Below are 55,438 nucleotides of genomic sequence, written 5' to 3'. Positions count from 1 at the left end.
ACCGCAAAAACAACGGATGTTTTAACGCAAAACATCATTCTTTATTTTTTATTACTTTATTATAATTAAAAAGATATCTCACAATTAACAATTCGAAAATGGAAACTGTCATGTACAATTCAGGGATCCCGATGCTGGCGATTGTAACTGGCTTAGGCATGCTTTTTTTTGGTGCTATGGCAATTGTTGTTGCCTTCGCACACCCCATCGTTGGCACGCTTCTTTTAATACCTACAGATGTGTTTGGCGTTGTTTCATGGTTTTCCGTGACATTTCCGCGAATTCGCTATTAGGCTCCAGAAAGTCACTGTAGCCAGACGGTTAACGTAGCACCCAACAGAGTGAGCGCTACGAGATGCAGGCTGGTTTAGTATAGTCCTTAATCATGCCGCCTAAACGGCGACCTGATTGAGTGCAGACGCAACGCTTTTGCGGGCATCTGCCTCTGTCGCACCGGCCCGCATTTCAAAGCGGACCATGGTTTCGAACAGCGTGCGGTCGATATGCGGATTGATGAGCCCACCCGATGCCGTGGCTGGCCTGGTGACGGGTTCTGCCATATCCCGAAACAGGGCGCGGAACGGCACATAGTCGCTGGGTGGCAGCGGATCTCCGAAAAGCAGTTCCCTATCGTGCGTGTTGTCGGGATTTTGCAGAACGACCGCCATGCGGTTGTAAATCTCTCCCATAGGGCCGGGCAGTGCGGGCAGCTTTTCGGGATTGACGATATCGGTGCCTTTGATGAGGGCATCGACCACGGCCTGATCCTCGGGGTTGGACAGTGCTTTGGCGGCCGACAGGCTGGTGCTACGGCGGGAGACGGGCAGAGGGGCATAGAGCCGGTTCGTACCCTTCGGTTCGACCCCGGCGTAGAACAGGCGGGTATAGAGCCGCTTGCCCCGGAACATGATGATGGCCTGTCCCTGCCTGAGGGCCTGAATGTCGTTCCATGAGATGCGTTTCACTTCCCGGATGTCGGCACGCGCCTGTGTCGTGTAATCCCCGATGATCTCGGTGTTCTCGTAGCCAGACAGGACACCCACCTGCATGGTGCCGCCAGCCTGTTCCACCCATTCGCGGGTGGGGCCGGGGTCTTCGAGCTGCATGAATATCTTGAGTTTAGGGTTGCCCAGCAGGGGGACCGTTCGGTCCCGCCCGAGTGTATCGTAGAGCGACCCCACTTCCTGAAATGACAACCAGATCGAGATGTTGAGTTCACGCCCCTGTGCCATCATGGTATCGAGGCCGCGTGTCACAAAATGGTTTCCCTCATCATAAAGCATCAGATAGGGCGTGCGTGCGGCAGACGGACGGTATTTCACGAGGTCGATATAATTGCCCTCGATCGACGCCCCGAGGGCCGCGGCCAGAGCGTATCGCTGGGCCGTGATGAAGGTTCTGCCAATGGCGGCGTTGGTGTCTGGATCGTTTTCCAGAGAGGGCAGCAACACGATCAGATTGCGCCGGTTGAAGATCACATCGGTCAGTTCGACGTCAGGAACGTCGCAGTTGAAGATGTGCCCGTAGGTTGACATCATCATGGTGAAGGTCTTGCCGAAACCGCCTACAACATAGCTGTGCTGTTCACGGACCTTGTCCTGTGAGCTGACGGCCCCTGCGTCACGGCTGTATCCACCCGTGTCCTCGATATAGTCACGAACGGGCTTGAGCAACTCTTCGGGAAAGTCATCCGGTAGAGGCATGCTTTCGATCTTGCGTGCCCTCATGTTGTAATACTGGAACCGCCTGCTTGCGTTGGTGTCGTCCTGTTCGCCAGCCAGATCGATCAGTACCTGAATGTTCGAGAAATTGACACGCATGGTGGCAGTGGTTGCGGGAATTCCCAGATGATCGCGCATCCAGACAAAGATCGGCGATATGCCGCGCATCAGATCGTTGGCACGGTTGCGGAAGTACTCCGGGTTTCCGCCGGCAGTTTTGTCGTTAGGCAGAAACAGAGTCTGGAGCAGTTCGGCCATGCCTTCGGCGTTGACGGTGGAGAAGGGGTTCCATGTGTGTGACTTCTTGTCGCCACTCGCCACCTGAAAGTTGAGAACCCGCATATTTGCGGAAGCCCCCCAGCTTTCCTGTAGGGCGTGGAGCGAGAAGACGAGATTGTTGGAGCCTTTGCCGTCGACGATGGTGAAGCCGGTTCCCTGTGCCAGCGCACTGGCGAGAAGGCTGTAGATGAACTGGGTCTTGCCTGAGCCTGTCGCGCCGGGCAGTAGGCCGTGCATGGTCATATCGCTGCCTGATACCCAGATCTGCTGCCCGCTAACCTCATCCCAGCCGAGCAGCCAGTCGCCCCGGGCCTTGTCGGGCTTGTCCACTCCGACCCGTTTGGGGTCTGGCACCGGATTGCCGTAGTCCTTGCGCTTCGAATTGGCCGGCAGGCGCAGGGGCATGATGACCGGTCGGGTTAGCACGAAGGCCGTATAGGCGAGGGCGGGCGGCACAAGCAGGGTTGTCAGGGCGGGGCAGGCAATTGCCAGCCCCGCGAGCCCGACGAATGGCGCGGCGGAAAGCGGTGTGCTGAGGGCTTCGAGAATGCGCGTGCCGAGGGTGCGGGTATCACGATAGGCGATGCCATCTCTTTGCTCGTGATGATCCTGCGGGCCGTCAATGCGGCGTCTGAGCTTTGCCATGTCAGTGCAATCCGAACGCCTGATTGAGGGGAGAGGGGCCGGGGCCGGGTTGTGCCGGGGCGGCTTCGGGTTGGGGGCGTGACAGTGCGGGCGGCCGCATAACCGGCCGGGATGGGAACTCTGGCGGGGCGAGCAGGGCCAGATGCGGAGGCGGGGGCGTGGACGACGATGCGGGAGAGCTGCTCATACGTGAGTAAAGTCCAGCGCCGAGCAGGGCCAGAACACCCAGCCCCATCATGGCGGTCCGTCTCCAGCGCGGACGGGCAGGAATGACGCTTCCCCGCTCATCAGCGGCTGCCGCTATGACAGGCAGTGCCGGGGGCGGGTTCTGGTGGCCGGCATCCGTGCAGGGCGACACGCGGATATGCAGCGTCGTATCACCCGGTGTGATGGTCAGGGGGCTGTCGCCCGGTGAGAGAAAAATGTCCATGGTGTGCTCCTGTGAGGGGCTGTGATCATACGGGCATGGGTTGTGACGCCGGGACGGCGCACAGGGTGTTGGCGTGTCGCTCAAGGGCGTCGAGCAGGATGGTGCCCTGTGCATCCGCGACCTTCTGGAGGGTCTGATCGGTGCACAGGATAATCAGAGAGAGGGGGGCGTGATGCACGGCGTGCAGGCGCTGCCCGCACAGGGCGTTGCTGTCCGGCCTGATCGCGAGCCCGAAACTGACTTGCCCGGCGCGGGTTTTCCATGTTTCCTCGGCCATCCGCATGAGGACGGGGAGCAGGCAGTCGGGGGCCAGCAGGCGCCGTGGTGTGAACGCCTCCTCACCTGTCGCACTCAGGGCGATGCGATACGGTCCGTTGTCCAGCAGGCTGGCGAGGGCGTCGATGAGCCGTTCGAGGGGGATCATGCGTAGTCCCTTTGCTTCCAGCGGGGCAGGCGCGGCCGGTGCGGGCCGATCAGAAGTACCCGCGCCATACGGAATGCGACAGGCAGGGTGAGACCCATCCACGCCAGAAACCCGAACAGGAGGGTGACGACGATGGCCGTGATGAAGGTCCATAGGCGCATGTGGGCCAGCCACAGCACCATGCCCAGCAGGCAGCGGCAGTCGACGACGAAGAAGTAAACGGGGCTTGAGGAGTGACGCCACATCAGTGCAGTTCCTTCATGGCGCGGTCTGCGATTTCGTCGCTGATGCGGCCTTGGGCGTGGACGTCCTTGATGGATTGTTCGAAGGTCTGGCCGTGCTCTTCCACGAAACCGCGCACCATGTTGGGCCAGCGGGACTGTGGCGCGTCGAGCAGGGCTTCGCGGATCCTGCGGTTGAAGGGCAGGAAGGAGCGGATGGCGGTGCGTCTGCCATCGGTTGAGCGGAGCAGACGCTGGTTGACGATGAGTTTGAGGTTATCAACCAGAGCGATGGCGAGACTGTCGCGATCGGACGCCGGGCACAGCGAGACGACACGGCGGATTGTCGCGGCCGGGTCATTGGTGTGAACGGACGTCATGGTCCGGTGACCCGAGATAATCGCCTGAATGGTCGCTTCCATGGTTTCGGGATCGCGACACTCGCCCACATTGATATCGGTGGGTTCCTCACGCATGGCCGCCCGGATGAAGCCGGGGAAGGTCGCCATCTGGCGGGGAATTTCCGTTTGCTGAATACTGGCGTTGTTCTGTTCGATCAGGTCGTAAAACAGTTCCAGCGGGGCGGCCCCCTCGACGATGTCGCAATGGCAGTCAGGATCTTCGAGGCGCTGGCGGGTGACGCCCCCCATCAGGGTTGTCTTGCCACTGCCGGTAACGCCGCAGATCAGATAGCCGCCAGTGTCTCCGTCCAGTGCTTCGAGCAGGCGCTGTTCGACATGCTGTTCTTCAAGTGGGGTCGGTTTTTCGGGGAGTGGGCGCAGCACAATCCCGATCCCGTCATTTGAGCCGATGGTCGTGGCGACTGCGTTCACACGAAAGCCGTAGCGTCGTTTGCGGCGGTCGGGCCAGATAATGTAGCTGGTGTCGATGGCCTCACCCTTGCTCAGCCGTGACGGGCCTGTGTCGGATTTATACATCGTCCTCAGGGCTTCGGAGACTTCACGGCCGGTCCAGCGCAGGCCCGGCACGGTATAATTGCGGCCATGCACACGGATCTTGAGGGACGTGTCCGTCTGCATGTGAATACGGGATGCCCCCATTTCGACACAGCCGATCAGGATGGTGTTGAGACTGGCGTGTGGGGGCAGGGCGCGCAGGCGCTCCACGATGTCGTTCATGCGTCTTTTCCTTCAGGAGGTGTCTGGGGGGTGCGGATCGGTCCCAGCATGAGGGTCTCGATGCGGTGATGGACCTTGAACAGGTGGTGTGACGGCGCTTCACCCGGCAGGGCGCTGGAGCCCTGTCGCAGAGCCGCGACATAGGCGGTGATGGGCTGTCTCAGGGCGTCGGGGGCGTGGGCCACGTCGTAGCCGTAGTAGAGATCGAACCGGTAAACCTGGTCGAGCTGTGCGAGGGAGGTCGCCATGGCGCTGTCCAGCAGGCCGTCGCGCAGCATGTAGGTTCTGAGCACCCAGCTCCGCAGTTCTGGTGCGGTGCTGCGGGCGGCAAGATAGAGGATTCCGAGCTGTGTATCAGGCGTGGTCATGACGGCTTCCGGTCGGTGCTGAGCAGGGTATCGAGTGTCGCGCTGACATGCGGCTCGGGGAGTGGCTGGCCCGTGCGACACTCAGCCCGCCAGTGTTCCAGTGCTCCGGCGGCTTCGGTGCAGGCCGTGGTGATGACCGCGTGCATGGGGCGGCCGGGCATGGGGTAGGGCAGGGCACTGAGAATGAGCCAGAGGTCGCGATCGACGAGCTGGATCATGGCGAACAGGCTGGCGTTGAGGACGCCCGCCTTCTGGCGGGCCACCTGAAGGAGCGTCATCAGCGCGGTACGCGACCAGGCGTGATGGCCGACGATCTGGATGCCGACCTGCCAGTCGCCTGCGGACAGGGTTTTGCGAAACTCTTCCACCGTCCGGGGTGGGATGGTGAGCGGGGCGGTGATTTCGCCCTGTTTCCATTGCCCGGAGAGGGAGTGCGACAGGGCGTTGAGCAGGTTCCCGGCCTCGTCGCCGCGCCGTGCGCAGACAAGAGTGAAGGCCATGAACAGGCACTGTTCGACAGGGCTGAGGGCCTGCGGGCCTGTCCAGGGCGTGCCGAGCTGTGCGGCCAGCGCATTCCGGGCCGCCTGCGCGTAGGCCTCGGTGCCGGGTTTGTCGCCACCATAGCGGGCGAGCCATTCGTCTGGCTGGAGGAACGGATCCATGGGCCTGAGGGGTGCGGATGGCGGCGGGGGTTCGCGCAGCTGTGCGTTGTAGCCGAGCCACGCCTGTCCAACAGGATGGATCTGTGCGAGCGCATGCTTCATGCCATCATAGCCGAACTGGGCGCGGTACAGGCCGCGTGGGGCGCGTTTCACACAGAAAAAACCCATAACGCCGAACAGGATCAGTACCGGCAGGAGGGTCAGGAAACCTGTGAGGCCCAGAAGCTGCCATAGTGTCGCAGCACTCACCTTATGGGGGTCGGCCTGCGCCATCCTGTCGAGCAGGGAGGCGTAGCTGTCGGTGAACAGGGAGGCGGCCAGCAGGATCAGGCGCTGCTCGAACAGCACGGCCATGACGATCTGTGTGTGTGCTACCTCCCACAGGAGGAAGCCTGCGACACAGAGCAGGAACAGGGAGGCCCCGATGACGAAGAGGATCTGCCCGGGCCCGGTGTCGCGTTGCAGGCTGTTGGCGCTGGTCATGGTGCGTCCTCCCCGACATGCCAGTGGGCGCGGTTCGCATCGAGGCCGGGCTGTGCGCGGATACGGATTTCCGTGTCGTCTTCGCGCAGCACGTCCTTGCCGCCATCGGTGTCGCGCTGGAAGAAGGCGACTTCGGGCGCTTCGACCTTGCCGGCCTTGAGCAGCACGCGGTAGCGGGCCATGCCGATCAGGTCGCGTTCAAGGCGGGCGAGATCGTCGAGGAAGATTTCGACGGCCTGTCGCTCTCCGGCCGCCCAGCCGCGCGCCACACCTTCACGCCAGACTTCCACCTCGTGGCGGGTTCTTGGGCGCACCGCATCGGGAGGCGTTTCGGGGAGGGTGATGGTGCGGACCAGCCATGTGCGCCACTGGGGCGGAGCCGAGACCAGCTGGGCTTCGCGGGTGACGCGGAAAATCCGGCGTGTCTCCCGTGCTGTCTGCCCGGATGGATCGAGGGCCATGGCCATCTGGGCCTCCGAGACGACAGGCGGACGCAGAAGGGTCTGACCGCTGCCGGCGGGGAGGACGAGGGGGCGGAAGTCGAAGGTCTGATCGAGTGTCGCCTCGTACCGGCCGAGCATGTCGTTCAGCGCGTAGGAGCGCGCGGCAAGGCCGCCCTGTGCGCCATAGGCCCATGCGGCGTGTCGCACGGCATCGTCATGGTCTGCGCCGGTATCGGGTCGGGGCGAGTAGCCGGGGCGCACGGCCATGAGCGCTTCCATGGAGGGTGGGCGTGTCGCATCGCTGATCCGTGGGATCTCGGTGGCCCCGGTCAGGGGTGTGTCGATGGGGCTTGCAGCCCCAGGCGACAGGGTTGGATTGGAGGGAACGGGCAGGGCGACAGGCCCGTTGGAGGCGGCGAGGCAGGGTGTCGCCAGCACCAGTGCGAGCAGCCCGCATGACAGGATGGCGGGGGATTTAGCCATGATGCGACACCCTGATCTCGTGGGTGGGCACGTCGATGTCCACACGGTAGCGGGGGCCTGCGGCGAGGCTGAGTTCGTCGATGAGGCTGGCCTCTGTCGCCGTGGTCTCACGGATGGCGACAACAGGGCCGGGGCCGGTGTCGTCCATGATGAGGTGATAGCCGATCTGGCTGGCGATCTCGCCCAGACCGTCGCGCAGTGTGCCCGACCAGTGCCACCGGACGGGGCGTTCCAGTTCGGCAGGCAGTACGGAGCCCGGGCGGCGCACGGGATAGCGGGTTGCAGCCAGTGCGTTGGCCTGCGCGTCGAGGATGGCCATCTGCTGGCCGAAGGGGATCTGGGGGGGCGGGGGATGGTGACAGGCGGCAAGAGCAATGGGCGCGAGGAGCATGAGACCTCTGGGGAATGACGGGTTGTTCATTCCCTCATTGTGCGCTCATCCGTTGTGACGCCGTGTTGGCCACCAGATGGTGCCAGACTTTGGCCTGATAGGTGACGTTGGGGATGGGGGTTGCGGAGTTATAATTGCCCACGCGACGCCAGAACTCGCCCGGGTTGGACGGGCTTTGTCCATCGAGTGCGCGGGCGAGGATCCATGCCCCGATCTGCAGGTTGAGGCAGCCGTCATTGATGACCTGTTCGCGGCTGATCCCCAGTCTGGCCAGTTCGGGCAGATGGATGGAATTGATCTGGGCTGGCCCCATGTCGTAGCTGCCATTGCGGTTGCGGACGATCTGTCCAACCCGGCCGCCCTCTGTCGCCAGCACGGCGAGGAAGAGCTGTTCATGGACATGGTAGCGCCGGGCTGCGGCCAGTGCGCAGGTTTTGAGGTCGGCCGGAAGCGGGTGGGACGGTGGGGGTAGCGGGGTTTTACCGGCGGTTGGGGGCTCGCGATGCGCTGTCGTGCTGGTGCCACTCCATGCGAGGATCCACGCGCCGGCCGCGATGTTGATGCACGCGTCGGTTCTGACCTTCTCGGGGTCAAAGCCTGCGCGTGTGAGGATCGGAAGCCATTCGGGCTGGATACCCATGGGACCGATGCTGCTGTCACTCGCGTGCGCCATCACGGTTTCCATTTGCGCAGGTGCGACATGGTAATAGGTGGCGGCCATCTGCCCACAGGGAGGGAGTGCTGTCATCGCCTCAGTACCCCTCGACCCACCAGTTTATCCACCCGGATGAATTCGAGTAGGTGAATTCATTGAAAATGACGGTGATGCTGTTCAGGGAGGGCGTGCCAGCGACCCACGGCATGTTGTCGTGGCCACCGTTGTCAATCGGGTCCGTGACCTGCGACACGCCATACCCACCGGGGAAAATGGCGTTAAAGGGCTCTGGAAAGTCGACGGTGATGTGCGTGTCGTATGAGTTGCCGCTGGGGAGAACGTGTCGGGTCTGTCCCATCAGACGCTTCCGCACACCCGTCGGGACGGTTGGGTCTCTGGTTTTTATAAGTGTCCATGAGTTGTATTCATCCGCCGCACCGCTGACGGTGGTTGAGAGGGTGTCGCTTCCCAAGGAAGTCCATGTGCCTGAGATGCACTCGAGATGCGTACCTGTTCCATCGGTGCTGGAGGCAATGGCTCCGTTTGATGAGCAGGAAGCGTTGAGGATCGCCGTGCCGTTGTCAGTACCGGTGATCACAGCCTGTGTCGTGGCGTGGTTAGCATTGATGTCTGCAGCCGAGCCGTCCATGTGCTGAAAATAGACACTCCCTTTTGTCCGCACGCCCGTATTGGTGCCGTCGCCATACAGACACGTTCCTGGCGCATTGAACGCACAGCCACCGGACGTGACTGTCACAGTGTTTGCGAACACGCCCTGCACGGCGCTAACGGTGCTGGCGTTGGTGATGGTGTTGCCTCCCATGTTCAGGGTGACACCCATGGTGTTCAGATTGTCGTGGCCCGGAACGCCGACCCGGTACAGGAAATCATTGGTGTCGATGGTGGGAGAGGCGGCGTCCCCTACTGTGGTGGTGCCAAACAGATGCCCGGGGCCCGGAGATGGCAGCCCTGCAAGGGAGAGGTTCCATGTCGTGCCGTGGGCGGCGGAAGAGCTGAGGTTGCCCAACATACCATCATAGGGAACGTAGCCGCCGAGGTCCCCGGTGAGGCCTGCGATTTTAACCAGGTCGCTCTGGGATAAGGTTCGGCCACCCATGGCGGTGACCATGGTGCGAATGGCGCCTGATGCGGGCTGTTGGGCGTAGACATGCCATGTCGCTCCCACCGCGTTGATCTGGCTGAACCCGCCTGGCAGTGAATCCGTGTTGAGGAGCGCCACGAACGGGATTTCCTGATAGGCGCCTCCCACACGCAGCGTATCCGTCAGGGTGTCCTTGTTGGCAGCGACATATTTCTGACCACCGGTCAGAACGGTCTGGAACTGACTTGCTACGTCCGCGAGGACGATTGCGTTCAGGTTGGCGTTTATTGCCTGTTTCATGACCGGGATGGCCATCGCCCCGATCACGAGGCTCACGATCACGCCGAAGAGCGCGCCCATTACAGTGATCCTTTACTAATGGTGACCAGTGAGACGACATGACCTGTCGTCACGGCTGCGGGGAGGGAGCCCATGGGGCCGTTATGGGGTGTTGACCATGTCGTTCCCTGTGCCGAGCCGATGCTCAGGTCGCCCTGTGCGCGGGTCACGGTCTTGAGGATGTCGACCTGCGACATTGCGGCCCAGCTCTCGATGGTCAGCATTGAGCCGTTGACGCTGATGCTGTCGCCAGCGTCTTTCAGGCCGGCCGTGACTGATGCTTCAAGGCCGAGCGCACTCAGTGGGACACTCCCCGATGTATTCGGGTGGGTCTCGACATAGCGGAACAGCGCAGCCCTGAACGCGAGGAACGCATTGTCAGGCGGTAGCGCCATCTGCAGGGGCTGCTTCTGGATGGTGATGAGGCCATCCAGATCGCGGTAGGTGGAGACTGTCAGCTCCATGATCAGGAGCATGACAAAGGCGAGTAATGCTCCCATGGGGCTTTACAGTGGATACATGAAAACAATGGTTGCGGTATTGCCGCTGGCGGCGTTGCAGGCCGATGCAATGCCCAGGCTGTTATCGTTCGAGGCTGCAATGGTGATACGCACGCCATTGACGGTCAGGCCGCCAGAGGGGTGTTGTGATGCAGCGAATTTGGCGCAGCCAGCGGCTCCGACGCCTGCCCACGTAGACTGAAATCCGCCACTGGACAGGCTCGACAGGGTTACGGTTGAGCCGTTCCATGGGCCTTTGAGCGTTGTGCCGCTGACAGGAAGATTGTCGGGCACCAGGTTGGCGTTGATGGCGGCGGAGTTGCTCAGTCCTGATGCGTTCGTTGAGCCATTGAGCTTCAGGTAGGTCAGGATATTGCTGCTCATCTCGGCTTCGATGGAGCTGGCCTCATAGACGTTATAGGCGTTGATGCCGGCCCTGGCGCCCGTGACGACACCGGCGATTCCAAGGAGCGAGAGAACGGTTACAACGACGAAACCGATAAGATCTTTCATGGTGGTCTCCAGTTGAATTCAATGTGGGAGTGAGTCCTGCCCGATCTGGATTTCGAGCAGCATGATCAGTCCGACGAGGAGTATGGCGCTAATGGTTGTGACGCCGCGCATGACCTTGATCTGCGTGCGCGTCCGGTCTTCGATCCGGTCAACCCAGAGTCTGCTCTGGGTGAGCAGGGTGTCGTAGTCGCCCTCGTCGCCCCAGATGTCGTCGATTTCGCGGATGATCTCGGGACTTGGAAAATTCAGGCCCGACAGTTCCATCGCGCGCGGCAGGGTGACGCCTTCGTTGACCATGAGCGCCTGTACGGTGTTCAGGCGGCTACGGAGCCACGGAGAACGACTGTCCTGCGCCTGGTTTTCCAGAGCATCGACATCGGCGATGCCGATCTTGCACTGTGCGAGGAAGCTGCAGATCCACAGGTAACCGTGCATGTCGCGATAGATCGACCATGGCGGGATATATTCCAGCCAGACGCGCAGCCGTCCGGTCATGCGTGGAAGGCTCCAGCGGATGGCCAGAAAAATGCCAGCCAATCCCGCAAATGAGGCAATGGTCGCCGGAACCGTGCCGATCTGGCTCAGGCTGAGCATGAGCGACAGGGCAGCGCTTGACGTGCCGCTCTCTCTTAAGCCCTGCTCGATTTTTGGGAGTGCGAAACGCGCCGTAATGGCGAGGGCCGCAACGGCCATGATGACGTATAGAAGGGGTTCCACCCAGGCAGTCCGGAACTCTCTGGCGAGGCCTGCGACACGGGTGCGGGTGTCGCAGATCATGTCGAGGGCCGAGGGCAGGTCATCCGCCTGTTCCCCCGAGAGCAGCATGGTGAACTCATCATCTGGCACGAAGGGCTGCAGCGTGTAGGCGAACGACGCGCCTTCATCGGTGAGGAGGCGTTCAATCCGCCTGAGCATGCGGGCTTCCCAGCGGTTGCCGAATTTTCCGGCCTGTTCCGCCCGGCGCAGCAGGACGCGGTTGATCATTTCGTTCTGGCGCAGCTTTCTGGCGAGGTTCTGGTACAGGGCCAGCCTTCGGCCAAGAGAGAAGCCGATCCGCTGGTCGAGCCAGAGGCCCAGTCGACCTTCACTGTCTTCACCGGGGGCATCGTCAAAAAGGATTTCGATGGCCATGTCAGGGCTCCATTCCCATGAGTGGGGTGTCGCGCAGCCCCTTGAGCGCACGCTCGCGTTCACGCTGGAGGAAGTCCCATGGTCTGATCCGTTCGATTTTCAGGGGGACGTCGAAGGGATCCATGCGCCCCTGGAAGACCAGTTCCATGCCTTTTTCCAGCATGGTGGTGTCGGCGTTGGAACGCGCATGATAGCGGTGTCGCGCTAGGGTCGGGCCGTATTCGATGAAGTCCGCCATCAGTGTTTCATCGGGGTCCACGACCTCGGCGACAACCTGACGGCGGGCCGTACCTTTCCAGGCGCAGTGAGGGCAGCCGGGGCCGAGCCTGCGGATGGCTGACGGGTTCCAGTCCGGACGCGCCCAGGTGAGGATGGCGTCGCGCATCGTTTTCGTCAGACGGGGATCTTCCTGATCCCATGGCAGGGCGCAGTGATCGCACAGGATCGGGATGAAGCGTTGACCGACCAGACCGCAGATGATGGCGGGATCACAGATGATGGGGAGCGCCAGCCTCTCCGGGTCCATGTCACGCAGGCGCGGGATGGCCAGGAACGGATGGGCGGTGTGCATGGTGCTCATCATCAGCATGCCGGTCTCGGCGGCCGAGAGCCATGTGGTGGCGACAAGCGGATCACGGATCTCGCCCAGTCCCAGAATGTTGACGGCCATTCGCAGGACAAGACGGGTCCGGTGCGCATAGGCTTCGCCCGCTGCCTTGGCGGTGAGCGTGTCGAGAATGTTGAGCTGGGGAGCGTGAGGCAGGATGGTCTCGACCGGCTGTTCAATGAACGCCTGCCGCTGGCCGGGGCGTGTGCGGGCGATATGCTCGCTCAGCTGGTGCATGACATGGGTTTTGCCCGAGCCGGGTGGTCCGGTAAAAATGATGGTGCCTGTGGCATTGAGGACAAAGGTCTGCAGCAGTTCGGCCTGCATTTCGGTCCAGCCGGAACTGACGAGATTGAGGCTACCAGACGGGGATTTTACACGCTTGAGGCCCTTGAGGGCGTCGACTGCGGGGACTTTCTGGACACCGGCCTGCAGACGCATGTTGAGCCATTGCGCATCAGCGTCGATGGGGGCGATGGGCGTACGCGCGAGACGCACGTTATTCAGCCCGGTGCCCACCAGATCCCGCCCGGCGATGGAGCCGTCCTGTGACTGTTTGGGGCGGTATTGCTGTTTGGACAGCATGACGAGAGCGTTGATGAGTTTGTCGGCGTAATCGGTGGTGATTTCGTCGTATTCGAGGATGGTGCCGTCGATGTGGACTTCAATGACGGCGTGGCCTGCGAGGCGACGGATGTCGATGTCACTTGCTCCGAGGTCACAGCCCAGCTTGAGCAACGTCCTGGCGCGCGAGCGCATGTCCAGTCCCGCCCCAGCGCCCTGCAGCGTGCCTTCATGCTGGGCCTGAACCAGCTTGGCGGCGACCGTGCTGAGGGCTACCCAGTCGGTTTTGAGGTGACCGAAGCGGGCGCGGCGGAGATCGTCGATCCATTGAAGGACGTCGCGGCGCATTTTCAGCGCGTCGCTCACGTAGAGCACCTGATGGATTTCATCGAGGTGGAACTGCCCCTGCAGATCTGCGGGCGCGCTGATGCCGTCCACCGTACGGTCTTCGGCGCCCGTCATGCGCCACGGGATCAGGCGGGATATTTTGCTCATGAAACTCATGGAGTGGCTCCTGTCGCGGCGAAGACAGCGGTGATGTCGTAGCCGTCGTTTGAGGTCTGGAGGTCGCGGGTCAGCACGGTGCGGCGCAGGGTGACCTGTGCGAGACGGGGGAAACTGTTCCAGTCAATGGCCCGAGGGTCGGCGTGCCAGGGGAAGCGTACGGCGATCAGCCGGACGTCACTGATGCCCGCCTTGCCGTCACCGATAGAGGGTGTGATGCCTGCGCGCTGCAGCATGCCGGCAAACAGCCGTATCGGATCGCCTTCACGGAGTGCGCCGGCGCGGCCGGCCTGGGGATGGATCGCGATGGAGAGATCCATACTGTCGCCATTGTCGGCCAGCTGTCCCGCTGGTGCGTCCAGAAGGGAGCCGCCCACCCGTGTCCAGCGTGTGCTGAGCCCGTCCTGCTCGCATTGCAGACTGGCGAGTGCCCAGCCATGTGACAGGGGACCAAGCTGGTTGATGGCCTGCATGCAGGCCGCGACGATTTCCGACGGGCCGCTGGGTGGGACCGGCGGCGTCCTGTTGCGCAGGGCGGCCTCGCTGGCTTCGCGGGCCTCACGCGCGAGGCGTTCGGCTTCGTGCGCGCTGTACAATTCCCAGCCGAGTGCGCCGACGAGTGTGAGTGCGGCGGCGGCTGCGATCAGCGCATAGCGCGCGTGTAGTGACACCGGGTTCAGCGCGACGGGAGTAGGGCTGAGCTGCCTGAACCAGTCCTGAAGGTCTGCCTCCGCGATCGTCTGGCGCCTGGTGAAGGGCTGGCCGCCCAGCGTGTCGCGCAGATTGGCGAGCGTGTCGTTGTCGTAGAACTGGTCAGAGCCGGGCAGGAGTTCGCCGTCTTCGTCCGTTGCGATGACCCATAGGTCACCCCCGCCCATGTCGAATTCGGCATAGGCGAGTGGCCCCAGACAGGTCGCTGTCGCGATGGCGAGGCAGTTGATCCCGCTTTTTGCGTGAGCGCGGCTTATCGTGAGGAAGGCGGCACTTTGCGGGTGGCCCGGATAGCGGGCGTAATGAGTGGCGTGTTCACGGCGGCCGTCGGAACGCAGGCGGGCAGCGGACGGGCGTTTGCCATAATCGCGCCAGACCATGCCCGCGCACCATATGAGCCCGTTGAGTGAAAGAATTCTGGTCATGCTCAGGGCATCCCCGGCAGAGCGCCGAATGGCGATGGGGTCATCTGGGGCTGATGTGCGGGTGTGGGCGTGCGTGCGGGCTGTACGGGAAAACCGGCTGTCGCGTCATTGAGGCGTATGGTCTGACCATCGGCATTGCGGACGAACACACCTGTCCGGGTGATGGCCGTGACTTTCAGGCCGTCCGGCAGGGCGGTGCCGGTCGTCACCTCGGCGGTGCTGCCGTCCGCGAAAGCCAGTGTCGCACTGGCTCCATGCTGATCGACATAGAGGGAGTCCGTCTGCGGCAGCACCGGAGCGGGTGTTGGTTCCGCAGGTATTGATGGGGGCGGTCTGGGGGCGCTGGCCTGCCTGTCGCCCAGCTTCTCTCCTTTGGCCTTGCGTTCGGCATCGGCGATTTTTGCACTCAGATCGGCGGCGGTGGATCGTTGCTGCAGGTACGTGACGCAGGCGTTGTTCGCGTCCAGTGCGGTGACGGGCAACGTCTGTCCGGGGGCCGGGGCGATCATGGCGGCGGAGCAGTCAGCCGCGCGAGCCGGTATCGCCATGAGAACGGGTGTCGCCAGAGCGCAGACGAGGACGGGGAGGATCTGTCTCATAGGGTATGCGCCTCCACGGTGATGAGGATGCGGTTCTTGACGTTGTCGGCATCGCCGCCACCGCCAAAGAGCCAGTTGTAAGGTGAACCGACGCCGTTCATCTGCCGTTTGGTGCTGTCGCCCGAGTAGCCGGACAGCACGAGCATCTCGCCGTTTTTCAGGACGATATTGCTGGCCTGAATGGTGCTGGAGGTTGTGGGGAGCTGCATGCCGCTGGTGCCGCTTGCCAGAGCGAGCGACAGCAGGGTCTGGATCTGGAAATGCAGATTGAGGACGATCTGGTCGTCGCTGATGCGCGGTGTGACCAGACCTTCAAAGCCAGCCATGATGTAGCCCGGCGACTGGGACGAGGACGATCCGGCGTTGGTAGCCAGATACGACGAGGCGTACTGGACGTAAGCGGTTGTCGTGCCGTGCTGGAAGGGTGCTGGAACCCCGTTGGTGGTGACAATTCCGCGCTCGTCGAGTTCCGTTGCGTTGTTGAGAGACTGCAGGGCCTGCACGGACAGATCCGTGCCATTCATCTTGCCCTTGACGATCTGTGCGCCAAAGCTGAACGGGGTGCTTTGCGACTGGATCAGCGGAATGGCGGCCGGGGTGGCGCTGGCGACGAAATACTTGGAGAACTGTTTTGCGGCGACCTGCGGGCTGACGCCGTAATTGCTTTCGCGATCGAATTTCAATGCCCACACGCGCAGGGTAATGGCGACCTGCTTGGTCAGAATGGCTTTCATGCCATCGTACCACTCATCCAATCCGGCTATCTGCTCGGGCGTGCCGGTGGCGGTCAGCGTACCGAGACCGGCATCCATCAACACATCGGCGCCATTGCCCGCCTGAAGTGCTGCTTCCTGCAGGTGCGCGAGACGATCCGTCGTGCTCTGCACGGAGGCTCCTGTCATGCCCTGCCCCTGATTGCCACCGGAGCCGCCACTTGAGCCCATGCCGCCGGACATGCCCGCCGACATGCCGCCACCCATGTTCCCCATGCCAGAACCCGTGTTGCTGCCGCCTCCGCCCCCTGCGACCGTTGTGATCATCGCGCTGTCGGTAGTTTTTTCCTCAAACGCCGGGATCACGTAGGTCTTGGTGATGTTGCGGAAGAACTCTTCTGTCCCGTCCGTGAAGCGCTCACTGACGCCAAAGCGGGTCGCGAGTGTGGCGAACAGGCCGTGGCGGGTGCCGGTGTATTCCAGCCAGGGACCGCGACCGGCATAGGTCGGGGCGGTGGAGGTTCGGCGGACGGTCTTCGGAACCTGTGGCAGGACACCAGACTGGACGGCTGGTGGGGCTGGCAACGAGGTGCCGTTGAAGGCTGGTGCGGTCATGCCACTCAGGCCCGCCTGCTGGACGGTATCGGCCGCGATCGCCGTTTCGTCGGCATCGGCCCGCACCCGGATGGGAATGCCGGTTCTAATACTCAGCTGGGTTGCTGCCTCGCGGAGCGACAGTGGGCGCGACCATGAGATGGTGATGGCTTCGCGCAGCAGAGGTGGAATGACGGCTGTGGGCTTGACGGGCTCGCCAATCAGGTAGGGTTTGTCACTGGTGGAAATCAGTTCGCGCGCAGGGATGTGGGTGGTTTGAGCCCGCTCATCATAGGCTTTTTCCTGATGGCGGGCGTCGTTGAATTCCGTGCAACCGCTCAGGGCGAGCAGCACGGTCGTTGACAGGGAGAGGGCGCGCAGGCGCATTATCGGACGTCTCCGGGGGTGACCACGAGGGTCTGGTTGGGGGTGTGGAATTTGACCTTGATGGCGTGGCCCTGCTCGGCGAGGGCATCGACGATCTGTTCGATCGGTCCGTGTTCCCTATCCGCGAAATCGCCTGTGAAGACGGCCGTCGCGGGAATGGTCCAGTTGATGGTGGCGGGCCATTGCACGGCCCATCCGACCTGAGCGCCCCAGGCGATGACCTGCTCGCGGATGGGCTCACCTCTGCTGAGCACCCATTGGCGGTTTGCGTCGGGCAGAGGCGCTGTGGGCACGTCATCGCCTGCGGCCGCCTGCGGTGTGGACGATGAGACCCTACCGTCGCGGGCGACTGGCGGGTGGGTGGGCGCAGGCGGGCGCTCCGGCGACATACTGGCGAGTGTCTGGATCTGGGGAGCATGCAGGGTCACGGTCGTGCCTTCGAGCAGGGTGCAGCCCGCCTTGCGGACGAGTTGTCCGTCCGTGTCGTGGACATAGGAGCAGGTCATCTCCCCGTCGCCTGCGTGCAGGGTCATGAGCAGGCGCTGGTCTGTCGCCAGCAGATCCAGACGTACGGAAAGCGCACCCGGATAAGCCATGCCGTCCGGCGTGAGGGCGAAACCGCGTGCGCGCAGCGCCGTGTCGAGGGCCTGCTGTGCGCCAACCTCATCGGGATTGAAGCGCAGGACACGCAGTGTCGTCTGGCGCGGATCCATGCTGGCGGTGAGGATGTCACTGGCCTGGATACTCAGGGCCTGTGCATCGGCGGCGTTCAGACCTGTGATGTGGGAACTGTCTTCGGCAGGCAGTGTCGCACAGGCACTCAGGGCGGTGAGGCACAGCAGCGCCGCACCCGTCGTTCTGGGGATCATGGGTGGGCTCCGTAGGTTGCGCGCACAGTTGTCTGGCTGGCGTCAGGACCAATCAGCTGGAGGTCGTCGATGACGGCATCGACGACATAGGAATCACCGGCGACATGGTAGGCATTGGGCTGGGCGACATGCGGGGCGAGAACGACAAGCCGTGGGCGTGTGTTGATCTGGCCCTGCGGGAAGTCGATGAAGGTGTGGCCGGCATCCCGATAGACGCGCAGCGGTGTCCAGGGCGGTGTCGCGCCGCTGAGTGTGTAGCGGAAATCGGGGTTTGAGCGGTCATAGGCCGCAAGCGGGCTGGCGGCCGCAAAGGCCGGTTGCGACAGGGGATCGGTGGGGGCGTGGGTGAAGGCGACCGTCGTCATGCTCGGCAGGGCGGCACTGAGCGCGATGTTGTAGACGCGCCGGCTGGTGGGCAGGCTGAGCTGGGCCTGTCGCGCCTGCGGACCGGGTTCGATGGCCAGCGCCCAGCCGGCATGGATGCCGCTGGTGCCGCGCACGAGGTCGGTATGCCAGTTCACGGTGTCGCTCAGGCTGATCTGGCTGGCGAGGGCGGTTTCTCCGGCTTCGAGGCGGATCATGCAGATCGCGGGGTGATGGCAGGTGAGGGTGGGCGTTCCATCACCGAAGGCGAACCATGTCACACCGCCTTTGCCGGTGATGGGTGTCGCACTGTGTGCGACAGGCGTGGGCGTGGCCTGTGTCGCAGGAGCGGCGCCAGGTGCTGTCGCTCCTGCGACAGCCAGAGGTACCTGCGGAGCGACAGCCGCGACGGGGCGCGCGACACCCGGGCGGATGCGCAGGGCCGGGTCGTCGCCCAGCCTTTGCTGCATATTGGTGATGAAGCCGTGAACGCGGTCGATGCTCTGCTGCAGCGCAAGCTCGGCCGACGGCATCCCCGGCGTGTTGACGCGTACCGGAGCGGTGTCTGCGTCATGGTCGTGCGCGCATCCACTCAGGATACCCAGCGCGACAAGGAGGTGTGTCTTCTTCATGAGGCCATTATCGCGCAACCCGTTGTGACGCTGTTCAGGCCTCAGGCGGCCTCCCTCAGTGTCGCGCCGAGCCCGACCGCGTCGCAGATCTCACCGGCCAGCCCACTGACGACACCACCCAGTGCGGCCTGGGCGTCAACGGAGTTCGTTTCGTCCATCTGCGCTTTGGTGCGACGCTCGATCTCATCGGAGGCCGTGCCTTTGGGGAATACGCGCGACAGGCGGCGGCGCGCTTCGACGGAGCCGAGTGCCCTGTAGACACGACGGCGCAGAGCGACATCCTCAGGTTTGGTGGACAGCGCCCAGAGTTCGATGGGGCCGAGCGTGTTGAGCAGGAACATTTCGTACCAGTCTTCGCCCACCTTGATCTGCAGCAGCAGCGGTGCGCCGCTGCCATCCGGGCGCGGGCCCTGCAGGGCGGTGTGGACAATCTGTCGCCCGGCCGCACTCAGTCCGAGCAGCTCGGCGGCTTCATCGGCTTCTTCGGGATTGGCGGTCCCCAGAATGAAGCGGGCGGTCGAATGGGCGGTGAGGTAAGGACCAAAGTCGGTAATCCTCTGGCTGGTCAGGCCCAGACGCACCCCCAGCTTGGCAGCGCGTCGCGCGGCCTCTTCGAAGAGCTGCCGCACGAAGGGTGCTTGTGCCGCGCGCTGGAATTCGTCGCATTCGAGGCGCTTGTAGCTTTCGCGGAACTCGCGGAAGCGTGCGCGGTGGATGTCGCGCACATGGGCGGGTACCTTGTCGGCCTCTTCGGGGGAGAGGAAGAAGTTGCGTCCGATGATCTGAAAACCGAGCAGATACATCAGTTCGGACTGGCGGGCGTTCTCGCCGAGCCCTTCGGGGGCGACACGGCCGATATCGAGGGCGACAATACGCGCATCGCCCAGATCCAGACGGGTGGGCCGGTTCAGGGTCGGATATTTGCCGACGAATGCGCCAATATAGCGCCTGAAGACACCCAGACCCGTTTCCTCGCCTGATGTTGGTGTATTTGAGCCGTAATTGTCTTGCACGAATGGCAGGTACGTGGCGGATACCAGATCCCCAATCACCGGCACGGCATGCTGTGTCGCCATTCGCGCCATGCGCATGTCGCCACGGGCGGCGAACAGGTCTGCAATATCCCACCAGGTCGTCTCATCCCCCTCGGGCTCGAAACCCAGACGTAAGAGAGCTGCGTCGATCAGTTGGTTGTCGGTCTCGCGGTATTTTTTGATAGTCGTCGAATAGACCTCATCCGAACACATCTCATAGGCGGCGGTGACGGTGGCATCGATAATCTGGTTCATGCCCTCGAAGGGCTTGCCCGTCAGTTCCATGCACACGGTTGAGAGGAAATTCGTCAGAAACGCGCGGTGATGTTCCAGCGGCTGGCGACAGCAGGCTTCGGTGTCGAAGATATTGTAGGCATGGTCGTCTTTGAAATCGAACGGGATGAAGAGGGCCTGATGGGCGTCTTCGGCGCGCAATCCGTTACGCACCATGTCGATGAAACCGCTTGCCGCGTCCCCGATGTCGAGCTTGCCGATCAGGGGCAGGCGTGGTCCGGCATCGGTCAGGGAAGCGGTGCTGAGCACGGTGGCCAGTAGCAGGGAGTTGGCCAGCATGGACTTGCCGCGCCTAGATGGTGCGACAAACAGATCGAGGGTGGCGACACGGCCGCTGCCGGTCGGATCGAAGGGCACGATGGTGCCGTCATTGGCCCGCAGCAGGGCCGCGCCGTCTGTCCACGGGGCCGCCATCCGGAAACACGGCATGGTGAGCAGGGTTTCATCGAGCGGGGCGGCTGTCGCAGGTGCGGTTGAGGCCAAGGAGATTCCCGGGACCGAGGACAGGGTACCGGCCAGTGGGTCGCCACCCAGACGACTGGCCGAGGCGCCACCCCAGCCGCCTATGGCCTGTTCGAGGGTCGAGGCGCGCCGGGCCAGCTGGACGCGCTCGCCGGTTGTTGCACAGGTGGCAAAGGAGGTGCGGGCGGAAATGATGGTCTCGCCGGCCTTACGTCGCCGGTCGAGATCCATAAAGGCTTCATAAACCGCAAGATTGGGACCAAAGCGCAAGATGGTCGCCAGTTCTTTTTTCCAGCCCATAAAGAGCGGACCTGTTCCCTGAATGGTCGTGTTCATGCGCCAGGGCATGCGGTGGGCGGCGAGCCTGGACGACAGTTCGACAAAGGGCGTGGGGGTCTCGGACATCACTTCCAGATCAACCGGGCGCCAGTCCCGGGTTCCCAGTGTCACGGTGGAAAAATCCGGCTTATAGGCGTCATCCATGAAGATCTGTTCGCGCAGGGGCGGCCAGAGGGCGTCGGCGGCATTGGCGGGCCTCTCTTCGTCGGGAATAATGGAGGGCGGGCGTCTGTTGGGTGTCGAAGGTGTCCAGCGTGAGCCATGAACCTCGGGGTAGATTTCTTCACGGATGGCGCGTAGCGCATCATCGGGTGTGAGTTCGTCCATCAGGATACCCTGATGCTCGAAAACGTGGCGGATATGGCTGACGAAGGCCGTGTGGATGGTCGCGAGTTCCATTGAACCCATCAGCGGGTTCTGGCCATCGCCCAGATCGGGCAGGAATTTCGATGCCTCGGCGCGGGCGGCCTTGCTGGTGGCGAGTTCCTGTTTGGACAGACAGCCCTGACGGCTCCACAGGGCCAGCCATGTCCGTTCATGACGCATTTTGGGAATAAGAACGCGCTCACGTTCGGAAAGAATGTCCTCGAACTGCGCGTTCAGGGCGGCGGCAATTTTGCGTCGGTCACTCAGATTGCGGTTGACGAAGGCTGAGGCATCCGGTTCGGCCATATAGAAAAACTGCAGGGCGTGCCCCGCACCATCCATCTGCCCGCCCATGGCCTGTCGCAAGGCGCGGGCCTTGGCCTCGATCTCGGCGCGGCTGGCCATCTGCCTTAGCCCCTTGACCCGCAGCAGGGTGACGTAATCGCCACTGAAGGTAATGAGACCGTGTTCGTCGCAGGTTGCCAGATCGCAGAAGGACGACAGATCCCGTTTGGACATCTGTGACAGAACGCCCAGACCCCGGAGCAGCATATCCAACGGCCGGAATCCGCCCTTGAGCGGAACAGGGTTGTCCTGTTCGGGCGTGGGGTCCGGTGTCGCTGAAGGTGATGCGGGTGTCGGGCTCGGTTTTTTCTGCCACAGGCGTTTCATGGGGCGGGGTTCCGGTTGGTCAGGAGCGTGCTCAGCGCTTCGCTGTTCTGCTCACGCCATGCGGCGACGGGCAGGACACGCAGGCCGGAGGCGGCGTCCTTGCGTTTGAGCATGTGATGAGGGGCGAGGGTGGAGACTGCGAGGCGTAGGCGCGAGGGGTGATAGGTGCCGATTTTCTCGGCAGCGGCTTCGCGACGTGTGGACAGATCGTCGAGGATTGCTAACGCCTGCTCACGCGCAGGCTCGCCGGGGGCGCACACCAGCAGGGCGGACCAGGCGGCGCGAACCAGACGCGACAGGCTGCCCTGATCGAGCTGGGGGAGCCAGATGATGGCGGCATGCTGGTCGATCTGCGTGTCGTCTGCCGCATAAGCGGGCGCGCAGACGAGGCAGAGCGGGGTGTCGTTGACGGTGAGGGTTGCGCCAGCCAGACCGCAGCAGGCGCATGCGGTCTGGGCCTCTGCGGGGAGCGACCGGGTGGTCAGGCTCCCCTTGGGCGCGCGGAAATGGACGACCAGATCGTGCATTACTGATTGAATTTGATCGTCTGCTGTTCGCCCGTGATCGTTGCTTTGGCGCCCCAGAGCGTTGTGCTTGCTGTCCGTTCGTAGAATGGCAGGGCCAGCAGACAGGTGCCAACGACCGCGGCGGCGAGGATTTTACCGTAGCCGGTGTTGTTGCCTCCCATGCCGTTGTGTTTCCTGTAGGCGCTGAAAAGAGAGCCCACGAGCAGACCGCCGCCGCCGATAAAGCCGACCGCGTTGATCAGATAGCCCCATGCCGTGTTGGCGTGGCCGGTTGCGGTTTGCATGACTTCGTCAATGGCCTGTGCGTGGCCGACGCCCGTCAGAGCGGGTACGAGAAGTGCTGTTGCGCCGAGGGCGAGGGCTACGTTGCTGTTCATCCGTATGTTCATGACGTGTATGTTCCTTTGATGAAATTATGAGGAAAGAAGATGAAGTTTCTTTGCGAGCGCCGGTCCTATTGTGTCGGCGTTCATCAGCAGAAACCCGCCAAGGACCATGCACAGATTGGTGGTCGTTGACGTATTGCTCCGACCCTTCATGGAATTGAGCTGGCGGATGATGGACACGTAGACCCAGAAAGCGCCGTAGCTCATGAAGTAGTATCGGAAGACATGGAGGATTGCGGTCAGTGTCGCGGTTGGCCCCTGAGAGATCGCCGATTTGAGGCTGTCGGACGAAAACGTGACCTGTCCGGCCGAATTGACGCCGCCGACGCTGGCTGTTGCGGAAAGACCCAGCGTGGCATTACCCATGTTGAGGAATTCAGGGAAGGACACGAGCGAGGCGCCTGCTGCGATCAGGGCGATGCAGACGGGCAGGCTGCTGGCGGCACCCGTCGCGCCGTTACCCCGGCTGTAGAGGCCAAACAGGCTGCCCAGCAAAAAGGCGGAGCCGCTAATATAGCACAGCGTCGGGAGTGCTATGGCAAAGGCGCTGCCGATTGAGCCTGCGAAATCCAGAAGATCCTGCAACATGGTTTGCGCGCCTTAACGGATGGTGCCGTGTTCGGTGTGGACAACCCAGCTGCTGCCGGACTGTGTAACCGCAGTGACAGCACCCCACCCGTCGAGCATCGATCCGGGCTGCACGCGCACGGGCTGGCCCTGCGGGCCTTCCAGAATGGCGATGTCAGGAGCACCGGCCTGAACGGTGTAATGGGGGCGGGGAGCCGGGCGCTCGACAGGCTGTGCATCGGTATGGGTGTGATGCGTGGGCGCTGCGTCTGGCGTCTTGTGAGTGCTGCTGGCTGCGGACGCCGGTGCTGAGGATGCGGGAGCCGTTGCCGGTGCAGCGGCGGCGGGCGTTACATGGGCCGTCTGACTGGCTTCCAGCGTATCCTCGCGGTGGCGGAGTTCGTCGAGGCGACCGCCGACAGTACCCAGCCCGGAAACGATCTGGTCATGCAGGGCGTGCTGGCTGGCGTCGAGCTTTTGTTCGAGCGTGTCGATCCGGTTCGTCATTTCGGTGAGCTTGTGGCTCATCTCCATGAAAAGCTGATCTTCACCTGCCGTTGCGGAACGTCCCGCAGGCTGCTCCATCGGGGTTTCGGTCTCTTCGGGTATAGTCTGTACCGAGGCCGCGTCCACGCGCTGTGCTGCGGGCGCTGATGGTGCCGCCACAGGGATTGTCGTGGCGGATGTCGCGCCAGTATTGGCTGATACCCCCTTGGCGGCGTTCACTGCGGGTGCTGTCGCCTGTTTTGCGGCGGCAGGAGGCGCACCCAGATCAGGCGGGGTAATTCCCGAGCTGTTCGCATCGGCTCCGCTTACAACCGCCGTCCGCGCGGGTGGTGCGGCGTGCATGACTGGCTTTGGGGATGACGCGACATGCACTGCTGTAGCACCAATGCTCGCAAGGGCGACAAACCCGACGCCAGCCCATAGGATTTTCGATCTGGCTATTGTTTTGAAACCCCCGGGGGCAGGGACACTGGCTGACATAGCCTGCGCCGCAACAGTTGGGCCTGTCGCGGCAGGCGCTTCAGCGGGCTCTGGTGTTGCGCTCTTTGGGGCTTCGGCCCCTGCGGGCGATGGCCCGGGCTGGCGTAGCATCGTGACAGACCCGGTTTGGGGTTCAGTGGTCATGGCGAGGGCTCCCATGGTGGCTCCTTGAGGTTGTTTCTTCAGTATCGCTCATTCGGTTGTGACGGCTGTCAGGAGCGATAGACGGGCTCATCGAAGAGGATTCCGATGCCGTCGTTCTGATGGAGGATGACGGTGGCCTGCTGGGGTGTCTGCTTCTGGATGATCTGCCCGAGCTGCTGGCCCATGGTTCCGGCGGCCGCACCCATCTGCTGGGCGAGGTCCAGATGCGTGAATGACGACATGCCAGCACCGTTGCTGTAGTTTGTCGTATTTGAGTTCATCATGGCGCTGCCCAGTCCTTCCACGAACGCGGCGGCGGCGGGTAGGATGATGCGTGTCGCCAGATGTTCCCTGACCTCTGAGGCGACGCCTGTTTCTGCCGTTTTGGGCGAGACGGCATAGCCCGAGACGGGGATAGGATCAGCGTCACCGATCATCAGTTTGTCGAACTTGATGACCAGTCGCTCACTTTTCACCTCAAACGTGCCGCTGATGCGAGCCCCTCTGAATGGGCCGCTATCGATCTGCGCCAGCACGACATTACCGAGATCGCTGTTCACGGTCAGGACCGCGTGGCCATAGACGCCGCGCCCGGCAGGCAGCAGGAGGGTGCCTTTGGACGAACTGGCATTCTGCGCTGCAGGTTCTGACGCGCCTCCCTCTGCCGCTCCTGTTGCCGCTGGGGGCTGTGTGAACGTCGCAGGTGCGCTCGCCGCTGTCTGGAAGCCAGAACTACCCGCCCCGCCCCGATCGCGTTCTGCCCCCGGTATTTCCAGAGAGACCCGTGGCCCGCCGGACCATGCGGCAATCAGTTCCATCTGGGCCCGCTCGGACATCTGCCCCGGTTCTGCGGGCCTTTCAGCCGGCGCTGTATTGAAATGAGCAGAGGGTGGGCGGGCTGAGCGGGGTGCAAAGGATGCCGCCGGAGGCGTGGGCTGTGGTGCTGGTGGGGGCGCATGATGGACGGCTGGCGGCGTGGGAGGCGGTGGAGGTTTCTGGGCTTCGTCGGGGGTATCGCCTATTTCTGCAGCGGCGCCCTGCGGGTCAGGTAAATCCTGCCCGGATAGCGCGCTGGTGTATGACTTCCCCGCCTTACGGGCGGCCTGTGAGGCCTGCTCGTCGCTTTTGCGCGCCAGATCATCCATGGTTTTGGAGTGATTGGCTCCACCGGCCGGACTTTCCATGTCCGGATGCGTGATCTGGGCAGACTCAGGGGCGTGGCTTTTCGCGCTAAAGGCAAAATAGCCGCCGCCCACTAGCAACAGGAGGCCCCCTACAACCCATGGTCCCAGCCTGCGCACGCCATCAAACGAGGATTTCAAGCGTTCCATGCCACCGTTCTGTTTTTCGTTGCTCATGGGCTGTCCTCCTGCACGGAGACGGGTACAAGACGCTCGCCTGTTGAAACGAGAAGCCGCGAGGAAAACGGCGCGGCATAGGCAGTCACATCAAAAGCGCTGACATGGGCTATGGCTGCTGGTGACGACAACTCGAATGTCGTGCGGATATACAGCGTGTTTTTGAGTTTCCATGCGCGTAGTCGATCGGCGCTGATGCCTGAGACCAGCAGAGGCACAGCTTCCATGGGGGGGATGCCATCGAGTAGATTGTTCAGGACGGGATCCGAGGTGTCGGGAACGGCTCCGAGGGCAGAGGCCTGCTCTTTGGCATTTGGTCCCTTTCGGGTAATCCTGACGGTCAGATCGGCGTCATACGCCCCTGTGCCTGCGACAATCATGAAGCTGATGGGTTTGGGGGCGTCCTTTAGGGTGACCAGCAGGCCACCGCGCGGGTAGCGTGACACTGGCGTGATCTGAAGGATATTGGATCCAGCCTGCGGCACACAGGCATTAATGCCAACCGCGCGAACAGGCTGTTTATCGTTTCCCTGCCCCTGATTGTCACAGCTTGAGGCTTTATTTGTCGTCAGATCCCACGCAATCGGCCATGGTTGGCCGGTCGCGTCCAGAAAGGTGATGGCGGCTGGATAGCCCTGTGCAAGGCGCACGATGGGAATTTGCGCTCCCGGCTCGAACGACACGTTCAGCGACCGTGAGGCGGGACTGGCGAGCATATGCGGGTCATCTTCCGCATCGAGCGCCTTCTGTCCGGTGTCATAGCGATTGTAAAGATCCTGTCGCACAGAGGGCGGCGGGGGCAGGGTGCCCGCATAGAGCGGGTCGATATGCTCTTTATCCCGATCGTCCGGTCCACCGTTCTGACGCGACTGTGCGTGCCCTAGTGCAGGCACATAGAGGATCATGCCCAGCATGAGCACGAGAGAAAGCCTGTCTATGCGCATCAGGATGTCGCCTTGGGTGCGTTCAGCTGTGTGATGATCAGACCATCGGGATGGAGTGGGTCATTTGTCCTCTGAATGATGACTCTTACTGCCAGAACATCGGTTTTTTCACCGGCGGCATTGGTCCATTTCAGATACATCGGAAAGGCAACATGCCACTCGTAATCACCGTGCCGGTTCAGGCCGGAGCTTTCGATACTGGCAGCAGTCTTGATAGCGGCTGTCAGCAGAACCTGTTTCGTGCGGATGAACTCAATGTTGCCCGGCCCCTGAAAGGCGGCTGCCCAGCTGTTCCATGCCTCACCGGAGAAAAAACCCGCGCAACTGTCGAGATGTTTCCCATAATCCATATAATTGAACGTATAGAGGTTCGTGACCTTGTCTGTCGCCCAGTTCATGACCTGAGAGTCTGTGAAATAGGGCTGATCGGTGACGATCAGTTCACGGGGTTTGCCGAACGGGTCATGATAGATGTGCTGGGGTTTTGGTCTGTGTGTGACCTCATAAAACAGGGCGATTGATGCCACGGAACCCTCACAGAGGGCGGCGATCAGAACAAAACAGAGGTAGCGGATGACCTGACGGGCAAAAGCAGGGTCATTGAGCCGTCTTGTTACGGCGTCGTAAGTGTTACGCATGGTTCAGGCCATGCAATCATAGGTGAGGGCGTGGGGTACGAATTCCCCAATCCCGTCTAGTGTCGCGCGTCTGCGCGAGAGGAACAGTTTACCGAGGAAACTGTAATGAATTTTTCGGGCCTCACGGGGCCGCACGAAAAATGGACGGCCTGTAATCTTGCAGATTTTGCGGATGAGTTGTCCGGCGACTGTCTCGTTGACAGGGGCGTCCTGAGGGCTGCCCTGAGGGGTTGTGTTGTTGAGGGGGAGGCCCGCCCGATCAGGCAGCCCGGCACGTCGTGCGGCTTCTGAGACGGCGCTACGCTTGAGTCCAAGCATCTGGGCGATGCAGGTGACGGAAAACAGGCGTTTCCACAAATCGGCGAGAAGATCGATCGCCGTACTGTTCCAGATCAGACGGCCGGATGCGGTGCGCTGGACAGAAGAAAAATAATCAGAAAAGGCGTGAGAGACAGTTGAAGTTATCCCCAGATTGTGCGGGGGGGGGGGGGGGACTTCAATGCAAAGGCGGCGTTAGCCGCCCGACCGCGTAGCGGTCGCCGGAGCCCAAGACGTTGAGCCTTGCGGCGTACGGCACCAAGGGTACGCCCGATCAGTTTTGAAATAACAGGCGCTGCCGTTATCGAGGGATAGGCGCGCGCGAGATAGATTTCTTCGTCGCTAGACCAGCCTGCGGGAGTTGTTGTCGGAGGCTTGCGAAAGCCTGAACCCCTGCCCGGTTGCGTTTCAGTAGGAAAAGGCCACGCCAGTTGCGTGGGAGGGGTCATTCTCCGGAACAGGCTCTGCACTATGTGGGCTCCAGCAATGTCGGGATCGAATATCTGTTCTTCGTTATCATAACGGAATCGCGTTCGGCACCTTTTTTTATCTGTTTTGTACTGGCACCGACCGGAAGCACGGTTTCATATTTTTTTGATATATTCCCGTTTTCTGCCTCGATTAATATTTTGTCTGCTCTGCCATGTACCCCTCGCATAGCTCAAAAGGCACGACACGTCCTGAAAATGCCAGCATTATGCCTCTATTTTTATTGGTCGCCCGATCAATAATGCAGGTGTAGGCATCTATGAAATAGTGAGCGGAATATCTCTCTATTAGGCGACGTGCCTTTTGATCTTAGGATTTACCGGAACTAAGTTTTTTGAATTTTTACCAATAACGAATTCAGTTGTTGCTCCAGGCTCGGAAGAGCATGTCTCACCGTGTCCCAAACCATGCCATAATCGACGGCAAAGTAGCCGTGCGCGATACGATTGCGCATGCCACGCATGGCACCCCATGGAATGTCTGGATGGGTGTCCTTGATTTCAGGCCACGCATTGATAATTTTGGATGCCGCTTCACCGATGATGATCAGACTCATCACAACTGCCTGCTGGGTTCGCCGATCCTGAAGAAATTCATCACGCGACATAGTGCCTATGAAGCTGATCGCATCGGCTTGCGCATCGCGCATATGAACCAAATAATCCTGAAAACGAAAGGCACCTCTCATACTGGGCGGGCTTCAGCCAGAACTTTGTCACGAAATCTGAGGGGCAGTTCAGTAGGCGTCAATAAATCAACGCGCACTCCAAGGAGCTCTTCGAGATCGTTTTGCAGGCCGCCTAAAGCCAACAATGTTGCACCATTTGGTGCATCAACGAGAATATCCAGATCGCTTTGATCATTGTCATGGTAATTCAGAACTGAGCCGAACACCCGAGGGTTTGTAAGATTCCAGCGTGCCGTCAGTTGCACAACGGCGTCACGATGCAGTGCTAGCACTTCTGATGGGCGCATGATCCAGTCTCCTCTCCTTCGTTCATATCATAAAAGCGGCCTTACTTTGTAGTCCTTCTCGGTCACTCGTCCGCCGTCACAACGGATGAGCCCATACTGGCTTTGTGAAACCTCACAAGGACAGATCATGACCGCACCTCAATCCCAGGCCTCAAGGGCTTCGCCTACGCCGCAATGGCTCACTCCGGCCTATGCCAGACGTATTCTCGATCCCATTACCTTTCCGGGGGATGCCCCTCCCGCTGCTGTCGTGTCGCCTGCGGCGGTAGCCGGGGAGGCGACATCATGAAAAGGGGGCTTACGCCACGCCTGCCCCTTGTCGCATTCGCTGGTCTGATGCTTTCCACCAGTGTCGCCTCAGCGGCCTCAGAAGGTTGTCAGGCGCTGGTTCAGGCGGCAGCAACCGGGGCAGCCGCTCAGATGAAGGCGGATGACTCTCTGATCCAGATGCCGCAGTCAGTGACCAAGTTCACCTGTCTCGACAGCTTTTACAATGGGACGGGGATGGATCTGGTATCGGACGGACTTGATCCAGCTGCAATAGCCAGAAAAGTAGCGGGCAAAATCTGTTCTCAGGTGAGCGCTGCATGGAGCAGCATGCAAGGCGCTTCAGAATGTGGATTAACGCTCACCGGGCCGGATACGAACTTCGATCTGGGGTTGGGTTCTGGGACAGTTTGCCCAACGGTAAATTTCGGGGGCGGCGGTGACACGCTGATAAGTACCGGAACCAATGGAACCGGCACGAACCACTGGGATGTTGGTAGCGCGCTACAATTACCAAACGGATACACGCTGAGCGACGCCGCAAAAGCGTTCGGTCTGTTGGGAGGCGACTGATATGTCTCGTCGTCCTTCACGGCTGGTGGCCGCCCTTATGCTGACTATCGCCTTTATGGTCGGCCAGTTTACGGCTCCGGTACCGGCGCAGGCATTTGGCATTGATATTGGGCCAATTCTGGCAGCGATCACCACAGCCCAGACCGCCTTGAGCACGGCTACCAATACCGCCAAGAGCGTTATTAACGGCACTCTTGGTCTTATGAACGACAAGCTGGGCCTGGGAATCAACCAGATCACCAATTACCTCAAAGGGCAGGTTGGCGCACAGGAGCAGATTGCTGATGCCAACAACATGGTGCAGGCCCTACTCGCCAAAGAAGTCCGTCACGCGGAAATACAGGACCTGCATGCGGTCAATCGTCAGGACTGTCTGAACCTTGAAGGAGGACAGGCGCAGGTCATAGCCGCGCGGCAGTCCAATGATGTCGCTGTGGCGCTCGATGTCGCCAAGGGCGCACGCACCCGAGCTGAAAAAGGCACCCCGTCATGGGCTGGCGGCGGGCAGGGGGCTCAGGCGAACAATAACGCGCATTTTGGCAAATACTGCGACGATGCTGAGGCTGACGCTGGTCTCTGCACCATAGCCAGCGACACCATGAAAGGTGCTGATGAGGCTGCAACCAGCCTGTTCACGCCGCCTGTTTATTCCGGTCAGGAAGCGATTGACCGGGCCAATGCCTATGCCGTGACCCTGATTGAACCGGTTGCTCCTGCCGCCCAGCGCGGCAGCGCGATTACCTCGACACAGGGGCAGCAGCTCATGCCGTTCCGCCGCTCCTATAATGCGGCGATGCACCTGTCTCACATGATTGTCGATCATGTGCTCAGCCAACGCGCTGAGACCGTCACGCTGACAGCAGCCCAGAAAGCCGAAGCCCAGCGTGAGGGGATTACGGTGACCGACAAGGGGTCATCGTGGGAGGAGACCGAGCTGGAGGTGAACCGGAAGTATTCCGGTACGGACTGGCAGGCCGATCTGCAGGCCATGTCGTCTGACAAGTCCGTTCTGATCCAGATCGCCCTGCTCGACGCCCAGCGCAATTATCTGCTGTGGAACGCCTACAAGCTACAGGAAATGACCGCCGTGGCCGAGGCCAAACGCCTCGCTATCGAGGCTGATGAGGCCCTCAGTCGCCATTCTGCCGGCGCCCTGCCGGTTCCCAATCCATAAATACATAAGGAAACACCATGTCCGAAACACTCTCGGCCGTGCAGCCCACGGCGACCCCATCCTCAACCATGAGTGGCGTGCTGCAGGCGATGGCGCAGCAGCAGCAATCCGTGTCGGAAGACCAGCGCGGGCTGGCGGATCGTCTCAAGGACCTGCAGGAGCAACTCGAAGCCGATCCCTCCTTGGAGAACGATCCGAAATTCGCCACCCATGTTGCATGGCTCATGCAGGACTGGCCGAAATTTAGCGGTACGGGACAGGTGGTGCAGGTGTCGCCGCTTCTCCATGCGGGACTGAATGCGATGGCGGGCCAGTATCCCGGTATGAGTAACCCGCAGATGGCTTCCATGCTCCAGCAGACCGCTGCCATGGGCGATCGCCAGCTTGTCGCGGATATTCGTAATGCCAGCGTGGAGCTGGGCGGTTTGCCTGCGGAGCAGCAGACCTCTTTTCTGATTTCTGCGGGGGTGAACGCTCTTGAGGCCAGAGCAGCTCAGGCCGGTGTCGTCACCGCACCACAGCCTTCTCCTGTTCCTGCCCCTCAGGCTGCGCCAGCCGTGGCGCCATCGGCATCCGTTGGCGCACCTGAAATTGCCTCAGAGAGCGTTGCCCAGATCGAGCCCAGCGTTGCGGATCTGGGGCAGCGCGAAGAGGCCCCGTCCTTCGTTGTCGCGGGAGACAATGAACTGACTGCCGAAGAACTGGCCGCACGCGGGATGAGCGCTGATCATGCCGCGCAGCTAACACCGCCCGGTATGGAAAGCGTTGCGGAACCGGTGTCGCCGGTTGCCGGCAGCGTTGTTGCCGAAAGCACCACGCAGGCGACCGCTCATGAGGCGGCGGCTGAAACGCGACAGGAGGCTGTTGAGCCGGGACGTCCTGCCAGCGGGCAGGACATGGACTACGACAATCAGTCGGCCGGACATGCGGAGATGAATATTCCGTTTAATGATGGCGACGGTGCCCCTTCGTCCCGTGCCGACGAAACAGTCGATGCGACGAGAGGGGAGCCGGAGGCTCAGGCTACGCAGTCTGCACAGGAGGCCAGCCAGACTGCCGGGGAGGAGGCTGTGCAGGCAGGGATGTCGCAAGATCAGGAAGAAGATATCCGCAACAGAGACATGAACAACCAGCAAGAAGCCCAGAACAGGCCTCCTGAGCAGCAGCAAGGAACCCAGCAGCAGCCGAAACAGGCGGAGCAGGCCAACAGGCAGACGGGGCAAACGAAAACCCAGAAGCAGACACAGACTAAAGAGGTGGAACCTGAGGCGGGGCAAGAACAGCAAACACAAGCCTCCGCTCAGGCACAACCTGCCACCCAACCGGCGCAGGCTGCTACCGCCAGTCTGGCGGGGCATGCCGTCTCCAAGGTGGGTAATTTTGCCAAATCATGGCTTGCCAATCAGGGGGCCGCGTCTGACCAACGGCGGATCAACAGTCTGGTCGCCACGGTGGACGGCAATATCCGTATGGCTGATCAGCATTATCAGGACCTCAAACAGGCAGCGGCACCTTTCTTCCAGAAAATGAAAGACACCGCTCGGCAGGAAGGGCTCGAACCCGCAGAACTGATGGCCAGCATGGGGGAGGGCGGCAAGCATCATGGTCTGTGGCAGGAGTTCACCAAATTGCGGCTGTCCGACGAGCGTGTCGGCAAGCCTTACAACGATCTGGCAAACACCTTGCAAGATATGCGGCGCAATCTTGGCTCACTCCAGAGCGAGGCTGCTGAGCGGGGGGCAGCGCAGGCAGAGTCCGTCATACAGCTTGAAGAGCGGGTTGGTAATAAGGCCAAGGATATGGAAGATGTGCCCGGCCGTGATGCGGGGCAAAGCCTCATCAAAAGTATCGGCGGTGCGCTCGAACGGCTCATGGAGAAGGTAAAGGCGCGTTTTTTGGCTCACACCCAGGGACGTGAGCAGGGCCGCGACACCAGCCCGTCCATGGGGGCCTGAGCCATGCGCGGTGTGTCCAAAATGGCGCGGCGGCCGTCATGCGTTCTGGCGGCATTTCTGGGAGGGCTGGTCCTGCTTCATGCAGGGCCAGCCTATGCTGCGAGCGGCTTTGAGAGCGTCAGCTGGGCCGACCTGACAGGAGGAAACGACTGGTCTTCGCGCGTTCTCGACAGCCTGTTCCCTATGGACGGCACCGCGCAAACCGCAACCGGCACGCTCCTGCAATGGTTTACCTCGTTTGTCGCCATTATGGCGGCGTTCTGGATCCTGTATTCCATCCTGGCGCAGATCCACAAAACCGCTGAAACCGGAAAAGTCTTCTCCGCCAGTTTCAATGGCTGGGTGCCTATTCGCGGCGTCGCCAGCGTTATCATGCTACTCCCCGTGCTCAACGGCTTTTCTCTTGGCCAGAACCTGATCGTCAATTTCGCCAAGGCGTCGATCGGCATGGCGGTGATCGAAGAAAATGTCGTCATGGACGCGGTGGGGCCTCAGGCCCTGCCTCTGGCAACGCCCATAATCCCGGGATCACGTCAGGTTGTCCTGGGCGTCATGGAGAGCGAGATCTGCCGGGCGCTGATCAACAAGGCGTCCAATAACCCTGACCTCGTTCCCGAGCCGGCTATCATTGATGATGGCAACGGCACGGTCTCCATCTCCTACAACATGGCGAACGGCAATGGCTCAGCCATGCCGACCTGCGGGCTGGTGTCCATCAGCACGCCCGTGAGGACGGCAACCACCACCGAATATCAGAGCATTGATTTCAGCGAGGTCAGTAGCCAGCAGATTGAGTCCCTCAAAACGCTGACCACCAATATCCGCTCCGGTTTGCAGAACACCATAACCTCTCTCTGGGAAACCCGGGATATTGCCACGCTTGGCACGCTCAACTCGGTGTTCGTAGCGCAGACGAATTACCTCAATGGCCAGCTCACAACCATCGCCTCCAGTGTGGTCTCAGCCGTCCGTAACGCGGCCGGGTCATCGGCGAGCGATAATTCCGCGACCTCAGAGCTTCGCTCCCTCGGCTGGACCGGGCTTGGGGCTTACTATCTCGAAATTTCCCGCCTGAACGCGGAAGTTATTTCTGTATCCTCGATCACGCCTGCCGTCGTAGCACCCTCATGGGCGGGCACAGGTCCATATCTTGGGCAGGATTTGCAACCTTTCATCAAAAGTGTGTCCAGCTATCTCGGTAAAATGGATGCAGCACTCCAGACCGCCGATGCGCCCACACCAAACAGCACATCGCCGCGACTGTATGCCAATGCCCATGTCTCTTCAGACAGCACGGCGATCTGGACGAAGGTGCTGAATTACCTGAACTTCGGCCCTGGCACGCTGGAACTCATCATGAACCATCTGGTTATGGGGAGTTCTGGCTCGGACTGGGTGGATCCGCTTGGGGCCATGATCGGTATGGGACATCTTCTCATCCATCTGGCGCTGACCGCCATTGCGCTGTCAGTGGCAGCCGGAAGTGTTTCTGTCGATGTCGGCGCGGGTATTGTGTCCTTCGTCACCGGCCAGTGGGAAGGTGCGGCCGCGGCCGCGGCCGCGGTGGCGACCTTTCTGAGCGGAACGATTACCCGCCTGCTACCCGTGATTTTTACCGCCTGTCTGTTCCTGCTCACCTCTGGGATCACGCTGGCCTATGTCCTGCCGATGATGCCCTATCTGTATTGGATTGCGGGCGTTACGGGCTGGTTCCTGCTGGTTGTCGAGGCTGTCGCCTATGCGCCTCTGTGGTTCCTCGCCCATATGACGTTCTCAGGCGATGGCATCCACGGCAAAGGTGTGCGGGGTTATGAGGTGCTGTTCACCATCCTCTTCCGGCCGTCGATGATGGTGATCGGCATGGTGTTCAGCTACACGGTGTTTTCCGCCATATCCTGGCTGCTGATGAAAAGCTTTCTGGTCGCCACCACCTTTACGTTGGATCATGGCTATCTCACCGATAACTGGGTGGGCCTGATTGCCATGATCATCATGTATTCGGCCATGGAGATGACCACCGCGACATTATCCTTCCGGCTGATTACGACATTGCCACATCATATGGCCTCCATGGTCGGGTTTGGTGCGGCCAGCCGTGTGGATGCGGAAGACTTCGAGAAATCCGCGACCCGGCCGGTACAGCAGGGGGCCGATACAGGGCGACAGATTGGCACACAGTATCTCGAAGGATTGAAAGACGAGGCAAAAAAAAGTGGTGGAGGGGGGCGTTCTGGTGGTACACTTCCAGCAATGGACACGACAACGGCAGCACAGGTGCGGCCGATTACACAGACCGATGTTTGAGGGCCTGACCCATGTGCAGTGATTTTGTAAATGCCGGTGCATTAGGTGGTATTCGCGGGTCACTCCGGCGGGTGGCTAATGATCTGGAACAGCAGAACCACGCGGTGTCAGCACTTGCCCAGCAGGTGCAGATTGCCAACCAGTGGCAGGTCACGGCTTTCAATCTCCAGAAACAGCTTGCTGAGTGGCAAGCTTGGGGTCGCAAAATGAGAGTTGGCTGGGACCAAGAAGAGCAGGTTTCGGCCGATCTGCGACAGCAGCTTGAGCAATCGCAGGAAGCGCTGCGGACGGAGAAAAAACTGCGGGATGATGAGTTCAATGAGCGTGTTGAAAAATACAACAAGCTCGTGAGAAAATCTAATAAGCTCGTCGCGTGTCTAAACACCATTAAAGCTCAGCCGGGCAACGCTGTGGCGCTGATTACTGCCCTTGAGGCAGAACTGAACGCACAGCAGGCGTGAGAGTTCGTCTCCCCCTATTGGTCTGCGTGCTGGCGCTTTCCGGGTGTGCGCATGGGAATCTGCGTTCCGCGAACGACAGGCCGCTCAAGCCACCGCCGGTGCGTCAGGCGCAGTATGATCCCTATGCGTCTTATGGCTCATCCCCGGCGCACTGGTCGCCCTCTGTCGCCTCGCGTGAGGGTACTATCGTCCGACCCAACGATCCGGCCGATCAAGGCAGTCGCCCAGACTATGAACACGCCAAATGGGCGGTTTCACAGGTTGCAGGGCGCGCGGGTACTTTCTGAGGCAACCCCGTCACAACCGAAAGCTCCATACTGATCGGGAAGAAGGCAATCGCCTGCCCTGATTGTATGGAGTTTTTTTATGTGTGCTGCCCCCGAGGTTTCCGGTACGTCCAATACTGGTGAACGACTATCCCCAATACCCGAGACGCGACAGCCGCCATTGCAGTCCACGCTGGCGGCTTTGTTGTCAGAACACCTGAATCGTCGGGCGGCCAGAACTTTGCGTGAGCGATCCTCAGATGACTAGGACGACCTGCGCGCCGCATGATGAAAGCTGACACCCGACAGGCAGTGCTTGAAGCAATCAAGAAACAGACCGACGCCAATACAAAAAGCAAAGCGGCCCCCGTGCGGCGCTAAAGCGTATGGGAATTGTCGATCGCAAGGGTAATATTGCCGCGGAATATACGCGCGATCCCCGATCCGATGGTATGATGCGGGCGTGACGCATTGACCCGAACTGCTACTTGAATATGCCCTAGAGGGCATATATGCTGTAGTCCATGACGTGGCTGGTCGAACATACCAACGAGTTCGAACTCTGGTTTGACTCGCTTTCCAGCAGTGAGCAGGAGGACGTTTACTCGTCTGGCCTTCTTCTGGAGCAACGCGGTCCTAACCTTAGGCATCCGATGTCGTCTGGCATAAAGGGCGCGCGACACAGTCACATGCGTGAATTGAGGGTTCAGAGCGGAGGAAAACCACTTCGTATCTTCTATGCTTTTGATCCACGCCGTGCCGCGATACTACTTATCGGCGGTGATAAGACGGGCGACGACCGCTTTTACGTCAATCTGGTGCCGGTGGCGGACAGCTTGTACGACACGCACCTGCAGGAACTGGAACAGGAGACGCGACATGACAAACCGTAAGTCACTGGCCTCTCTGGCGGAAAAACTGTCCCCAGAGGCCCGCGAAAGAGCCGCTCTCAAGGCACGCGCTATATCGGATGCCATGGATCTGGCAGAACTGCGGCGTGCTCAAGTGATGTCGCAGAAGCAGATCGCGGCACTCCTTGGGGTGAACCAGGCGTCCGTCGCAAAAATGGAAAAGCGTACTGACATGTATATCAGCACGCTCCGCAGCTACATCGAGGCGATGGGCGGAGAACTGGAGATTGTCGCAAAATTCCCAGCACATGAGGTACCAATCAGAAGTTTCTCTGCAATTGCTAAGGAGGCGGAGACATATTCCGCCTAACCTAGGCGCTTGAGGTCTGATGCCTGCGCACAAGCCCGTCGCGTAGGCCAGCCCGTCATCGCCGTGTAGTTTGTTCTGGAAATTTTAGCCCAATACATATACAATATGGCATATACAAGGAGACGCCTCCATGACAATGCCATCACCGTCTACCTCACGCCCCAGAGAAGTCAGGTTATTTCGCAACAACCGCAGTCAGGCGGTGCGGATTCCTGTTGAGTTCGAGTTGCCGGGAGACCGTGCGCTGATCAGGCGTGAAGGCAACCGGCTCATTATCGAACCGACCGAACGGCCGACAACAGTGGCCGGGCTCCTGGCTCAATGGAAGTCCGAAGGGCCATTGGGGTCGGATGACCAGTTCCCCGCTATTGAAGACCAGACGGCCAGCCCGGAGGATATCTTTTGAACGGATATCTTCTGGATACGAACATCATCAGCGACCTGATCCGCAATCCTGACGGGCTTGCTGCCCGTCGCATCGAGAAAGAAAACCCGAAGACGCTCTTCACCAGCGTGATCGTGGCGGCGGAGCTACGTTATGGGTGTGCGAAGAAAGGGTCTGCCAGACTGCTTGAACGGGTGGAGAGCGTTCTGGGTATTATCCCTGTCCTACCGCTGGATGTTCCCGCTGACGGCGAATACGGCGGTATCCGGGCTGCACTAGAAGCGGCAGGGCAACCAATCGGCCTTAACGATCTGCTGATTGCTGCCCACGCCTATACCCTCAGTCTCACTCTGGTGACGGACAACACACGCGAGTTCTGTCGTATCCGGGGTCTGAAGGTCGAAAACTGGCTGGAAACAGCGTCCCGCGGTAGAACGCGTAAGCCCTGACGCCGAGGGCTTAACAAGCCTACCGGGGCCAGAGGTTCCCGCCCCGCGCGATGAACGCTCCAAAACGCCCCGCACCCCCAGTGCGGAGCATCCAGTTCGAGAAACTGAGCCGCATGAATTCTGCGAGCAGCACCAGCAGGATGACAGCGAACTGCACGCTGGCGACACTCAGCAGCCGTGTTCCCTGATAGGCGCAGGACCAGATCCATACGCCCAGAGCGCCGACAAACAGCAGCAGACAGAGGCGGCCGTTACGCCGTGTCGCCACCAGCGCCCTGATGATGGCGGGATCCATAACGGGTGCCAGAGCCGTATCGATCGCCGAGGCTTCGATGAAGGCTTTGCGGTCTCTCAGATACTGTCGCCACAGGGACACGGAGCGCACGCCCCGCACGAATGGCAGATAAAGGGGAAAGGCCATCCATTTCCCCACCTTCAGTAAGGAGCGTGTCGAGCGCTTCATCGGCCCAGCTCCCGCACCAGTTGCCCTATGTCGCGCGGCACCCCTTCAGTGACATGCGACACCCCGGCCTTGTCGCGCCAGATCAGCGTGGGCGTTCCCCGAACGCCAATGGCATGAGCGACAGCCATGTTGCCCTGCAGGTGGAGAGCCGCGTCGTCCGTGCGGGGCATGTCGTCTGCGACATGATGTAGATCGATAATTTTCCGCCATGCCGCCTCCATCTCGAATGGAACGACTGACAGTAGCGCCGTTGCGGCCGGGGTGCTGGCGCCGCCATTTTCATGGTCGTTGATGGCGATGGGCAGCAGGGCGAGCTGGAGGACGCCGCGTGCGACAAACGGCTCCAGCTCGGCCAGTGCGCGGATGGACCACGGGCAGAGCGGATCGATCACCATCGTCAGACGTGGCGGCCCGTCCTGTCCAATCAGCCCCAAACTCGCCTGACTTAGCCGTTTCGCCAGCGCTGGCGACAGTGTCGCATTGGCGGCTGGAGCGGCCTGTCCGGGCGGTGTCGCACCCGGCTTTGCTCCAGTGATGGTTACGGTGGGGATGGCGCCTTTGATCGGCGCAATGGTGTCGCGCGTGACGTTGTGCCCGTCTTGCTCCCACAGAACGCCCCCAATCAGGGCCTGCCCGTCCGGGGTCAGATAGAACACCCGGAAGATGTCGCCATTGACCGCATACACGCCCTGAAGACCGTGATTCATCGCCCGGTTCCCGATTTCATAGACTGTCGCCCCGGTGCTGGTGATGCGGGTCAGTGCGGGGCTCGCCGCAATTTCTGCGGGCAGGATGAGTCTCGGCGTGGGCACGACAGGCGTGGGACGCAGCACAGGACCAGCATTGGTGGCCGCTGTTTCTGCGGGCGCTGACGGGAGCAGAGGGTGTGTCGCCTCCAGAGGTGGCGGGGAGGGGCACTGCTGGGCCTGCGCCAGCATGGGGAGGGCTACGAGGGTGGTAGCTGCCAGAATGGCATAACGGGAATGTCGCATAGGGGTCTCCTTCTCTCCCCATCATGCGCCAAAGCGTTGTGACGCTATGCGGAACAAAAGACGAACGAAGGGCGTCACAACGGTCTGAGGCATACTGGGGAGAGAGCAACAAGGCAAAGGAGCCACCCCGTGTCGCCCAGATCCATACTGACCCTTACCCTGCTGGCTGGCAGCCTGTTTGCAGGCACGGCCCATGCGCAGGACGTGTCGCCCGCAGAACTCGACCGGCTGTCCGCTGAACGGCAGGAAGCCATCGGCCCGCGCGACTGGGGGCCGCCTGTCGCCGCCGCCCCTGAAGCCCCATTGGTGCCACTGGGAGGGCATGTCACCTGCATGTCGCCCCGCATGGAGTTTGAACCGGTCTATGCCGGTCCAAGTGCCGAGACGAAGCAGGTCGGTGTCGCCCCACCCCAGCTTGCCGTGACCACGACAACCTCAGGCGGGTGGACACGCATCCTGCGCGCCTACGGGAAGGCTGCGTGGATACCGACCGAAGATCTGCAGCCCTGGACGTCCACAACCGCCTCGCCGGGCACACGCTGCACGGTGGCGGGCATGCGGCCTTCTGATGGCATGATCCTCTTCTCGTATCCCGGCGCATGAGGCTGGGTGTCTGTCTGGCCCGCCGGAGCGGGCTTGGCGTTCTGGCTGTGTGTCTTGTCGCACGGCCGGGTGTCGCACAGGTGGCCACGCAGATCGTGCCAAGCGTCGAGGAGACTGGTGCGCCCACCTTCACCTTCCCGGGGGCAGAGACCTCATCCTCAACGGGCACAGGGACATCGAGCAGCACGTCGAGCTACTCAGGCGCCTGGGGTAGCAGTGACGCCATGTCGAAACTGCTGTCGCAGTCCTATGGCGCGGATGCTGTCGCCGCGGCGAAGGCGGCCGGGATCAACCCCGACACACTGGCGGCGTTCGGGCAGATCGAGAGCCATTTTCAGAATACGGGCAACAGTTCGTCCTCAGCCAAGGGGGTTTGGCAGATCACCAATGGCACATGGAACGAATATGCCTCCAAGCTGGGCCTGAGCAGTGCTGATCGTAATGATCCGACCGCACAGGCGAAAGTCGCGAGTGCCATCATCAGCTCCTATGCCAGCTCCGTGTCCAAATCCACGGGCAAGGCCGCGACATCGGCGCAGGTTTATGCCGCCTATATGTTCGGGACGTCGGCCGGATCCAAGATTGCGACCGCAACCAGCAGCACGCCGCTGAGCAGTCTCGTGTCTAGTTCGTCGCTGGCCGCCAACAACATGAGTGGCTGGACGGTTGGACAGTATCTCTCAACCGTCTCCACCCGTATGGGCAGCGGCGCATCCGAGACAGTCACCGGATGAGAACAAAAGTGAAAAAGTTGCGCCATTTTGGACACAAAAACCGCGAAAAAACAGTGATTTACACGACATTTTTGCGTTTTTTGATCTTGTCTGAAACCCTGTACACGGGCAGGTTGAACGGCAGACAGGACGCGTGCTGTGCCGCGAGTCCGAGCCACCCCATTCGAGGCCCGCCAATGACGTAGCCACAAAAAGGAAAACCCTGCCTCTCCCGGTTTGCAGACCGGAAAAGCCAGGGCACCTGTAACGAACCATAAGCTATAGGGGATTAATTGCCCTTTCCCTATAGCCAGCTTCCGCTCGAAACGCAAGCATATTGCGAACGGGGAAGGTTTGTCCGGGTGCCGGTGTCGAGAGGTCTGTCATGACCCATAGTACTGGACCTTTTGAGCTGTGCCCCAGACACATAATGATGACCTCTGCCCGATCCGCAGACGGGGAAAACGTACCCTCACGCCGGCGATGCTGCAGGCGCGAGATGAGCTGCTCGACCCGCCACCGGCTTACCCGGAGAAATACGCCGTCCTGAATACGCTCAGGGCGTTACCGCGTTCCTTTCCGTTGACGCGCACCGCGCGTGGGCTGCTGGAGCGGATGGTGGAGAAGACCCGGCCGGAGAGCTGGGACGCGCTGGAGACGCCCTTCATCTACGCCCACAACGCGACCCTGATGGGATGGACAGGCCTGTCACTCAGTGCGCTGAGACGGGCGGTGCGGGAATTGGCCGAGGCCGGGATGCTCGTACCCTGCGACGGACGGAACGGGCAGAGGGGACGGCGCTGGCAGGGGCAGGATGGGATGTCGCAGGTTGGGTTTAGTCTGGCCTCGCTGCGCTACCGGTGGCCAGCGTTACAGACAGAACTGGAATCCGGCCGCCGGCAGCGCGCGGAAGTCGCGTTTCTGCGTGACGCGATTGCAGATCTGAACGAACAGGTGCGTGTGGAGGCCGAGCGGCTGGGTGATGAGGCGACAGCCCTTGAGGCGGCCCGCGTGATGCGTCTGCGGCGAGGCACGGATCTGATCGAGACGCTGATCGGTTATCACGACACCATGAAAGCGCTCTGGGCGCGCGTTCAACCTGTGGAAAACCCTGCGGAAAACAGCCCCATCAAGCCGCCGAAATCTGCGCAGTGTACCCCTGAAATGGCACCCATGGATGTTCAATCTGGCACCCACTATACAGAGAGAAATAACAAAAAACCTAAAGAGGTAGTTGTAGTAGCGCCCGATGGGCGCAATCGCATTGAAATAATGCGGCGTGAGGGGCAGGTGTTTCCCTCTGAGCCATCCGAGGGGCTGGAAGCGTCCATCCTGCGGGGCTTCCCCGGCACCAGCACGTTTTTCCTGACGGTGTGTCCGGCTTTGCGAGATATTTGTGCTTCAGCGACACCCGATCGTGCCCAGCTTGGTGACGCGGCCGAACTGCTTTCGGGCCAGATCGGCATTGGCTACCAGTCATGGAAAACCGGCTGCATCGCTCTGGGACGGTTCGAGGCGGCGGTCGCGGTGATCGTCATGGCGACACGCAAGGATCAGGGCGAACAGATCCGTCACCCCGATGCGTATTTCCGGGCTCTGGTTGAACGCGGTGTGCGCGGAACACTCCATCTCGACCGCAGCCTTTACGCCCTGAAGGACACCTTGGCGCAGGATGTGTCGCAGATGTCTGGGCGTTCGGCAGGTCCTGCGTTGCAGTCGGTTCTTAATCAAAGAATGACAAAGAACCGACAACATCCAGTCGCCAGAGAGTAATGTTGGTTATGATGGTAATTATTTTCCTATTTTTTGCTCAAGGTCAGCTCGTGTGAAATCGACATCAAACATGTTGCCATCAAACATCACACGACTTTTGCGGGGGGCAGCACTTGCAATGACGGCTCCGCGACGAATCACGTACAGACGTTCAGACCGTAACCGTATAGCCTCCGCTTCATCTGCAGCTTGCAATACTACCAGACTTGCCTCAGATCCAGGACGGATTTCGTAATGTGTCAGACCCAGAATACGGGCGGCGTCGGTTGTAACTGACTGAAAACATGCTCGCATTTCATTCTGCCCTGTCATCTGCGCGACATGCAGACCCATGCTGGCGACTTCGAGCATATCATGACTGCCAAGCCCGTACCACGGGTCCATGACACAGTCATGACCGAACGCTACGGCTATGCCAGCCTGCCGCAATTCCTTGACCCGCAGCAAGCCTCGCCGCTTGGGATAGGTATCATGCCGCCCCTGAAGGGTAATGTTAACCAGCGGGTTGGCAATTGCTCCAAGCCCGGCTTCTGCTATGAGCGGTATCAGTTTGCTAGCGTAATAATTATCCATTGAGTGCATGGACGTCAGATGCGATCCCGCCACACGTCCCTGAAGGCCAAACCGAACTGTTTCAGCTGCCAGTGTTTCAACATGACGAGAGTTCGGGTCATCAACCTCATCACAATGCATATCGACCTGTAGCCCTTTTTCGGCCGCCAGTCGCATAAGCTGTCGGATGCTGAGTGTGCCATCTTCATACGTTCGCTCGAAATGCGGAATGCCACCAATGACATCCACTCCCATATCAAGTGCGCGCATCAGATTAGGCTGCGCATTAGGGGCGCGCAGAAAGCCATCCTGTGGGAACGCAACAAGCTGGATATCGAGCCAGTTTTTCATATCCTCTCGCAGTTGAGTTAGCGCCTGCACACCCAGCAGTCTGTCATCGCAGATATCGACATGCGAGCGGATTATCAGTGTGCCGCGGGCAATGGACCATAGACAGAGCTTTTTTGCATACTCGTAAATGGACTGCATCGTCAGGTCAGGCCGAAGTTCACCCCAGAGGGCAATTCCTTCAAGCAGTGTGCCAGTTTCATTCGGTCGTGGCTGTCCAGCACGTAAGGCATAATCCATGTGCATATGGGCATCGACAAAGGGGGGAGTTACAAGGCAGCCTGTAACATCGATTTCCTCATGGGCTTCTCCCTGTAAACCCGGTGATACTGCGGCAATCCGCCCGTTCTCTATCCCGATATCGATACCACGCTCACCCCCTGGCAGCGTCGCCCCACGCAAAAGCAGATCAAACATGTATAGAATCCTGTTTTCAAGAAAATATATTTATTATTAAGACTCTATTCTGTATCTTGAGTCTCGATCTGCCCTCTGGCCAGAAGCCAGTAAGTCAGTCCCGCGGACACAATGCCGGTTTCAAAACTCAGGTCACCCCACCCCAGAACATGGACCATCAGTGGGCTTGAAAAGGTTTCAGAATTTGAAAAAACGACCGAAACGACAATGCCCATAAAGAACGCTATCATACCAGGCCAGAACACACCCTGACGGTACCAGTAAGCACCCCCAGACCATTGCATGATCGCATCAGGCTTATAACGGCCACCACGCAGGAAATAATCAACAATCATAATTGCGGCCCATGGGCCTGTCCAGAACACCATCGTATTGAGAAAATTCTGATAGACATTGAAAAAATCGCCTGAATAAACAACGGCAATACGCATACAGATGGTAAAAATGGTAATGATCGCCAGCGAAGCAATACGGCTCAACGGTAGACGCAAGGCCAGCAGGCCCAGACTGGCTGTATAACCATTGGGGACATTAGCCGCCACGCCACCAAAAATAACCGCTAGCAGCAAGGGCACCACAAACCACGTAGGCACGAAATGTCCAAGTTGACTCACAGGATCATTCCCCAGACTGCCCCCCACAGCAACCGCCAGCAGCAGTCCGATCACTTCGCACAGGCCAAGGGCTACAAACTGCCCTAGCCCCGCGGCAAGAGCGATCCGTTTCCAACTCATCGATTCAGGAAAATAACGGCTATAGTCTGAGGCGAAGTTGGTCCACCCTATGGGGTAGGAAGCTACAACGCCAAGAGCCAGCAACCATGTACTGAATGAGCCTTGCTGCTGGTTAATCGTAGAAAGCACATCAACGGAGACATGTGGAACCACGAAAAACGCCAGCGCTACGAACAACATGCCCAGTACGATAGCGCAAATACCTTCGGCCGCAATAATGGTCGCATGGCCGTAAACAGCGATAGCCACTTCCGCCACCAGCACCACTATGAGCGCCAGCCATTCATAGCCTGAGCCGCTGCGACCCGCGATTTTGAACAATTCCTCCAGAGCCTGTGTTGCGATGATAGAGTTGATTGAAAACCAACTCAGAGCGGAAACGACACTCACGGCCTTTGGTAGCATCGCCCCCAACTGCCCAAAGGCAGGCCCTGAGCCCATCATGCTTGATGTGCCAGTTTTTGGCCCATGGATCGACGTCAGCCCTACCATCGTGCAACCAATCACGTTGCCGATTAAAATGGCTGCCAGTGCCTGAAAAAAAGTAACACCCATTTCGAGTGTAAAAGCACCAGTAACAATGACAACATAATTGACATTGGCACCAACCCATAGCCTGAATAGCTCAAAAGCGGAGCCATGGCGCTCGGTGCGGGGAATGGGCTCAATCCCGTGGCGTTCGATCGAACCGATCTTGTCGGTCGTGTCAGTCATTGTGCGGGTCACCACACAGCCTTTCGTTTTGGAAACAGAACATTATATGCCGTGCACGTGCGCTAACTGCATCCGACAAAACCGAACCCAGTGTTGCTCGCGCAACGGAAGAGTGAAGGGATAAAAATACGCTCTGTCATTGAGTTATATTCATCTATAAATGATTGTCAAAAGACAAAAAATAACTATCATCATGAAATTAATTCACTATATGGGTTGGCAATGAGAGCTCTGCCACTTAATGCGCTACGCGTATTCGACGCAGTTTTTCGACATAGAAGCTTCCATGCTGCTTCTGTCGAACTGAATGTCACCCCTTCGGCCATCAGCCATCAGATGCGCGCCCTTGAAGACTGGCTGGGCCTGCGCCTGATAGAACGTGGCAACAAACAATTGAAGTTCGGAGCAAATGCTGTTGCTTTGGCCAGCACAGTGCATCTTGCATTTTCTGACATTGCCGTAGCTTGCGAAAGTCTGCGCAAAAAAAGTGTCAAGCCACAACTGACAGTGGCAGTCATACCCTCTGTCGCCATTTGTTGGCTTATTCCGCGCCTGCAAACCTTCCGTAATCAGTTCTCTCATGTAGAACTGAAGATTATGTATGCAATTTTTGGTCAGAAACTGAATTATGACGAGATTGATCTCGCCATTGTTTATGCTCAGGAACCACCCGTTGTAAAAGATTTTGAAACAGTTTTTTTCTTGTCTGGTGCCAGCGTACCTGTTTGCAGTCAGAGTTTCTTGCAAAGACTGCCAGATCAATCCGCTCTGCAAGGTGTAACCCAAGACATGCTTTTGCATGATACCGACACATCTGGCTGGAAGGAATGGTTCGGGCAAACATATCCAGAGAGACTGGAAGGTGATAACGCGGAAATTGTTTTCGAGGACTTTAACCTGCTCCGCGTTGCAACATTGGCAGGTCAGGGCGTTGCTTTATGCCCCCCGGATCTGATTCAGGATGATCTCGTCAGTGGTCGCCTTGTCAAACTCTCTGATCGATTAATTAATACTCAATTTGATTACTTTATTATCTATCGTAGGGGACTAGAACAAACACCGTCAGTTACATTTTTTGAATGGATTATTAATACAAAATCGGCTTAAAAAGTATTTTCCATAACCTCTTCGCATTGGATTAAGGTTCATCCTACTGAAAAGCGTAATGATCAATCCAACCGAAAGTGCGAACATCCGGACGGAGCCTCTAACGGAAATCCCGCGAGTTGCTGGCAATCTCTCGCCCGCTTTCTTCGCCAAGACGGGCAAGCGTGGGTTGCAAGTCCTCGACAAAGCGCACGACGAGATGGATCACGTCGCCTTCGCGCTGGAGGCGGCCGTGGGCGGCGATAAAGCCTGATCCCACGACAATGGCCCGTTGTGCGGCAATGCGATCTTTCCACAGGACGAGATTGGCCGTGCCGGTTTCGTCTTCGATCGTCATGAACATTACGCCTTTGGCGGTGGATGGCCGCTGGCGCATCAGCACCAGTCCCGCAACCCGGACGAACGCGCCATCACGGGCCTGCGCCAGATCGGCGATAGGGATGATCTCCTGTCGTGCCAGGGTGTCGCGCAGAAAGCTGACCGGGTGGGCACGTAGGCTCAGCCCTATGGCATGGTAGTCTTCCACAACCGCACTCCCGGCTGCGATTTCGGGCAGGTTCGGATCTGGCTCCCAGAGTTCGGGTGTCGGTGCGTTCCGCCCCCGATCGGCGGCTTCGAACAGCGGCAGCGGGGCTGCGCCCAATCCCTTGAGTGTCCATAAAGCCTGTCGCCTGTCTGCCCCCAGTGTGCGAAAGGCATCCGCTTCGGCGAGTTTTTCCAAAAGGCCCAGCGGCACATCCGAACGTCGCCAGACATCATCCAGACTGTCATACCCCGCCCCACGGGAGAGGATCAGCCGGGCCATGGCGTCACAGGACAGTCCCGACACCAGCCGGAAACCCAGACGCACCGCCTGTCGCGATCCGTCGCGCGAGGCCTCTAATGTGCAGTCCCAACGCGAGGCATTGATACAGACCGGCCGGACTTCCACGCCATGCTCGCGTGCATCGCGCACGATCTGGGCCGGGGCATAAAACCCCATGGGCTGGCTGTTGAGCAGGGCGGCACAGAACACATCGGGGTAGTGGCATTTGAGCCAGGCCGAGGCGTAGGCAATCAGCGCGAAACTCGCCGCATGGCTTTCGGGAAAACCATATGCGCCGAAGCCTTCCAGTTGTGTCCAAATTCGCGCAGCGAACGCCGGATCGTAACCGTTGGCAATCATCCCGCTCAGCAGCCGCTCTTTCATGTGGTGGACACCGCCTGTGGAGCGAAAGGTTCCCATGGAGCGCCGGAGCTGGTCGGCTTCCCCCCCCGTAAAGCCCGCGCAATGCACGGCCACCTGCATCGCCTGCTCCTGAAACAGCGGAATGCCGAGTGTTTTGCCCAGAATACGCTGCAGGGCAGGGCTCGGACAGTCCGGGGCTTCTTCGCCCGCCCGGCGCCGCAGATAGGGATGCACCATATCGCCGGTGATGGGACCGGGCCGCACGATGGCGACCTGCACGACCAGATCGTAGAAGGTGGCGGGCCTTGTGCGCGGCAGCATGGCCATCTGCGCGCGGCTCTCGATCTGGAACGTCCCCAGCGTATCCGCCCGGGCGATCATCTGATAGGTCGCCCGGTCTTCAGGCGGGATCGCCGTCATGTCGAGTGTGCGGTGGTAGCGCGACTGGATGAGTTCAAAACAGCGCCGCAGACAGCCGAGCATACCCAGACCCAGCACATCGACCTTCATCATCCGCATCCGGTCGATGTCGTCCTTGTCCCAGACCAAGGTCTGGCGTTCCGCCATGGCGGCGGGGCGCACTGGCACCAGCTCATCGAGCCGGTCGGCGGTCAGCACAAACCCGCCGGGATGGGTGCCATACTGCCGCGGGAAACCCACCAGCTGACGGGCAAGCCGCAAGACCATGCCAAGCCGCCTGTCATCAGCGGACAGGCCAATCTGCCCGAGCCGTTCGGCAAGCAGCGCATCGTCATGCAGGACAGAGGCCAAATGTTTCGACATCTGCCCCAGAAGATCCTCTGGCAGACCGAATGCCCTGCCGACTTCCCGCAGCGCCCCTTTAGGCTGGAAACGCATAAGGGTGGCGCACAGGGCCGCATGGGAGCGGCCATAGCGCCGATAGATCCACTGGATCACTTCCTCGCGCCGGTCGGCTTCGAAATCCACATCGATGTCGGGCGGCTCCTGCCGCTCTTCGGAGACAAAGCGTTCGAAAAGAAGGCCCGAGCGGACAGGATCAATGGCGGTGATCCCCAGCACGTAACAGATGGCGGAATTGGCGGCCGATCCACGCCCCTGACACAGGATACCGCGTGAGCGGGCATAGGCGACGATTGTGTTCACCGTCAGAAAATACGGTGCGTAATCAAGGCGCGCGACCATGGCGAGTTCATGATCGAGCTGCTGGCGCACATCGGCCGGCGTGCCGGTTGGATAGCGATGGGGCACACCCGCCTGAACAAGGCGTGTCAGAACCGCCTGTGGCGTTTCTCCACTCCCTTCGGTCTCATCGGGATACTGGTAGCGCAGATCCTCCAGCGAGAAACGACAGGCGGCGGCGATCTCCTGACTGCGGTTCAGCGCCTCTTCATAGCCGGGGAACAGGGCACGGATCTCGCCCGGGTCGCGCAGATGGCGCGAGAGATGCCGGGTGCGTTCCGCGCCCAGGGTGTCGAGGGTGCGATGGCACCGAATAGCCGTCATCACGTCATGGAGGTTCTGGCGGGACGGGTCATGCCACAGCACATCCCCAGTGACGACAGGATGCGCGCCGTTTTGGACACAAAGCTGGGCAATCCATGCCAGCCGCTCGCTGTCATGTGCCTCAAAGCGGCGTGTGAGTGCTACATAGGCCGGGCCATCGTCTTTCTGGGGGGCTAGTTCTGCCAGCCGTTCGATGTCGCCCGGCAGGTGCTGGTCATCGGTGGGAAGCAGAATCAGGATCAGAGCCTGTGCTTCACGCGTCAGATCCTGCCAGCGGAGCTGGAACGCATCATGCGGGCCACGCCGCGCGCCCAGCGTGAGCAGACGGCACAGCGATGCCCAGCCAGCCCGATCCCGTGGATAGGCGAGCAGGCTCGCACCCTCTTCCAGCTCCAGTCGTGCTCCCGGAATAAGGCGCAGACCGTGTTCCGTGGCCGCGTCATGGGCGCGCACCAGTCCAGCCACCGAATTGTAATCGGTGACGCCCAGTGCCGTGTATCCCAGCGCACTGGCCTGCCGCATCAGCTCATCGGGATGGCTTGCGCCCCGCAGGAACGAGAAACAGGTCGCGACCTGCAGCTCGACATAGCCTGCCTCACTCACGGCGGGTCTCAGCCGGGTGCGGGTGGGCTGAAGCCGTATGGCTGGTAGTGTCCTGCACACGGCACAGGACAAAGCCACAGCATTCAAGATGGGCGACCAGCCGCTCAGCCACCAGTCGGGCCATCAGCTCGTCCGCGTCATGCACGCGGCGGCGGCCGTCATGGCAAAGCGCGTGCATGAGGGCATCCGCGATGTCGTCTGTACGCGCCGGGCGCAGGCCGGGGAGGTCAGACGGGCGCTGCATCAGAAAAGCCCATGCAGGAACCATGCGGCCTGCCCTATCACTGGCCCCGCGCCATCATGGCCGGCGAACAGCCAGAAGCGTTCGCCCTCAAGGGTCTCGGCCACCCAGTAATCCCGCGCACGGGCTCCCAGGCGATCATGCCACCAGTCGCTCCAGACCCGTTCCGGCCCGATCAGCCCGTGAATGGTGTGGCGGGTGCGGCCCCACTGGAAGGCTTTGGGGGCGCCATCCGGCCAGAAGGCCCTGACGGTGATGGGGCAGGGAGCTGGGAGCAGCCGGGCTGGTCTTGGCCCATGGGAACAGGATGGGGGGAGTTCATCGACCCTCTGCACGCGCTCACCGCCCGTATAGGCCTGTTCGCGTTCGGGGAACTGGCTGGTGCCAGTCTGCAGGCGTGAGAGGCTTTGAATCCCGACCCGGCCCATCAGACGCTCAAGGAGGGCAGGCAAGCCCGTGGGATCGGTGGCAGGCGTCAGCCAGTCCCGGTTGGCCGGGGCATCCAGAGGGGCCGTTTCTGTCGCGCTCAGGGTGAAGGCCTCGATCCCGAAGCCCGGTTCGATGGTTTCGATCCGTTCGCCCAGCAGACGGTTCAGGCGGACAGGATCGGCACTGGCGTTCGACAGTCCGAGCTGAAGGCGCTGTGTCGTGCCATCGACCCGCATGCACTGCACCTGCAACTGGCGGGCACCGTGGTTCCGGCGGGTCAGGGCCTCAGTCAGTTCGTCCACGAGCTTTGCCAGCGCGCGGGCAATGGCCGGGGCTGTGCTGATCGGTTCGACCAGCGTGCCAGAGACGCGGAAGGCCTGCGGTTCTGCCCTGAAGGACAGGGGCTCAGGCAGACGCCCCATCGCCTGATCGATCCGATCGGGCAAAGCCTGTCCGAACCGCCGCGCCAGAGGGGCGCGGGGCCTGTCGAGAAGCTGGCCGACCTGCACAAGACCCAGCCGGCTCAGGGTGTCCAGTGTTTCAGGCTCAAGCCGCAGGCTGGCCAGAGGCAGATCGCGCAGAGCGGTCGCCTGTCCCCCCGGGGGAATGAGGGTGAGGGGGTGGCGGCTGCTCCGGGCGACAGCCGCCGCCGTGGCTGCGGTGTCCGCCAGTGCGATCCGCGCAGAATAACCGGCCCGCGCGAGGCGGGTAAGCAGGCGTTCAGCCATCTGGTCCTCGCCTCCAAAAAGATGATCGCAACCGGTCGTGTCCACCCACACCCCATCCGTACCGTCCATGGCTGTGAGGGGAGACAGCCACTGGCACCACAGGGTGAGCGCCTCCAGCGCCGCCTGATCGGCGGCAGGCTCAGCCTGCGCCACATGCAGGTCAGGCTGCATGGCCCGGGCCTGCGCCAGCGGCATCCCGTGACGGATCCCCAGCCGCAGGGCTATGGGATCAGCCGCCGTGACGACAAGCCGGCCACGCTCAGGCGCGTAGAGGGCCAGTCCGGTACGTGAAGGGGCTGGCTGCTGTTTCTGGTGTCGCTCGATCGACCAGAGGGGCAGCCACAGGGAGAGAATACGTCGGGTCATGGCGTGTCGGGGTGATGATCCAGGTGCCGCCCGGCCCACTGCGATGGCGCAGCAGTTCGACAGCCCAGCGCTCCGCGCCGGCAACCGGAGAAAGAGAGGGAAGGTCGGTGCGCAGCGCCGAGGGGCTGCCGCCGATCCGCCAGCGGGTCATGCTGGCGCTGGCAGGTGGCTCACTTACCGCGGCCGCCGTGCGACAGAGCAGGAAGCCGCTGACCTGGCTTCGACTGGCGGCCAGCACGAGGCGGCGGGACTGGGTGAGCGAAAGCGGTGTGCGCAGATCCGCGACCAGGGCACAGACCCCGCGCTCGTTCAGCACGTCCTCGCACAGAGCTTCCAGACCGCCCTTGCGGGTAGTGACGCAGAGCAGGCGACCGGGATTAAGGCCCGACTGGCGGATGCCCGGGGCGGACAGGTCGGGATAGTCTTCACTCGCCCAGATCACCGGCCCGGTCGTGCGGGCCAGCACATGGGCGACAAAGGCGGCTGAACGGGAGCCATAAAGGCTGTCGCGTCCGGTGCTGAAGACTTCATGCACGCAGCCCCGCGCCAGACCACCGTCCAGATGGGCATCAAGAGCCGCAAACCCGGTTGGCAGTCTGTCGGCCGACACAGGTGGGAGGGATTCCATCCGGCGGATTTTCTCGCGCAGAAGGGCCAGCGTATCTGTCTTGTCCTGGTGCATGGGATGGCTCCTTTACACCCTCTGGCTACACCAGAACAAAAGAGGAACACAAGCCTATTTCAGCCCGAGCGAGGTCCGATGTCGCTATCCGTCTGATCTGGCGGGGAAACTGATACAGCCCGCCCTGAGTGACTCGGTTCTGATGTTTATGGTGCCTGCGCGGGCAGCAATATCGGTGACAAAGTGAGGCGGATGTGGTAAATTTCTTTCTGTAATCAGGAGAACTCTCGATCATGACCCTTTCTCAGGAAGACATTATGCGGCGGCAGCAGGAGGTTCAGGAGGCTCTGGCCAGCGCTGCACGAGAAGGACAACCAGCTTCTCCAAAAACTGAGGCGGATATGGAAGCATACGCGCGGGGTGAAATCACCACAGACGAAGTTCGCCGTCGCATTCTGGCAAGGTTGCACGCTGACCCGCGCTATAAAAAAGCCACCAAAGCGGCGTAGCCATAGGTGGCTGATCCTTACCTTCAGTCCGATGGAGCGACGTTAACCAACAAGCTTGGCATCGTTGGCAACCCACAACTCCTTACTGAAGTCGAAGCCGACTATGCTCTTTCTCGTGAAGCTGAAATTCGCAGAACTGGTTATCCCGACAAGCAGGGCGTCGATCTTCTCAAAGCCATTCATCAACATCTTTATCAGGATGTGTATGAGTGGGCGGGCGAATTCAGGCAGGTCAACCTCTCGAAACAGGCATTTGCCCAGAGTGACGACGCCACGACCTTCTCGCCTCCCTCACGGCTGGCGCTGGAACTGGGGCTGCTTTTCGAACGGCTTGCCGCTCAGGACAATCTGAAAAATCTTTCCCCAGCCCTCTTTGTCGAGCGGCTGACGCCGCATTTCGTTACCCTGAATCATATTCACCCCTTCCGGGAAGGGAATGGCCGTACACAGACCCTATTCTGGCGCAAGATCGCCAGGGACGCCGGACACGAGCTTTCTTTTTCGGTGGTTTCGCGCGAACGCATGATCGCGGTGTCGATCGCAGGTGAACTGGGAAACACCACATCGGTGGCGCACATGCTTTCTGATGCCATTGACCCGGCAAGACGCACTGCATTGCATCGTGCCATTACGTTTTTGGAGAACGCCCGTAAAAAGGGCAGTCCGGTTGACTGGCAGGAACGGTTTATCGCAACGACGGCGCCGGGTCAGGCTTACGAAGGCCAGCTGATCGGGAAAAGTGGACAGGAGTTTCTGTTTGCGTCCAGTGACGGACTTTACGTTGGCTGGACCAAAGACCTTCCCCAGCATGGCAAGGACCTTGCGCCGGGAAGTTTTATTACCTTCGACGCATCATGGTCTCCATCAGGAGACCAGCCGCGTGAGCAAACTCTGTCACCCTCAACGGATGTACACCGCAATCGCCAGTCACTGCCGACACGGCACCCGACCCGCGACTGGCCAGAGCCAGACTGATCACCGCCGAACCGCGTGCTCCCCATTACGCTGACCGGTCAGCGGCTTTCCATGCATCGAGAGAAACGACCTGCCGCGTGACCAGATCCTGACGGGCAGGCCTTGTGTCGTTGCTGGCAAGAGTGGCCGGCGGGGGCGGGTTTGCTTTACGGTAGGCATCGAACACTTTGCCAAAGGCTTCCCATGCACCTGCAATCCAGTGTCCGCTTTCCCATGCCTGATGCAGAGCCACGGCTGCGGCTTCCCGTCTGGCACGGAAAACGGGATCGCTCAGCCTCTGCTCGACAGTCGTGTTCTGTGTAATCTGCTCGATCTGGAAGCGCTCATCTTCTGCCTGCGCCACCAGTTCCAGAAAGGCATCGACTGTTTCCTGCAAGCAGAGGCGCGCGTGCTCCTGCAACGCCTCGAAATCTGCGAACATCGAAAAATCGGTGCCTTGGACTTGGGCCCGGACAGCACGGGCTCCCTCGCGCCTGACAGCCTCAGCCTTGCGGGATAAGCGCCGGCCACCCGCACGGAGTGTTGTCGCGACAGTTTCGGTATCTGGCGTGAGCTGAAGGACCGTCTCAATCGTCCGCTCCGCCAGCTTTTCGCGGCCAAGGCGGCGGACTGAAGTGCTCAGTGTAAGCGTTGGCTTTCTATCGACCACGGAAGATGCGTTGTCTGTCATCCAAGCGAAATATCAGGCGGCTCTGGTCAGTGTGAAATCGACATGTACGGCATCATACGGGAAGATCACCTGACCGTTTTCCTCCCGGTCCAGAACCCCAGCGGATAAAAGGGCCTGCACATCGCCATGAACGGCTTTGACGTCACGGGCGACACGACGAGCCACTTCCCGAATGGCCATACTGCCCTGACCCGTCATCGCGCGGAGAATATCCCACCGCTTCACGGTCAGAACGCGCCAAAGCAGTTCAACATTGCCAAAGCTGATGAACTCTCCGACCTCTTCTCCGCGAAATGCAGCTGCTGCCCGCCGTTTTGTGTCTTCTACAGAGGACACACCAAGAGTAACCGTTCTCATTGTTTTTTCCTCCATTCATCGACGTCCAACCAGAAATCAGCAAGAAGCGCCTCGCAGTCTGAAAACAGATAGGGCACTTCGTTTTCGTCGATATGTTTGTGATCACCTTTGCCTGCTTCATTGTCATACCGAAGCACACAAATCTGCTCAGCAACCAGCACCAGACGATACTTGAACAGGTGTGCACTCCCCCTAAGGGGAGAGGGAACGCGCCAGACGACAATTTCCACAAAGGCAGTCGTCGTGAGAGCAGTGCGTTCGCGGAATAATAGCGTCGCTTTCATGTTGGAGTCAATGACAACAATTGTGAGCGTCGTCAATCTTCGCCAGATATCATGTGGAGGGTTCTAAAAACCCCCTGGTTTTGAGGTCTTCTGTATGATTTTATTTCTTCTGCGTTGATTGAGGGAGTGGCGT

Annotated in this window: 61 protein-coding genes; 18 read left to right on the top strand and 43 right to left on the bottom strand. The window is 60.4% G+C overall.

Translation table 11 applies throughout. The features are described 5' to 3' along the window. The first annotated feature begins 131 nt into the window (after positions 1-131). Complete coding sequence (locus J2D75_RS11330) at positions 132-293, top strand: hypothetical protein (protein WP_159101602.1); 162 nt, start codon at positions 132-134, stop codon at positions 291-293. Between the two features lie 99 nt (positions 294-392). On the opposite strand, the gene J2D75_RS11325 is transcribed toward J2D75_RS11330, so the two are convergent. The 32 genes from J2D75_RS11325 to J2D75_RS11170 all read right to left on the bottom strand — a co-directional run bounded on the left by J2D75_RS11325 (position 393) and on the right by J2D75_RS11170 (position 29,397). Then, on the bottom strand, positions 393-2,645 hold the full coding sequence (locus J2D75_RS11325; RefSeq protein WP_207854935.1) for a type IV secretory system conjugative DNA transfer family protein: 2,253 nt from the start codon (positions 2,643-2,645) through the stop codon (positions 393-395). Between the two features lies 1 nt (position 2,646). Next, complete coding sequence (locus J2D75_RS11320) at positions 2,647-3,075, bottom strand: hypothetical protein (RefSeq protein ID WP_207854934.1); 429 nt, start codon at positions 3,073-3,075, stop codon at positions 2,647-2,649. Positions 3,076-3,100: 25 nt separating this feature from the next. Then, positions 3,101-3,499, bottom strand: coding sequence for a hypothetical protein (locus J2D75_RS11315; protein WP_207854933.1), 399 nt, complete (start codon positions 3,497-3,499; stop codon positions 3,101-3,103). Continuing rightward, positions 3,496-3,744, bottom strand: a complete 249-nt coding sequence (icmT, locus tag J2D75_RS11310; protein ID WP_025860496.1) for an IcmT/TraK family protein — start codon at positions 3,742-3,744, stop codon at positions 3,496-3,498. The genes J2D75_RS11315 and icmT overlap by 4 nt, the downstream gene beginning before the upstream one ends. Next, positions 3,744-4,859 carry a type IV pilus twitching motility protein PilT gene (locus J2D75_RS11305; protein WP_207854932.1) on the bottom strand — a complete coding sequence of 372 codons (1,116 nt, stop codon included), beginning with the start codon at positions 4,857-4,859 and terminating at the stop codon, positions 3,744-3,746. The genes icmT and J2D75_RS11305 overlap by 1 nt, the downstream gene beginning before the upstream one ends. Beyond that, on the bottom strand, positions 4,856-5,227 hold the full coding sequence (locus J2D75_RS11300) for a hypothetical protein (protein ID WP_207854931.1): 372 nt from the start codon (positions 5,225-5,227) through the stop codon (positions 4,856-4,858). Before J2D75_RS11300 ends, J2D75_RS11305 begins: the two co-directional genes overlap by 4 nt. Continuing rightward, positions 5,224-6,372 carry a secretion/conjugation apparatus DotM-related subunit gene (locus J2D75_RS11295; RefSeq protein WP_207854930.1) on the bottom strand — a complete coding sequence of 383 codons (1,149 nt, stop codon included), beginning with the start codon at positions 6,370-6,372 and terminating at the stop codon, positions 5,224-5,226. Before J2D75_RS11295 ends, J2D75_RS11300 begins: the two co-directional genes overlap by 4 nt. Beyond that, on the bottom strand, positions 6,369-7,298 hold the full coding sequence (locus J2D75_RS11290; protein WP_207854929.1) for a type IV secretion system DotC family protein: 930 nt from the start codon (positions 7,296-7,298) through the stop codon (positions 6,369-6,371). Before J2D75_RS11290 ends, J2D75_RS11295 begins: the two co-directional genes overlap by 4 nt. Further along, positions 7,291-7,689 (bottom strand): DotD/TraH family lipoprotein, encoded by a 399-nt coding sequence (locus J2D75_RS11285; protein WP_207854928.1) that lies wholly within the window; start codon positions 7,687-7,689, stop codon positions 7,291-7,293. Before J2D75_RS11285 ends, J2D75_RS11290 begins: the two co-directional genes overlap by 8 nt. A 34-nt stretch (positions 7,690-7,723) precedes the next feature. After that, positions 7,724-8,437 (bottom strand): transglycosylase SLT domain-containing protein, encoded by a 714-nt coding sequence (locus J2D75_RS11280; protein ID WP_207854927.1) that lies wholly within the window; start codon positions 8,435-8,437, stop codon positions 7,724-7,726. 4 nt (positions 8,438-8,441) lie between these two features. Next, complete coding sequence (gene pilV / locus J2D75_RS11275) at positions 8,442-9,806, bottom strand: shufflon system plasmid conjugative transfer pilus tip adhesin PilV (protein ID WP_207854926.1); 1,365 nt, start codon at positions 9,804-9,806, stop codon at positions 8,442-8,444. Next, positions 9,806-10,285 (bottom strand): type IV pilus biogenesis protein PilM, encoded by a 480-nt coding sequence (pilM, locus tag J2D75_RS11270; RefSeq protein WP_207854925.1) that lies wholly within the window; start codon positions 10,283-10,285, stop codon positions 9,806-9,808. Before pilM ends, pilV begins: the two co-directional genes overlap by 1 nt. Before the next feature lie 6 nt (positions 10,286-10,291). Beyond that, positions 10,292-10,798, bottom strand: a complete 507-nt coding sequence (locus J2D75_RS11265; protein WP_207854924.1) for a type 4 pilus major pilin — start codon at positions 10,796-10,798, stop codon at positions 10,292-10,294. 18 nt (positions 10,799-10,816) lie between these two features. Further along, the gene (locus tag J2D75_RS11260) at positions 10,817-11,929 is read right to left on the bottom strand and encodes a type II secretion system F family protein (RefSeq protein ID WP_207854923.1); all 1,113 of its coding nucleotides are present in this window, start codon (positions 11,927-11,929) and stop codon (positions 10,817-10,819) included. Position 11,930: 1 nt separating this feature from the next. Continuing rightward, positions 11,931-13,604: an ATPase, T2SS/T4P/T4SS family gene (locus tag J2D75_RS11255; RefSeq protein ID WP_207854922.1), complete on the bottom strand. Its 1,674-nt coding sequence runs from the start codon at positions 13,602-13,604 to the stop codon at positions 11,931-11,933. Next, on the bottom strand, positions 13,601-14,740 hold the full coding sequence (gene pilO2 / locus J2D75_RS11250) for a type 4b pilus protein PilO2 (RefSeq protein ID WP_207854921.1): 1,140 nt from the start codon (positions 14,738-14,740) through the stop codon (positions 13,601-13,603). Before pilO2 ends, J2D75_RS11255 begins: the two co-directional genes overlap by 4 nt. Before the next feature lie 2 nt (positions 14,741-14,742). Then, a complete protein-coding gene (pilP, locus tag J2D75_RS11245; RefSeq protein ID WP_207854920.1) occupies positions 14,743-15,339 on the bottom strand; it encodes a type IV pilus biogenesis protein PilP in 597 nt (198 codons plus the stop codon). Further along, a complete protein-coding gene (locus tag J2D75_RS11240; protein WP_207854919.1) occupies positions 15,336-17,033 on the bottom strand; it encodes a pilus assembly protein PilN in 1,698 nt (565 codons plus the stop codon). The genes pilP and J2D75_RS11240 overlap by 4 nt, the downstream gene beginning before the upstream one ends. Further along, positions 17,033-17,902 (bottom strand): TcpQ domain-containing protein, encoded by an 870-nt coding sequence (locus tag J2D75_RS11235; protein WP_207854918.1) that lies wholly within the window; start codon positions 17,900-17,902, stop codon positions 17,033-17,035. The genes J2D75_RS11240 and J2D75_RS11235 overlap by 1 nt, the downstream gene beginning before the upstream one ends. Then, the gene (locus tag J2D75_RS11230) at positions 17,899-18,735 is read right to left on the bottom strand and encodes a TrbG/VirB9 family P-type conjugative transfer protein (RefSeq protein ID WP_207854917.1); all 837 of its coding nucleotides are present in this window, start codon (positions 18,733-18,735) and stop codon (positions 17,899-17,901) included. Before J2D75_RS11230 ends, J2D75_RS11235 begins: the two co-directional genes overlap by 4 nt. Before the next feature lie 203 nt (positions 18,736-18,938). Next, complete coding sequence (locus tag J2D75_RS11225) at positions 18,939-22,064, bottom strand: type IV secretion protein DotO (RefSeq protein ID WP_207854916.1); 3,126 nt, start codon at positions 22,062-22,064, stop codon at positions 18,939-18,941. Continuing rightward, positions 22,061-22,591: a hypothetical protein gene (locus tag J2D75_RS11220; protein WP_207854915.1), complete on the bottom strand. Its 531-nt coding sequence runs from the start codon at positions 22,589-22,591 to the stop codon at positions 22,061-22,063. The genes J2D75_RS11225 and J2D75_RS11220 overlap by 4 nt, the downstream gene beginning before the upstream one ends. Then, positions 22,591-22,980, bottom strand: coding sequence for a hypothetical protein (locus tag J2D75_RS11215; RefSeq protein ID WP_207854914.1), 390 nt, complete (start codon positions 22,978-22,980; stop codon positions 22,591-22,593). The genes J2D75_RS11220 and J2D75_RS11215 overlap by 1 nt, the downstream gene beginning before the upstream one ends. Positions 22,981-23,004: 24 nt before the next feature. Beyond that, positions 23,005-23,565, bottom strand: a complete 561-nt coding sequence (locus J2D75_RS14470; RefSeq protein WP_243428710.1) for a hypothetical protein — start codon at positions 23,563-23,565, stop codon at positions 23,005-23,007. Positions 23,566-23,577: 12 nt separating this feature from the next. Next, positions 23,578-24,690 carry a hypothetical protein gene (locus J2D75_RS11205; RefSeq protein WP_207854913.1) on the bottom strand — a complete coding sequence of 371 codons (1,113 nt, stop codon included), beginning with the start codon at positions 24,688-24,690 and terminating at the stop codon, positions 23,578-23,580. 53 nt (positions 24,691-24,743) lie between these two features. Next, positions 24,744-26,033 carry a hypothetical protein gene (locus J2D75_RS14465; RefSeq protein ID WP_243428709.1) on the bottom strand — a complete coding sequence of 430 codons (1,290 nt, stop codon included), beginning with the start codon at positions 26,031-26,033 and terminating at the stop codon, positions 24,744-24,746. Then, positions 26,030-26,977: a DotH/IcmK family type IV secretion protein gene (locus tag J2D75_RS11195; protein WP_207854912.1), complete on the bottom strand. Its 948-nt coding sequence runs from the start codon at positions 26,975-26,977 to the stop codon at positions 26,030-26,032. Before J2D75_RS11195 ends, J2D75_RS14465 begins: the two co-directional genes overlap by 4 nt. Continuing rightward, positions 26,977-27,615, bottom strand: a complete 639-nt coding sequence (locus J2D75_RS11190) for a DotI/IcmL/TraM family protein (RefSeq protein ID WP_207854911.1) — start codon at positions 27,613-27,615, stop codon at positions 26,977-26,979. Before J2D75_RS11190 ends, J2D75_RS11195 begins: the two co-directional genes overlap by 1 nt. A gap of 3 nt (positions 27,616-27,618) precedes the next feature. Next, positions 27,619-27,933, bottom strand: coding sequence for a hypothetical protein (locus J2D75_RS11185; RefSeq protein WP_207854910.1), 315 nt, complete (start codon positions 27,931-27,933; stop codon positions 27,619-27,621). A gap of 143 nt (positions 27,934-28,076) precedes the next feature. Next, entirely contained in the window at positions 28,077-28,382 is a 306-nt protein-coding gene (locus J2D75_RS11180; RefSeq protein ID WP_207854909.1) for a hypothetical protein, read from the bottom strand. Positions 28,383-28,747: 365 nt separating this feature from the next. Next, a complete protein-coding gene (locus J2D75_RS11175; RefSeq protein ID WP_207854908.1) occupies positions 28,748-29,071 on the bottom strand; it encodes a HepT-like ribonuclease domain-containing protein in 324 nt (107 codons plus the stop codon). Positions 29,072-29,106: 35 nt separating this feature from the next. Beyond that, a complete protein-coding gene (locus J2D75_RS11170; RefSeq protein WP_207854907.1) occupies positions 29,107-29,397 on the bottom strand; it encodes a nucleotidyltransferase family protein in 291 nt (96 codons plus the stop codon). 127 nt (positions 29,398-29,524) lie between these two features. On the opposite strand from J2D75_RS11170, the gene J2D75_RS11165 reads away from it, so the two are divergent. The 11 genes from J2D75_RS11165 to J2D75_RS11115 all read left to right on the top strand — a co-directional run bounded on the left by J2D75_RS11165 (position 29,525) and on the right by J2D75_RS11115 (position 38,452). Beyond that, positions 29,525-29,686, top strand: coding sequence for a hypothetical protein (locus J2D75_RS11165; RefSeq protein ID WP_207854906.1), 162 nt, complete (start codon positions 29,525-29,527; stop codon positions 29,684-29,686). Further along, positions 29,683-30,237: a hypothetical protein gene (locus J2D75_RS11160; protein WP_207854905.1), complete on the top strand. Its 555-nt coding sequence runs from the start codon at positions 29,683-29,685 to the stop codon at positions 30,235-30,237. Before J2D75_RS11165 ends, J2D75_RS11160 begins: the two co-directional genes overlap by 4 nt. Before the next feature lies 1 nt (position 30,238). Then, positions 30,239-31,411 (top strand): hypothetical protein, encoded by a 1,173-nt coding sequence (locus tag J2D75_RS11155; RefSeq protein WP_207854904.1) that lies wholly within the window; start codon positions 30,239-30,241, stop codon positions 31,409-31,411. Between the two features lie 17 nt (positions 31,412-31,428). After that, complete coding sequence (locus J2D75_RS11150) at positions 31,429-33,366, top strand: hypothetical protein (RefSeq protein ID WP_207854903.1); 1,938 nt, start codon at positions 31,429-31,431, stop codon at positions 33,364-33,366. A gap of 3 nt (positions 33,367-33,369) precedes the next feature. Next, on the top strand, positions 33,370-35,670 hold the full coding sequence (locus J2D75_RS11145) for a DotA/TraY family protein (RefSeq protein ID WP_207854902.1): 2,301 nt from the start codon (positions 33,370-33,372) through the stop codon (positions 35,668-35,670). Positions 35,671-35,681: 11 nt separating this feature from the next. After that, positions 35,682-36,131, top strand: a complete 450-nt coding sequence (locus J2D75_RS11140; RefSeq protein ID WP_207854901.1) for a hypothetical protein — start codon at positions 35,682-35,684, stop codon at positions 36,129-36,131. Beyond that, positions 36,128-36,418: a flagellar basal body L-ring protein FlgH gene (locus tag J2D75_RS11135; protein ID WP_207854900.1), complete on the top strand. Its 291-nt coding sequence runs from the start codon at positions 36,128-36,130 to the stop codon at positions 36,416-36,418. Before J2D75_RS11140 ends, J2D75_RS11135 begins: the two co-directional genes overlap by 4 nt. A gap of 503 nt (positions 36,419-36,921) precedes the next feature. After that, positions 36,922-37,290, top strand: a complete 369-nt coding sequence (locus J2D75_RS11130; RefSeq protein WP_207854899.1) for a type II toxin-antitoxin system RelE/ParE family toxin — start codon at positions 36,922-36,924, stop codon at positions 37,288-37,290. After that, the gene (locus J2D75_RS11125; protein WP_207854898.1) at positions 37,277-37,618 is read left to right on the top strand and encodes an XRE family transcriptional regulator; all 342 of its coding nucleotides are present in this window, start codon (positions 37,277-37,279) and stop codon (positions 37,616-37,618) included. The genes J2D75_RS11130 and J2D75_RS11125 overlap by 14 nt, the downstream gene beginning before the upstream one ends. 130 nt (positions 37,619-37,748) lie before the next feature. Beyond that, positions 37,749-38,024 (top strand): antitoxin, encoded by a 276-nt coding sequence (locus J2D75_RS11120; RefSeq protein ID WP_456304232.1) that lies wholly within the window; start codon positions 37,749-37,751, stop codon positions 38,022-38,024. After that, positions 38,021-38,452, top strand: coding sequence for a type II toxin-antitoxin system VapC family toxin (locus J2D75_RS11115; protein ID WP_207854897.1), 432 nt, complete (start codon positions 38,021-38,023; stop codon positions 38,450-38,452). The genes J2D75_RS11120 and J2D75_RS11115 overlap by 4 nt, the downstream gene beginning before the upstream one ends. 19 nt (positions 38,453-38,471) lie before the next feature. Here J2D75_RS11115 and J2D75_RS11110 read toward each other — a convergent pair whose 3' ends face one another. Beyond that, positions 38,472-38,915 (bottom strand): hypothetical protein, encoded by a 444-nt coding sequence (locus J2D75_RS11110; protein WP_207854896.1) that lies wholly within the window; start codon positions 38,913-38,915, stop codon positions 38,472-38,474. Then, positions 38,912-39,907: a DsbC family protein gene (locus tag J2D75_RS11105; RefSeq protein WP_207854895.1), complete on the bottom strand. Its 996-nt coding sequence runs from the start codon at positions 39,905-39,907 to the stop codon at positions 38,912-38,914. Before J2D75_RS11105 ends, J2D75_RS11110 begins: the two co-directional genes overlap by 4 nt. Positions 39,908-40,036: 129 nt before the next feature. Here J2D75_RS11105 and J2D75_RS11100 point away from each other — a divergent pair, with 129 nt between their 5' ends. The 3 genes from J2D75_RS11100 (at position 40,037) to repC (ending at position 42,996) form a co-directional block, all read left to right on the top strand. Next, on the top strand, positions 40,037-40,510 hold the full coding sequence (locus J2D75_RS11100) for an SH3 domain-containing protein (protein ID WP_207854894.1): 474 nt from the start codon (positions 40,037-40,039) through the stop codon (positions 40,508-40,510). Beyond that, positions 40,507-41,244, top strand: a complete 738-nt coding sequence (locus J2D75_RS11095; RefSeq protein WP_243428708.1) for a transglycosylase SLT domain-containing protein — start codon at positions 40,507-40,509, stop codon at positions 41,242-41,244. The genes J2D75_RS11100 and J2D75_RS11095 overlap by 4 nt, the downstream gene beginning before the upstream one ends. Before the next feature lie 393 nt (positions 41,245-41,637). Further along, the gene (gene repC / locus J2D75_RS14655) at positions 41,638-42,996 is read left to right on the top strand and encodes a replication initiation protein RepC (protein WP_265783002.1); all 1,359 of its coding nucleotides are present in this window, start codon (positions 41,638-41,640) and stop codon (positions 42,994-42,996) included. An 18-nt stretch (positions 42,997-43,014) separates the two neighbouring features. Here repC and J2D75_RS11085 read toward each other — a convergent pair whose 3' ends face one another. Both J2D75_RS11085 and J2D75_RS11080 read right to left on the bottom strand, forming a co-directional pair. Beyond that, positions 43,015-44,313 (bottom strand): cytosine deaminase, encoded by a 1,299-nt coding sequence (locus tag J2D75_RS11085; RefSeq protein ID WP_207854892.1) that lies wholly within the window; start codon positions 44,311-44,313, stop codon positions 43,015-43,017. 44 nt (positions 44,314-44,357) lie between these two features. Then, positions 44,358-45,761, bottom strand: a complete 1,404-nt coding sequence (locus J2D75_RS11080; protein WP_207854891.1) for a purine-cytosine permease family protein — start codon at positions 45,759-45,761, stop codon at positions 44,358-44,360. A 222-nt stretch (positions 45,762-45,983) separates the two neighbouring features. Here J2D75_RS11080 and J2D75_RS11075 point away from each other — a divergent pair, with 222 nt between their 5' ends. Continuing rightward, complete coding sequence (locus J2D75_RS11075) at positions 45,984-46,868, top strand: LysR substrate-binding domain-containing protein (protein WP_207854890.1); 885 nt, start codon at positions 45,984-45,986, stop codon at positions 46,866-46,868. A 100-nt stretch (positions 46,869-46,968) separates the two neighbouring features. On the opposite strand, the gene J2D75_RS11070 is transcribed toward J2D75_RS11075, so the two are convergent. The 4 genes from J2D75_RS11070 to J2D75_RS11055 are packed head-to-tail and all read right to left on the bottom strand — an operon-like array spanning position 46,969 to position 52,570. Then, positions 46,969-50,124: an error-prone DNA polymerase gene (locus J2D75_RS11070; protein WP_207854889.1), complete on the bottom strand. Its 3,156-nt coding sequence runs from the start codon at positions 50,122-50,124 to the stop codon at positions 46,969-46,971. Continuing rightward, complete coding sequence (locus J2D75_RS11065; protein WP_243428707.1) at positions 50,117-50,368, bottom strand: hypothetical protein; 252 nt, start codon at positions 50,366-50,368, stop codon at positions 50,117-50,119. The genes J2D75_RS11070 and J2D75_RS11065 overlap by 8 nt, the downstream gene beginning before the upstream one ends. Then, a complete protein-coding gene (locus J2D75_RS11060; protein WP_207854887.1) occupies positions 50,368-51,888 on the bottom strand; it encodes a Y-family DNA polymerase in 1,521 nt (506 codons plus the stop codon). The genes J2D75_RS11065 and J2D75_RS11060 overlap by 1 nt, the downstream gene beginning before the upstream one ends. Continuing rightward, positions 51,782-52,570, bottom strand: coding sequence for an ImuA family protein (locus tag J2D75_RS11055; protein ID WP_207854886.1), 789 nt, complete (start codon positions 52,568-52,570; stop codon positions 51,782-51,784). The genes J2D75_RS11060 and J2D75_RS11055 overlap by 107 nt, the downstream gene beginning before the upstream one ends. Before the next feature lie 233 nt (positions 52,571-52,803). Between J2D75_RS11055 and J2D75_RS11050 the strand changes: the two genes are divergently transcribed. Continuing rightward, complete coding sequence (locus J2D75_RS11050) at positions 52,804-53,019, top strand: antitoxin VbhA family protein (RefSeq protein ID WP_207854885.1); 216 nt, start codon at positions 52,804-52,806, stop codon at positions 53,017-53,019. Positions 53,020-53,025: 6 nt separating this feature from the next. After that, the gene (locus J2D75_RS11045; RefSeq protein WP_207854884.1) at positions 53,026-53,994 is read left to right on the top strand and encodes a Fic family protein; all 969 of its coding nucleotides are present in this window, start codon (positions 53,026-53,028) and stop codon (positions 53,992-53,994) included. A gap of 25 nt (positions 53,995-54,019) precedes the next feature. Here the strand turns inward: J2D75_RS11045 and J2D75_RS11040 are convergent, their stop codons facing one another. From J2D75_RS11040 to J2D75_RS11030, 3 genes are read right to left on the bottom strand one after another with little or no spacing between them, the layout of a single operon-like run. Then, a complete protein-coding gene (locus J2D75_RS11040; RefSeq protein ID WP_207854883.1) occupies positions 54,020-54,664 on the bottom strand; it encodes a hypothetical protein in 645 nt (214 codons plus the stop codon). A 12-nt stretch (positions 54,665-54,676) separates the two neighbouring features. Then, complete coding sequence (locus J2D75_RS11035) at positions 54,677-55,021, bottom strand: HVO_A0114 family putative DNA-binding protein (protein ID WP_243428706.1); 345 nt, start codon at positions 55,019-55,021, stop codon at positions 54,677-54,679. Continuing rightward, positions 55,018-55,341 carry a toxin-antitoxin system TumE family protein gene (locus J2D75_RS11030; RefSeq protein ID WP_243428705.1) on the bottom strand — a complete coding sequence of 108 codons (324 nt, stop codon included), beginning with the start codon at positions 55,339-55,341 and terminating at the stop codon, positions 55,018-55,020. Before J2D75_RS11030 ends, J2D75_RS11035 begins: the two co-directional genes overlap by 4 nt. Positions 55,342-55,438 lie beyond the last annotated feature (97 nt).

The sequence above is a fragment of the Acetobacter suratthaniensis genome (assembly GCF_017377745.1).
In the GTDB taxonomy this organism is placed as follows: Bacteria; Pseudomonadota; Alphaproteobacteria; order Acetobacterales; family Acetobacteraceae; genus Acetobacter; species Acetobacter suratthaniensis.
Note: the sequence above shows the minus strand (reverse complement) of the source record. Positions and strands in the feature narration are given on the sequence as shown.

Bases quoted from the DNA above. Each gene is read 5' to 3' on its own strand.
- J2D75_RS11330 (WP_159101602.1), top strand. From the start codon at position 132: ATGCTGGCGATTGTAACTGGCTTAGGCATGCTTTTTTTTGGTGCTATG.
- J2D75_RS11325 (WP_207854935.1), bottom strand. From the start codon at position 2,645: ATGGCAAAGCTCAGACGCCGCATTGACGGCCCGCAGGATCATCACGAG.
- J2D75_RS11320 (WP_207854934.1), bottom strand. From the start codon at position 3,075: ATGGACATTTTTCTCTCACCGGGCGACAGCCCCCTGACCATCACACCG.
- J2D75_RS11315 (WP_207854933.1), bottom strand. From the start codon at position 3,499: ATGATCCCCCTCGAACGGCTCATCGACGCCCTCGCCAGCCTGCTGGAC.
- icmT (WP_025860496.1), bottom strand. From the start codon at position 3,744: ATGTGGCGTCACTCCTCAAGCCCCGTTTACTTCTTCGTCGTCGACTGC.
- J2D75_RS11305 (WP_207854932.1), bottom strand. From the start codon at position 4,859: ATGAACGACATCGTGGAGCGCCTGCGCGCCCTGCCCCCACACGCCAGT.
- J2D75_RS11300 (WP_207854931.1), bottom strand. From the start codon at position 5,227: ATGACCACGCCTGATACACAGCTCGGAATCCTCTATCTTGCCGCCCGC.
- J2D75_RS11295 (WP_207854930.1), bottom strand. From the start codon at position 6,372: ATGACCAGCGCCAACAGCCTGCAACGCGACACCGGGCCCGGGCAGATC.
- J2D75_RS11290 (WP_207854929.1), bottom strand. From the start codon at position 7,298: ATGGCTAAATCCCCCGCCATCCTGTCATGCGGGCTGCTCGCACTGGTG.
- J2D75_RS11285 (WP_207854928.1), bottom strand. From the start codon at position 7,689: ATGCTCCTCGCGCCCATTGCTCTTGCCGCCTGTCACCATCCCCCGCCC.
- J2D75_RS11280 (WP_207854927.1), bottom strand. From the start codon at position 8,437: ATGACAGCACTCCCTCCCTGTGGGCAGATGGCCGCCACCTATTACCAT.
- pilV (WP_207854926.1), bottom strand. From the start codon at position 9,806: ATGGGCGCGCTCTTCGGCGTGATCGTGAGCCTCGTGATCGGGGCGATG.
- pilM (WP_207854925.1), bottom strand. From the start codon at position 10,285: ATGGGAGCATTACTCGCCTTTGTCATGCTCCTGATCATGGAGCTGACA.
- J2D75_RS11265 (WP_207854924.1), bottom strand. From the start codon at position 10,798: ATGAAAGATCTTATCGGTTTCGTCGTTGTAACCGTTCTCTCGCTCCTT.
- J2D75_RS11260 (WP_207854923.1), bottom strand. From the start codon at position 11,929: ATGGCCATCGAAATCCTTTTTGACGATGCCCCCGGTGAAGACAGTGAA.
- J2D75_RS11255 (WP_207854922.1), bottom strand. From the start codon at position 13,604: ATGAGTTTCATGAGCAAAATATCCCGCCTGATCCCGTGGCGCATGACG.
- pilO2 (WP_207854921.1), bottom strand. From the start codon at position 14,740: ATGACCAGAATTCTTTCACTCAACGGGCTCATATGGTGCGCGGGCATG.
- pilP (WP_207854920.1), bottom strand. From the start codon at position 15,339: ATGAGACAGATCCTCCCCGTCCTCGTCTGCGCTCTGGCGACACCCGTT.
- J2D75_RS11240 (WP_207854919.1), bottom strand. From the start codon at position 17,033: ATGCGCCTGCGCGCCCTCTCCCTGTCAACGACCGTGCTGCTCGCCCTG.
- J2D75_RS11235 (WP_207854918.1), bottom strand. From the start codon at position 17,902: ATGATCCCCAGAACGACGGGTGCGGCGCTGCTGTGCCTCACCGCCCTG.
- J2D75_RS11230 (WP_207854917.1), bottom strand. From the start codon at position 18,735: ATGCAGCAAAGGCTGGGCGACGACCCGGCCCTGCGCATCCGCCCGGGT.
- J2D75_RS11225 (WP_207854916.1), bottom strand. From the start codon at position 22,064: ATGAAACGCCTGTGGCAGAAAAAACCGAGCCCGACACCCGCATCACCT.
- J2D75_RS11220 (WP_207854915.1), bottom strand. From the start codon at position 22,591: ATGCACGATCTGGTCGTCCATTTCCGCGCGCCCAAGGGGAGCCTGACC.
- J2D75_RS11215 (WP_207854914.1), bottom strand. From the start codon at position 22,980: ATGAACATACGGATGAACAGCAACGTAGCCCTCGCCCTCGGCGCAACA.
- J2D75_RS14470 (WP_243428710.1), bottom strand. From the start codon at position 23,565: ATGTTGCAGGATCTTCTGGATTTCGCAGGCTCAATCGGCAGCGCCTTT.
- J2D75_RS11205 (WP_207854913.1), bottom strand. From the start codon at position 24,690: ATGGGAGCCCTCGCCATGACCACTGAACCCCAAACCGGGTCTGTCACG.
- J2D75_RS14465 (WP_243428709.1), bottom strand. From the start codon at position 26,033: ATGAGCAACGAAAAACAGAACGGTGGCATGGAACGCTTGAAATCCTCG.
- J2D75_RS11195 (WP_207854912.1), bottom strand. From the start codon at position 26,977: ATGCGCATAGACAGGCTTTCTCTCGTGCTCATGCTGGGCATGATCCTC.
- J2D75_RS11190 (WP_207854911.1), bottom strand. From the start codon at position 27,615: ATGCGTAACACTTACGACGCCGTAACAAGACGGCTCAATGACCCTGCT.
- J2D75_RS11185 (WP_207854910.1), bottom strand. From the start codon at position 27,933: ATGCTTGGACTCAAGCGTAGCGCCGTCTCAGAAGCCGCACGACGTGCC.
- J2D75_RS11180 (WP_207854909.1), bottom strand. From the start codon at position 28,382: ATGACCCCTCCCACGCAACTGGCGTGGCCTTTTCCTACTGAAACGCAA.
- J2D75_RS11175 (WP_207854908.1), bottom strand. From the start codon at position 29,071: ATGCGCGATGCGCAAGCCGATGCGATCAGCTTCATAGGCACTATGTCG.
- J2D75_RS11170 (WP_207854907.1), bottom strand. From the start codon at position 29,397: ATGCGCCCATCAGAAGTGCTAGCACTGCATCGTGACGCCGTTGTGCAA.
- J2D75_RS11165 (WP_207854906.1), top strand. From the start codon at position 29,525: ATGACCGCACCTCAATCCCAGGCCTCAAGGGCTTCGCCTACGCCGCAA.
- J2D75_RS11160 (WP_207854905.1), top strand. From the start codon at position 29,683: ATGAAAAGGGGGCTTACGCCACGCCTGCCCCTTGTCGCATTCGCTGGT.
- J2D75_RS11155 (WP_207854904.1), top strand. From the start codon at position 30,239: ATGTCTCGTCGTCCTTCACGGCTGGTGGCCGCCCTTATGCTGACTATC.
- J2D75_RS11150 (WP_207854903.1), top strand. From the start codon at position 31,429: ATGTCCGAAACACTCTCGGCCGTGCAGCCCACGGCGACCCCATCCTCA.
- J2D75_RS11145 (WP_207854902.1), top strand. From the start codon at position 33,370: ATGCGCGGTGTGTCCAAAATGGCGCGGCGGCCGTCATGCGTTCTGGCG.
- J2D75_RS11140 (WP_207854901.1), top strand. From the start codon at position 35,682: ATGTGCAGTGATTTTGTAAATGCCGGTGCATTAGGTGGTATTCGCGGG.
- J2D75_RS11130 (WP_207854899.1), top strand. From the start codon at position 36,922: ATGACGTGGCTGGTCGAACATACCAACGAGTTCGAACTCTGGTTTGAC.
- J2D75_RS11125 (WP_207854898.1), top strand. From the start codon at position 37,277: ATGACAAACCGTAAGTCACTGGCCTCTCTGGCGGAAAAACTGTCCCCA.
- J2D75_RS11120 (WP_456304232.1), top strand. From the start codon at position 37,749: ATGACAATGCCATCACCGTCTACCTCACGCCCCAGAGAAGTCAGGTTA.
- J2D75_RS11110 (WP_207854896.1), bottom strand. From the start codon at position 38,915: ATGAAGCGCTCGACACGCTCCTTACTGAAGGTGGGGAAATGGATGGCC.
- J2D75_RS11105 (WP_207854895.1), bottom strand. From the start codon at position 39,907: ATGCGACATTCCCGTTATGCCATTCTGGCAGCTACCACCCTCGTAGCC.
- J2D75_RS11095 (WP_243428708.1), top strand. From the start codon at position 40,507: ATGAGGCTGGGTGTCTGTCTGGCCCGCCGGAGCGGGCTTGGCGTTCTG.
- J2D75_RS11085 (WP_207854892.1), bottom strand. From the start codon at position 44,313: ATGTTTGATCTGCTTTTGCGTGGGGCGACGCTGCCAGGGGGTGAGCGT.
- J2D75_RS11080 (WP_207854891.1), bottom strand. From the start codon at position 45,761: ATGACTGACACGACCGACAAGATCGGTTCGATCGAACGCCACGGGATT.
- J2D75_RS11075 (WP_207854890.1), top strand. From the start codon at position 45,984: ATGAGAGCTCTGCCACTTAATGCGCTACGCGTATTCGACGCAGTTTTT.
- J2D75_RS11065 (WP_243428707.1), bottom strand. From the start codon at position 50,368: ATGCAGCGCCCGTCTGACCTCCCCGGCCTGCGCCCGGCGCGTACAGAC.
- J2D75_RS11060 (WP_207854887.1), bottom strand. From the start codon at position 51,888: ATGACCCGACGTATTCTCTCCCTGTGGCTGCCCCTCTGGTCGATCGAG.
- J2D75_RS11055 (WP_207854886.1), bottom strand. From the start codon at position 52,570: ATGCACCAGGACAAGACAGATACGCTGGCCCTTCTGCGCGAGAAAATC.
- J2D75_RS11050 (WP_207854885.1), top strand. From the start codon at position 52,804: ATGACCCTTTCTCAGGAAGACATTATGCGGCGGCAGCAGGAGGTTCAG.
- J2D75_RS11040 (WP_207854883.1), bottom strand. From the start codon at position 54,664: ATGACAGACAACGCATCTTCCGTGGTCGATAGAAAGCCAACGCTTACA.
- J2D75_RS11035 (WP_243428706.1), bottom strand. From the start codon at position 55,021: ATGAGAACGGTTACTCTTGGTGTGTCCTCTGTAGAAGACACAAAACGG.